Below are 57,671 nucleotides of genomic sequence, written 5' to 3' on the forward strand. Positions count from 1 at the left end.
CGGCCGATACGTCCAGCACGCCGGTGAGTTCGCCGGCTGGCGAGATAATGGGTGCGGCGGTACAGGTCAGGCAGGTGAACGCTGCCCTGAAGTGATCCTCGGTGTGGACGGTGATGGGTTCCTTGTCGGCCAGCACGCAGGCCACCCCGCTGGTTCCCTCGGCGTCCTCCGTGAAATAGCGGCCGTGATACAGGCCGTGCTGCCGGTATTCCTTGCGGCGGTCTTCCTGCCCACGAAAATCGATCAGGGCGCCGTCGGCGTCGGCCACCAGCACGCAATAGCCCGCCTTGCCGACGACGCCGTGCAAGCGCTCCACCACCGGGCTCGAGAAGCGCAGCAGGGCCTCGGCGCGATTGCGCCTGTCTTTCAGCTCCGTCGCAGTGATGACGCGCGGGCCGGACGTATTTCCCGGATCCAGCTGAAAGGTATTGAGCGAGCGGGTCCAGGAGCGAAACAGGCGCGCCTGCGCCGCCGCTTCATGGAATGACGCATTGTCGACCACGGATGAAACGCGTCGTGCGTGTTGCAGTGCATATGATTGCGTCATGCCAGCTTCCTCAACATGCGTCACTCCAATGGCAAGGTGCGTCAGCGTTCGATAGGTCGACACGGCTGCGTTGTATGCCACTATCACACGGCACCGGTCTGCGCGCCGCGTCTTTTTAGCACATCCCGAACCGGCGCTCACATTGCAGTGCAGCACGGGAGGCGCGCCAGACGCGATTCGTACCTTGCGCAAGGCGGAACCCGAATCTCTCCCGGCGCCTTCCTTGGCGCCGACGAATCCGGCAACCAGACCCCGCTTGCGCGTTACGCCTTGCAGGGCAATGTCGTCGTTGCCGTCTCGCCCGCCCCGATGCCGCCGTGGTCCCGCGACCATCGGGCCGGGTCGGCCAGAAAGCGCTGCAGTTCGTCAATGCCGCGGCTGTCCACGTTGCCGCTGTCACGCGCGGCTTGCAGGATGTCCTGCCAGTTCGCGAGGGAATGGATCCTGGCCTGCCACGGGGCGAGGATGCGCTCGGTGGGGAACGTGCCGTAGTCGAACACCACGAAGATGTCCGTCACCACGGCGCCGGCGGCTGCCAGCGCCTCGCAGAAGATCCGCTTGGAGCGCGCGGCGGCCATCATGTCGTCCACCAGCAGCACGCGGTCGCCGGCGTTGACGGCCCCCTCGATCTGCGAGGCGGGCCCCAGCCCCTTGGCTTCCTTGCGCACATAGAGCAGCGGGAGCGCCAGGGCTTCGGCCATCCAGGCGCCAAATGCGATGCCGCTCGATTCGGCGCCGACCACGGCATCGATGCCGTCGATCCGGTTGCGTGCCCGCAGCAGCGTCAAGCCGCGCTGGATCAGCGCCTTGCGCAGCGCCGGAAACGAGATCAGCCGGCGGCAGTCGATATAGACCGGGCTGGCCCAGCCGGAGGGCAGCCGGAACGGCTCGTCCGTGCGGAATTTCACGCAGCCGGCATCCAGCAGGGCCTGGCCTACCGACAATGACAGGTCGGGTTGAGGGCGTAGTTGAGACATGCAGGGCTCCAGTGCTTTTGTGCTTCAGTGCTTCAGTGTTTGTGCTCGGCCGCGGCTCAGAGGCTCGCGATGGTGTCGTCCAGCACCTGCACGCCAAGCAGGAAATCATCGATGTCCATGGCCTCTTCCGGGTTGTGCGAGCCGTGCTCGTTGCGCACGAAGAGCATGCCGGTGGGGATGCCGGCGTTGGCGAACAGCGATGCATCGTGCCCCGCGCCGCTCGGCACCTGCTCAACCGGGAGGTCGCGTTGGCGGCATGCCTGCGTGAGCAGTTCGCAGACCCTGCCGTCCATGGTGGCCGGGGCCGATTCGATGCGGCGGTCGAACTCGAACCGCACGCCGCGGTCGCGCGAGATGGCCTTGCATTCCGTGCGCAGCAGTTGATAGAAGCCTTCCAGCGTTTCCACGCTCTTGCTGCGCGCCTCGAAGCTGAAATTCACCATGCCGGGGATGCGGGAGATCGAATGCGCCTCCGGGCTGGTGCTGACCATGCCGGTGGTGACGACCAGGTCGATGCCGCGCTCCAGCAGCACACGCCAGTGCTCGTCCAGCCGCGTGATCAGGTCGGCCACGGCAAACATGGCGTCCTTGCGCAGCCACCGTGGCACCGCGCCGGAGTGGCCTGCCTCGCCGATGCACTGGATCCGGTTGTGCCGCACATTGCCGCGGATGCCGGGCACCACCGCCACCGGCAAGCCGCGCGCGACCATCACCGGGCCTTGCTCGATATGCAGTTCCAGGTAGGCATGGACCTTGGCTTTGTCGAGCAGCGGCGCCTGCGCGCGGATCGCCTCGACGTCGGCGCCGGCGGCTGTCATGCAGGCCGCCAGCGACTCGCCGGAATGACGGTGCGCCAGCGCCAGGTCGTCGGCGCTGAGCTTGCCCAGCAGCGCGCCCGAACCCATGTACGCCTTGCCGAACCAGGCACTTTCCTCGCCCCGGAAGCCCACTACCTGCAGCGGCACGCGCGAGTGCCGGCCGGTGCGCTTTTGCCGGAGCTGGCAGAGCAGGCCAGCGACGATTCCCGCCAGCCCGTCGAAGTTGCCGCCTTGCGGGACGGAGTCCAGGTGGGAGCCGACCCACGTAGCGGGCGCGCCCGCGTCGGCTTGCGGCAGGCGGAAGACGAGATTGGCGGCGCGGTCGGCCTGCGCTTGCAGGCCGTGGCGCAGCGCGAAGTCCCGCAGGTAGGCCGCCGCCGCGGTCTCGCCCGCGCCGTAGCTGTCGCGGGTCACGCCAACGCCATCGGACGACAGCTCGCGTATGTCCTTGAAGAGCTGTTCGGCGACCGGCTTGAGTTGCAGAATTTCCATGGCACGTTTGTTGATCGTTGCAGTGACGCGCCGGCGGCATGCGCCGGCGCGAGCGGTCTTTTGCGGATGGCGCTCAGCCGGATTGCTGCGCGAAGCGCAGCCAGCGGTCGCTTAAGTGCGGGTCGAGCCGGACCTGGCCCACCAGGCCGCGCAGCGCCCCGGTGCCGGTTTCCTGGCAATAGTCCTGCAGCCCGTCGATGATCTTTTGCATGACGCCGGGGTCCCGGAAGGACGCCGTGCCGACCTGGACGGCGGCGGCGCCGGCGAGCATGAACTCGACGGCATCCTCGGCGTTCTGGATGCCGCCGCAGCCGATGATGGGGATGCGCACGGCGCGATGGCACTGGTGCACCAGCCGCAGGGCAATCGGCTTGATGGCCGGGCCGGACAGGCCGCCCATGACATTGCCCAGCTTGGGCTTGCGGGTACGCACGTCGATGGCCATGCCCAGCACCGTGTTGCCCATGACGATGGCGTCGGCGCCGGCGTCTTCCGCCGCCCGGGCCACGGCCGCGATGTGGCTGGCGTTGGGCGTGAGCTTGACCCAGAGGGGGTGGCGCGTGCGCCGGCGGATGGCGCAGACCGCCTTGTAGGTGGTCTCGGGCAGCATGGCGAAGGCCATGCCGTCGGCTTCCAGGTTGGGGCACGAGATATTGGCCTCGATGGCGGCAACCTCGGGCAAGGACATCTGCTCGCACGCCAGGGCGAACGCCTGCGCGGTATCGGCGGAGATCGACACCACCACCGGCGTGTTGTAGCGCGTGTAAGGCGGCAGCACGCATTCGCGGTAATAGTCGAGCCCCTTGCTCGGGATGCCGATGGCGTTCAGCATGCCGCCATAGGCCTCGGCTACCCGTGGCGTGGGGTTGCCGGCCCGGGAGCTGGGGGAGACGCTCTTGATCACCAGCGCGCCAAGCTGGTTGAGGTCCAGCGCTTCGCGGTACTCGATGGCGAAGCAGCCGGAGGCGGGCATGACCGGGTTGCGCAGCGTCAAGTCGCCAACCCGAACGGTGAGATCAGCCAAACTCCACCTCCCCGACCACTTCACGAATGGAAAACACCGGGCCTTCCCGGCAGACCCGCAGGAATTGCTTGTCGCCATCGCAATCGAACAGCCGCACGCAGGACAGGCACACGCCCATGCCGCAGGCCATGCGCTGCTCCATGGCGACTTCGCCCACCACCTCGGGATGGTCGGCCAGCACGCGCTGCAGCAGCATCAGCAGGCGGTGCGAGCCGCAGGTGTAGACCGCATCCGGGCGCTGCTGCCCGATCAGGCCGCGCATGAGTACCTCCGTGGCCTCCACCGACGAGGAGCCATCGGCATCGAACACGCTATGCACTTGGGCGTTGGCCCCGCGCAGGAATTCGTGCTCCATCAGGTCGTCGCGGGTGCGGGCCGACATCACCGCGGTAATGGCGGCGCCAGCTTCGGCAGCCTGCTGGATCAGCGGCGCCATGGTGGCCAGGCCCACGCCGCGCGCCACCACCAGGATCCGCTTGAAATCCGGCCTGAAGGTGAAGGTGTTGCCGAGCGGGCCGACGATCTCCATGTGGCCATCCACCGGCAGGCTGGCCATGGCGCGCGTGCCCACGCCGGTCACGTTGTAGAGGAACTCGATGCGGCCCGCTTCCGGCCCCGCGCCATAGACGCTCATGGGGCGCAGCAGGAACGGCTGTTCCGTGTCGGTGGTGGGGCAGCGCAGCTGGTAGAACTGCCCGGGCTTCGTGATCCTGGCAATGGGCGCATCCGCTTCGAGGCGGATGTGCTTGTAGCGCTGGTTGACCCACGAATGTTCGACCACGCGGCAGCGATAGGACGCTACCGCGGCGGTGCTGTCCGGGCTGCACAAGGTTGCAGGCATGATGACTCCTGAGTCCTGACTAATGCGGTACGGGGCGATGCAATGCGCGCCGCTTATTCCAGCTCGACGCCCTTGAGCTCGGGGATGAGGAAGATCGTGGCGATCATGTCCAGCACGTAGATGCTGGCCAACAGGGCAATGGCCACCTGGAAGGAATAGGCTGCGGCAAGGGCCCCGACCACGATGGGCCCGAAGCCGCCCACGCCACGCCCGATGTTGAACAGGACGTTTTGCGCGGTGGCGCGCGCCGCGGTGGGATAGGCTTCCGAGATCAGCGCGCCGTAGCCGCCGATCATGCCGTTGACGAACAGGCCCATGACCGCGCCGGCCCAGAGCATGGTGACGGGGTCGGACATCTGCGCATACGCGATCACCATCGCCACCGCGCCAGCCTGGAAGATCAGGAAGCTGGGCTTGCGCCCGATGCGGTCGGCCAGTTGGCCAAACACGTAGACGCCGACCATCATCCCCACGATGGTGACCGAGGTCCACATGGCGGACTTGGTCAGCGAGAAGCCCAGGGCTTTGGACAAATAGGTCGGCAGCCAGATCATGATGCCGTAGTAGCCAAAGTTCTGGACCGAGCACAGGATCACGATGCCGAGGCTGGTTCGCGTGGTGCGGCCATCGGCCACCAGCAGCTTGAATGCGCTCGGCTTGTTCTTGTCCTGGGCCTTGTCCTGGGCCTCGGCATGGCGCACGAACACTTCCGGCTCATGCAGCCGGTTGCGCACGAACCAGGCCACCAGCGCCGGCACCACGCCCAGCAGGAACATGCCGCGCCAGCCGATTTGCGGCAGCAGCAGCGGCGTCAGCAAGGACGCCAGCAGCACGCCGCTCTGCCAGCCCAGCGCCACGTACGACGACACCCGCGCGCGCTTGCTGGCGGGCCAGGCTTCCGCGGCCAGCGCCATGCCGATGCCGAACTCGCCACCCAGGCCGATGCCGGCGATGGTGCGGTAGGCCAGCAAATCCCAGAAGCCCTGTGCGAACGCACACAGGCCGGTGAAGACCGCAAACAGCACAATGGTCCAGGTGAGCACGCGCACGCGCCCGTAACGATCGCTCAGCGCGCCGAAGAGGATGCCGCCGGCAACCGCGCCGATCAGCGTCCACGTCACCAGGGCACCGGACTGTCCGGTGCTCAGGCTCAAGGCCACGCTGATGGCGGGCAGCATGAAACCGAGGATGAGCAGGTCGAACCCATCCATCGCGTAACCGATGGCCGAGCCGGCCAGCGCCTTCCAGGCGTAGGGCGAGGCCCGGTCGGTTCGTAGGGGCGGGGCGTCGGACGTGGGGACCGATGCGCGAGCGTTGGCTTCCATGGGGCGTTCCTCTGTGCCTTTGTTGAGCATGTGCGCCGGCCGGCGGGCTGTGTCGTCGACGGGTAGCGTCTTCTGGTTCACTTGTTGCGCGGGTTAGCGCTGCTGCCGGCTGGCCCGGGTTGCGGGACACCACTGGTAATCCGAAATTTGTCTCAATTTGTAGACTGCATGGAGAAAAAATAACCGGATGGATCGGGCTGCAGGCACTACGCTGCAAATAGCCTTTGCCATTCGGCATCTGTCTTATTTTTTAGATTACACGTGAGAAATCGCGTTTGCAAGGGATTTTTAGGGGCCTGGCGGCACGCAGGATTGCGGCCCGTGGGCACCTCGCGCTGGTCCGCAGCAGCCGTGGCGGCACAATTGTCTAATTATTGAGAAAACCGTGGGCATTCATGCCGCGGTGCAGGCATTTGATAAACTCCGCTTCCATGAAAAAACCAGCAACAGCACGCGGCGACGCCCCGGTAAAGCAGGGCCAGTCCCAAGGTGGAACCACCAAGCCGGAAGGGCAATGGCACCATGGCGACCTGCGCGCTTCGCTGATCGCGTGGGGCACCCATCTGCTCGATACCGAGGGGATCGCGGGCATGAGCATGCGCACGGCAGCCAAGCTGGCCGGGGTCTCGCCGGGCGCGCCGGCCTATCACTTCAAAGACAGGAACGGGCTGCTGGCCGCCATTGCGGCCCAGGCGTTTCGCGACCTGGTGGCGTATCGCCGCCAGAGCGTGGAGAACATCGACCCTGCCGATGCGGCAGGCCGGCTGCGGGCGATCATGCTCGCCTACGTGGCGTTCGCCCAGGCGCATCCCGCGCGGTTTCACCTGATGTTCGGGCCGGAGATCGCGGACCGGGAGCAGTATCCGGAGCTGGCGGAGGCGGGCGCTGCCTCGTTCCAGGTGCTGCGCAGCGCCATCGGGCCCGTACTGCAGGCGCCAGGCGTCGGCGAGCTCAGCGAGGAACAACTGGCTTTCTCCGTGTGGGCCGCCACCCACGGCCTGGCCACGCTGACCATCGACCGCCGCCGCCTGCCCGTGGCCTCCACGCACAAGCCCACGGCCGAGCAGATGGCCGATGTTGTCGTGCAGTTCTGCCTGGCGGCGTTGCGGGGATCGGCAACGCCGCGCTAGGCCGGGGGCCTTGCCCGGTCAGTCCACCAGCACCTTGCGCTGCGTGCATCGCAGCATGCATCCGCCTCAGTCGGCGGGACGCCAGTTGCCATGGAAGCCGGCGGGCACGCGATGCGACAGGTGCACCAGCGCCACCGGCCCCTGCGCCAGCGCCTGCGCGTTGAAGATGGCCATATCGCTGCGGTTCTCCGCGGCGCGCCAGATCACGGACAGCAGCCAGCCGTCGCCCTCGTCGGCATCCGCATGGCGCGGGACAAACACGGGTTCGCCGCATTTGTCGCCGGCCGGCGGCTGGTACTGCGCGATCTGCCCGGTGGCCAAGTCGATATGCGCCAGGCCGCTGCGCAGGCTGTCGCCTTTGGTGGAGGCGGAGATATCGCCGCTGCAGTAATAGCCGTGCCGGTAGGGCAGCATGGCAAAGCGCTCGTCCAGGCGCGGAAACTCGCCCGGCGTATCGCATAGCGGCTGCTCGCGATACGCGCCGGATTTCCCCGCCAGGTCGAAGGTCCAGCGCACCAGGCTGGCCACGGGTGCGCCGTTGGAGAGTGGGCGTCCGTCCGGCCCGGGGAACAGCGGCGGAACGTCGTACTTCATCATGTCGCAGACGATGCCGCCGTGCGGCGCGTCGAAGGCGTTCATCGGATGGAAGACGTAGCACGGATCGCCGGTGAACCAGCGCACGTCCGCCGCGGTGCCGTCGCGCGGCAGGATGCCGATGTGCGTGCCTTTGTCCGGTTCCCACGCATAGGCCGGCTGGGCGTTGGTGGCGCGCTCCATCGACCCCGTCAGCGGGAAGATGGGAAACAGGATGTGGGTGCGCGTCACCATGAAGTCATGGACCATGCTCGGGAACGGCGCGACGATATGCACGGAGCGCAGCAGCTTGCCCTGGCTGTCTGCCACATGCAGCATCAGGTCCGGTGTGAACGGGCCGCGGGCCCCATAGCCGAAGAAGACCATTTCGCCGTTGACCGGGTCGATCTTGGGGTGCGCGGTCATGGGCCCGGAAAATTTCTCATCGAAGGTCTGGTAGCCGCGCGGCGCCAGTGATACCGGGTCCACTTCGAATGGCATATGCGCTTCTTCCAGCGCCAGCAGGCGGGCGCCATGCCAGACCACGTTGGTATTGGCCACGGTGGAGTTCAGCTCAAGCAGCCTGGGGTCCGTCAGGTGCCGGCTTGCCAGCGAGCCCGACAAGCCTTCGCCGTTCTCGTTTTCCATGACCCATTTCGGTGTGCGGATCCAGCGGTTGCGGTAGGACACGCGGCCCTTCTCGAAATGAAACGCGTGCAGCATGCCATCGCCCGAGAACCAATGATATTTGCCGCGCGGCGCGAACTGCGGATTCGGCCCGTTGCGGTAATAGGTGCCGCGCAGCCCGGCGGGCACTTCGCCGGTGACCGGCAGGTTGGGCGCGTCGCACTCGGCGTGCAGCGGCGCGAAGTAGCCGGACAAATAGGGCTCATTGGTGGGGAAGGCGATGGCCATGGGTGCTGTCTCCGATCTGTTTTATTTACCTGCTTTTGATGGGTTTGATGCGCTTGGGCACCGCTGGATTCAGATGGCGCGCGCCTGGTCCTGCCAGTGCGGCTCGCGCAGCCGGCGCTTGAAGATCTTGCCGGTGTCTTCCCGCGGCAGCATCGCGTGGATCTCGACGATGCGTGGTACTTTGTAGTTGGCAATGCGCTCGCGCAGGAACGCTTGCACCTGCGCGCCGTCGAGGCTGTGCCCGGGGCTTGGCTGGACCGCGGCGGCCAGGCCTTCGCCGAACTCCGCATCGGGAATGCCGAAGACCGCGCAGTCCGCAACGCCCGGCATGGTCTGCAGCACCGACTCGATCTCCGCCGGATAGATGTTCACGCCGCCCGAGATGACCATATCGGCCTTGCGGTCGCGGATGTGCAGGAACCCGTCTTCATCCAGGTAGCCCATGTCGCCCAGCGTGATCAGCCCGTCGCGCTCCACGGCCGCGCGGGCTTCGGGCCGGTTGATGTAGGTGAAGTCGGGCAGGGCGCGCTGGCGAACATAGATCAGGCCGATTTCCCGCGCCGGCAACGCGTTGCCGTCGTCGTCCAGGACGCGGATTTCGGCATCGGGAAGCGGGCTGCCCGCCGAGCCCGGATGGCGCAGCCAGTTCGCCGAGTCGGCAAACGTGGTGTAGCCCGCCTCGCTCGATCCGTAGGCCTCCGTGATGATCGGCCCGAACCACGCGATCATGGCCTGCTTGAGGGGAACGGGGCAGGGCGAGCCGGTCGAGGCCACCTGGCGCAGCGCGGACAGGTCATGCCCCGTGCGCGCTTCTGGCGGCAAGGCCAGCAGGCGCTGGTACATGGTCGGCACCAGGTAGGCATGCGTGACCTTGTGGCGCGCCAGCAGCGCAAGCGTGCGCTGCGCATCGAAGCGCGGCTCCAGCACCAGCGTGGCGCCCAGGTTGCAGAAGTGCGAGAGGTAGGCCATGGCCGCGCTGTGGTAGATCGGCGCGCTTAGGTAGGCCGTCACGTCCGCCCCTGTGCCGTAGACGATGTCGGTGACCCGCTGCAGCCGCTGCTCCATGGCGGCGCGCTCTTCGCGCGCGCCGGGAATGCGGCGCACGCCTTTGGGCTTGCCGGTGGTGCCGGAGGTATAGGCGATGGCCCCGTGCGAGGTGCCGGTGCGCGGCGGCATGGCCGGCAGGCCCGCTCCGAAATCCGCCCAGTGATGCGCCTGCGGGCTGGACGGCGGCGCTGCGCCGCGCGAGACCAGGATAATGCCGACGCCCGCGGGGATGCCTTCGCGCACCGGGTCGAGCAGGTCCGCATCGACAACCAGCGCGCGGGCACCGCTGTCGGTCAGGATATGGTTGGCTTCGAGCGCCTTGAAGTGCCAGTTGATCGATGCCAGGTACAGCCCCGCCTGGCGGCAGGCCAGCACAAGCGCCACGTACTCCGGGCTGTTGCGCAGCATGGCGGCGATGGTGTCGCCCTCCTTGCATTGCAGATCGTGCAGGCCAGCGAGAATGCGCCGGATCTCCCCCTTCATCCAGTCGGCCGAGTACGCTCGCCCGTCAAACCATAGTGCCGGAACCATCGTGTCTCCTGTCGGTGGTCGTCGCGCCTGCCAGGCGGCACGATCGATTCTTCTTTAACTATGCAGTGATCAGTTGTGGACTCTAGCAGGCGGATCATGACGTGGCAAGGAGGTTTTACGAGAGTGGAGGGGACGGCAGATGGCGGCCCGCGGGGGCCGTGTGGTGGGGAGCAAGGGGGGCCAGGCTTTTCGCTGAGGACGGAGATCCCGCTTGACGAGGCCCGGTCACGCATGCCGGTCATCGGGCGATGACCGGCATGGTACTGCTTGACTACAGCCCTACTGCACGTTGCCTGCCACGGCGATGGTCTGGCCCGTGATGTAGTTCGACTCGGGCGAGCAGAACAGGTACACGCCGCCGGCGGCTTCTTCCGGGGTGCCGCCCCGGCCGAGCGGGTTGCGCTGGGCGTGGGCCTTGAGCAGATCCGGGTTCAGGCCAACGCGGATGTCGCGGCCGTCGATTTTGACCGTGGCACCGGCCTTGGCATCCGCCGAGGTCATGCGGGTGTGGATCAGGCCGAATGCCACCGCGTTTACGTTGACATTGAAGCGGCCCCATTCGCGGGCGAGCGCGCGGGTCATGCCGATCACGCCGGACTTGGCGCCCGAGTAGTTCAGCTGGCCGGCGTTGCCGTTCAGGGCCGAGGTCGACGAGATGTTGACGATCTTGCGATACACCTCGCGACCGGCTTCCTTGTCGGCGGCGTGCAACGCCTTGATATGCGGATAGGCCGCGCGGATGATGCGGAAGGGCGCGGTCATGTGGCAGTCGATGATGGCGTACCACTGCTCGTCGCTCATCTTCTGCACCACGTCGTCCCAGGTAAAGCCGGCGTTGTTTACCAGGATGTCGATGCTCTTGAACTGGGTCATCGCCGTGTTGACGAAGCGATCGGCAAAGTCCGGCGCGCTCACGTTGCCCACGCAGGCCACGGCTTCGGCGCCCAGCTTCTTCAGCGTCTCGACCATCTCGTGCGCCGGTTCGGCGTCGAGGTCATTGATGACCAGACGCGCGCCTTCGCTGGCCAGCTTCAGTGCGATAGCCTGGCCGATGCCGCGGCCCGAACCGGTGACCAGTGCCACCTTGCCGTCGAGTTTTCCCATGTCTTGCTCCTTGATATCAAAAAAGGGGGTTACAGCGCGACGACTGCGTCGCCGAGGATCTTGGTTTCGCCGTACTGGTTGGCTGTCTGGATTTCCACTTTGACGCGGCGCTCGCCGTCGGCCTCGAACTTTTCCACCACGCGGCCGCTGCAGGTGATGCGGTGGCCGAGGTGCGTGATGCCGACAAAGCGCACGCCGAACTGGCGCAGCTGGCGCTGGTCCACCCACAGCGTGAGCAGGCGGCCCAGGTAGGCCATCGACAGCATGCCGTGGGCGAACACGTCCGGCATGCCGGCGCGGCGCGCGAAGTCGATGTCGATATGGATCGCGTTGTGGTCGTTCGAGGCGCCGGCAAACAGCGCCAGCGTGGTGCGGTTGATCGGCTCCAGCGTCAGCGGGGGCAGGGTGTCGCCGACCTGAATCGTGTCAAAGCTCAGATTGCTCAGATTGCTCATTCGGGTTCTCCGGTTCAGCCGTTGCGTTGCACGAGCACGCTGCGCAGGTCGGCCACGTGCTCGCCGTCCTGGTTGGTCACGCGCGTCTCGCGCACCACGAAGTCCAGCGCGCCGCCCTTCTTCTCGTAGATGTCGGTGATGCGCGTCTGCAGGTGCAGCGTGTCGCCGGCGTATGCCATGCGGTGGTAGTCGAAGGACTGCTCGCCGTGCAGGATGCGCTCGACCTTGATGCCAAGCTCGTCGCGCCAGGCGCTTGGCGGCTGCACCAGTTCCAGCGAGAAAAGGAAGGTGGGTGGCAGCGGCAGGCCCGGGTGGCCGGCGTCGCGCGCGGCGGCTTCGTCGAGATAGATGGCCCTGGTCTCGCCGGTGGCCTTGGCGAAGAAGCGCAACTGGCTGGCGGCAGCGGTGGTGCGGAAATCCGCAATCACCTTGCCAATGAATTTCTTGTCGATCATGAGGTTGACTCCGTCGAATGACCGGTAAGCGCGATCAAGCGTGCTTCTTGTAAACCGTGACGACGCACGCGCCGCCCAGGCCCAGGTTGTGCGCCAGCGCCACCTTGGCGCCTTCCACCTGGCGCTGCTCGGCCGTGCCGCGGATCTGGTGCGTCATCTCGTAGCACTGGGCAAGGCCCGTGGCGCCGAGCGGATGGCCCTTCGAGAGCAGGCCGCCGGACGGGTTGACGACCCAGCGGCCGCCGTAGGTGTTGTCGCCGTCGTTGACCAGCTTCTCCGCGCCGCCTTCCTCGCACAGGCCCAGGCCTTCGTAGGTCAGCAGTTCGTTCTGCGCGAAGCAGTCGTGCAGCTCGATCACATCGACGTCCTCTGGGCCGATGCCGGCCTGCTCGTACACGCTCTGCGAAGCGGCGCGCGTCATGTCGAAGCCGACCACGCGGATCATGTCCTTGCTGTCGTAGGTGCTCGGCGTGTCGGTGGTGAGCGCCTGGCCGGCGATCAGCACGTCGGTGCGCAGGCCGCGCTTGCGGGCGAATTCTTCCGAGACCACGATGGCGGCGGCGCCGCCGCACGTCGGCGGGCAGGCCATCAGGCGCGTCAGCACGCCGTCCCACAGCATCGGCGATGCCAGCACGTCTTCCGGGGTGACGATGTTGCGGAACACGGCCAGCGGGTTGCGCGCGGCATGCTGGCTGGCCTTGGCGCGGATCTTGGCGAAGGTCTCCAGCTTGGTGCCGTACCTTTGCATGTGGGCCCGGCCCGCGCCGGCAAACTGGCGGATGGCGCTGGGCAGGTCGGTGCGGTCGACCAGTTCATTGACCACATTCAGCGCGCGTTCCAGCGCCGGCGCGCGGTCGCTCCACTTGGAGCTGAGCGCGCCCGGCTGCATGAACTCGAAGCCCACCGCCAGCGCGCAGTCGACCGCGCCGCTCTGCACCGCCTGGCGTGCCAGGAAGAGGGCCGACGAGCCGGTGGCGCAGTTGTTGTTGACGTTGATGACCGGGATGCCGGTCATGCCTGCGTGGTAGAGCGCCTTCTGCCCGCAGGTGGAGTCGCCGTAGACGTAGCCGGCATAGGCCTGCTGCACGTCGGCGTAGTCGATGCCGGCATCTTCCAGCGCCTGGCGCACGGCGTGCGCGCCCATCATGTCATAGGTTTCGCTGGTGCCCGGTTTCTTGAACGGGATCATGCCGACGCCAGCGACGAATACTTTACGGGTCATGTTGCTCTTCCTTCAGGGATTGACGATTAGCGATGGGAAATGGAGATTGCAACTCACATCTTTCGCGAGATCAGGTCGCGCATGACTTCGCTGGTGCCGCCATAGATGCGCGTCACGCGCGAGTCGGCAAAGGCGCGGGCCACCGGGTACTCCAGCATGTAGCCGTAGCCGCCGTGCAGCTGCACCATCTCGTCCAGCGCCTTGCCCAGGGCCTCGGTGGCATAGAGCTTGGCGATCGCGGCTTCTTCCAGCGTCAGGCGGCGGCGCACGTGCTCGGCCAGGTAGTGGTCCACCAGCAGGCGCACGGCCACGGCTTGCGCCTTGATGTCGGCCAGCTTGAATTTGGTGTTCTGGAAGTCCCACACGGTCTGGTTGAACGCCTTGCGGTCCTTCACGTAGTTGATGGTGTGCTCCAGGCAGACTTCCAGCTTGGCGGCAGCGCTCACGGCGATGCTCAGGCGCTCCTGCGGGAGTTCGCCCATCAGGTAGGCAAAGCCCTTGCCTTCCTCGCCCAGGCGGTTGCCGACCGGCACGCGCACGTTGTCGAAGAACAGCTCGGCGGTGTCCTGGGCATGCTGGCCCACCTTGTCGAGCTTGCGGCCGCGGCGGAAGCCTTCGCGGCTCGCTTCCACCATGATCAGGCTGACGCCGCGCGAACCGGCGCTGGGATCGGTCTTGCACACCATGATGATCAGGTCGGCGTTCAGGCCGTTGCTGATGAAGGTCTTGCTGCCGTTGATCACGTACTCGTCGCCCACGCGCACGGCGGTGGTACGCACGGCCTTGAGGTCGCTGCCGGTGCCCGGCTCGGTCATGCCGATGGCGAGGATGGCTTCGCCGGAGCACACCTTGGGCAGCCAGCGTTGCTTTTGCTCTTCGTTGCCCAGGCGGTTGATATACGGGGCAATGATGTCGGAATGCACGCCGAAGCCGGGGCCGCTGACACCGGCGCGCGCAACTTCCTCGTTGAAGACCGCGCAATGGCCGAAGTCGCCGCCGCCGCCGCCGTACTCGGTCGGCAGCGTGATGCACAGCAGGCCCTCGCGGCCAGCCTTGAGCCAGGTCTCACGGTCGACCACGCCGGCCTTGTCCCAGGCGGCCTGGCGCGGAACGCATTCGCGTTCGAGGAAGCGGCGCACGGTGGTGCGGAACATTTCGTGGTCGTCGCGGTAGACGGTGCGGGTGACTTGCATGTAAAGCTCCGATGGGAATAGGTTGGGGCTTGGTCCGGTGTTAGCGTGCGCGGGCGACGTCTGCCGCGGGTTCTGCGTGGAACAGCTGTTCGACGAGATGGGCGCGGCGCGCGCGGGTGGCGGCCTGGTTGACGTAGCCCTTCTCCGCCATCTCGTTGGCGTCGATCGAGGGCGGCTCGGCCATCAGCATCAGGCGCTGCACGCTCAGGCTGGCGCCGTCCTTGCCCTGGGCGCGCAGGCGTTCACTCAGCGCATTCACCACCAGCGGGTGCTGGACCAGCGCTTCGGCGTCCAGTTCGGCCAGCTCCGGGGCTAGCGAGCGGCAGGCGGCGAGGTTAGGCCACGCCAGCGCGGCAAGGTAGTTGTGATCGTGGCCGCAGATGACGGCATCGGTCAGCAGCGGGGCGCATTGATCGATCAGTCCCAGGCGCACGGCGCCGGTGCGTACCCAGGTGCCGTTGGCCAGCTTGAAGTCCTCCACCACGCGCCCGGCGAACACCAGCCCGCGGGCCGGATCGGCCGGGTCGGTCAGGCGCACGGCGTCGCCCAGGCAGAAATAGCCCTCATCGTCGAACGCCGCGGCGGTGAGGTCGGGGCGTTTGACGTAGCCGGCAAAGACGAAGGGGCCGCGCATGCGGATCTCAAAACGCCCGTCGCCACCGTCGAGCGGTACCAGCTTGACTTCGGCGCCCGGCATCGGCACGCCGACGTTGCCGACGTCGTCGGTGGCCCAGGTGCAGGACACGCCCATCGCAGTGGTTTCCGTTGCGCCCAGGCCCGAGCCGAACACAATGTGTTCGCCCACGGTCTGCTCGGCCACGCGCTGGATGCGCTGGAACACATCGCGCGGCAGGCTGGCGCCGCCATAGCCAAAGCTGACGACATTGGCTAGCAGGCTGCGCGCCAGCACCGGGTCGCGTTCGAGTTCAGTGGCCAGCGCGCTCCACGCGGACGGCACGCTGTTGAACAGGGTGGGCGAGACTTCGCGCAGGTTGCGCACGGTGCGCTGGATCAGGCCGGGCAGGGGGCGGCCATCGTCGATGTAATGCGTGGCGCCCAGCACGATGGCGCGTGCGAAGTTGGCCACGCCGCCCAGGCCATGGTGCCAGGGCAGCCAGTCGAGGAACACCGCCTGCCGCTCGATCAGGGCGGCGAGGTTCTCGGCGTGATAGGCGGTCACTGCGTTGAGATTGCTGTAGGCAACGGCCACGCCCTTGGGCACGCCGGTGGAGCCGGACGTAAACAGCACGCGCACGGTGTCGGTGGGCCGGATGGCGGCATGTGCCTTATCGAGTGCGGCCAGCCGCGCTGGCGTCAATGCGGTGGCCGTCAGCGTGCTCCAGGCGTGCTGGCCGGCGGCTGCGCCGTCCACGGCGATGACGGCGCCCGCGGGGCAGTCCAGGGCCGCGATGGCGCGCTCGAAGGCGGCTGCCGACTGCACGAACAGCACTGCGGGCGGCACCAGTTCCGCCACCGCCTTGAGCCGCGCGAAATCGCGGCTGACGGTGGAGTAGGCGGGAGACACCGCAGCCGCGGGTACGCCGGCGTAGTCGGCGGCGAGCAGCATGACGGCCTGCTCGATGGAGTTGCCGGACAGCAGCATCAACGGGCGGTCCTGCCCCAGGCCGAGATCCAGTAGCGCGGCGGCAACGGACTGCACCTGGCGCCACAGTTCGGCCCAGGTGATGGTGCGCCATGCGCCTTGCCCGTCGCGTTCGCGAAAGGCGGCGTTGGCGCCACGGCGTTCTGCCCAGTACGGCAGGAAGTCGGCCAGGCCTTGCTGGGGAATCTTGTTAGCGGGGGCGTCGCTGCGCAGCAGCAGCGTGCCGTCGGCGCGACGCTCGACGAGCGTGCGGCGTTCGGGGAAGCAGACTGGCCGGTACTTGTGCTGTGGCGTGGCGGGATGGTCGGCGGGAGCCGGTTGGTGCCCGGCCGCTTGCTTGCTCATTTTGGCTTGTCTCCTGGGCTGGATGCGTTTTTTGGGCGCGTCAGCCGGGTGTTTTGGTATGGGTGATACGGTACTGCGAAGGGGGGATTGGGATAACCACCCGCGTTAGGTGGTTTGGGGAATCAGGGGACTTTGACAGCCGTGGTGCCGTTGTCAGCGGCGTTGGCTTTTGGACTCAAGTGCTGTACGACATCCCCCTGAGGGGACTGGTCACAGTTCTTTGCAGCGCCGGCAAAGATGGTGACTGAACGCGCGGTGGGACTCCCGACCTCGTATGCTGTGCCGATTCCCGCACGTGTCGGCGGCGGGGAGGAAGCCGCGAAGCGTCAGAGTGCCGCTCATGCGGTGAGCGGTGAGCCGCCTGGGCTGGCATGGCGTGAATCTGCCCCTGGTGTTTAACGTCTGGAATTTAACGTTTGACGTTAAACGTGTTGCGTTATAGCATGGATAAACATGATTCGAACCTTCGCGAACAAAGCGACCGCAGCCGTGTTTGCCAGCAAGTTCGTCAACAGCCTTCCGCGCGAGATCCAGCGGGCTGCGTTGCGCAGGCTCCGGGCGCTCGATGCCGCGATAGCGGTTGAAGATCTGCGCGCTCCGCCGTCCAATCGGCTGGAAGCCCTCAAAGGCGATCGGAAAGGCCAGTGGAGCATCCGGATCAATGAGCAGTGGAGAGTTTGTTTCCACTTCGACAACGGCGATGCCTATGACGTGGAAATCGCCGACTATCACTGACCATCGAGGCCACCATGACGATCAAACGTGAAGACCTGAACAAGGTCGATTTCTCGGATGTGGCGACCGGCGAAGCGATCGAGCCGATCCACCCGGGAGAAATCCTGCGCGAGGACTTTCTCGATCCCTTGAATATGTCTGCGCATGCGCTCGCGATGGCCCTGCACGTGCCGGCACCGCGCATCAACGACATCGTGCGCTGCCGCCGTGCCATTTCGGCAGATACCGCGCTGCGCCTGGCACGGTTCTTCGGAACGACGCCGGAGTTCTGGGCGAACCTGCAAGCGGCTTACGACTTGCGCATAGCCTGGGCTGCCGCAGGCGACGCCATCGCTCGCGAGATTCAACCGCTGGCGGCGTGATGGCAGGCTAGCCTATGCATCCAACTCCATATCCCGGACCCTGGCGACCGCCTCATCCCGGCTAGTCACTTCCAGCTTCCGGAAAATGTTCCGAAGATGCCACTTCACGGTCTCGGGCGACAGCCCCAACATCCGAGCAATCTTCTTGTTCGGCAGCGCTTGCCCAAGCAGTTTCACCACATCCACCTCGCGCTCGCTAAGCGCCTCGCCGCCGGCGGCGACCGCCGCCTTTCCATCAGGCAATGCAGGCGTACCAGCGCCAACGCCGGCCTGTGCGGACCGGGCCGCCCGTAACCGCTCAATATAGAACGCTAGCAACGGGTCCGGCGTTTTCCCGTGCGTTATCTCCTCGACCAGGTCGAGCCCCGCCGGGTCCGCGTCGAGCAGGCTGCGCACCAGCCCGAGCCGATGTCCCCGCCGCAATGCCGCCAGCATCTGGTCCCGCGCGGCGTCCGCCCGCCCGAGCCTGAAATCCACAACGGCGCTTTGCCATTGCAACTGCGCCACATGCCGCTGCCACCCCCGTGCATCGCACCGCGCAATCAGCGGCGCCAGCCGCTGCGCCGCGCCGGCAAGGTCGTCATGCGCCAGGCACATCTGGATCCGCGCACGCTCGGCCACCACGCGGATTTCGTCCAGCGCGCTCGGCTGCGCGTGCGGGTGCCGTGCGTCGATGACGTTGAGCCTTGCCAGCGCGGCTTGCGCGGCGTCCGGGTCGCCGCCGGACAGGTGGCGCTGGATCTGCTCGCCCAGGCTATGGGCCAGCAGACGGTCTAGCCCGAGTTGCGTCGCGTACTCTTCCAGCCGCTCCAGGCAGGCAAACGCGTCGAGCTGATGGCCGGCTGCCCAATGGGAGGCCGACAACACTTTGAGCACCCGCAGCACGGAGTCGGGAATCGACACGCGTTCGAGCACGTCGACGCGGTCCTCCAGCAACTTGCACGCGCCGGCGATGTCGTTCTGCTCGTACAGCACTTCGCCGAGCAGCGCTGCGGCGAAGTAGCCGGGCTCGGCTGCGGCGCTGCCGGCCTTTTCGGCTTCGAACAGGACGTCGCGGCAGATGCGCTCGACCTGGATCATCTTGCCTTCCAGCGCAAAGCTGAAACCCACCATGCAGCGGCCGTTCAGGCTGCCGCCGGTGGTGCCCACCAGTGGCGCGCCTTCGACCAGCAGGGGCGGCGCTTCGGCCTGGATGCGGCGGGCGCGCTCGTACTCGCCCAGGTGCATATACAGCCACGACAGCAGGTTGTTGCGCGCGCCGATGGTCATCGGCTCGGCCTCGCCGGGTGTCTGCAGCAATTGCGGCAGCAGCGCGAGGGCGCCATCGGTATCGTCGCGTTGCACTGCCAGCGCGAAGCGCAGGATGGTGAGGCGGTAGCGGGCGTTCTGGTCGGATTCGGGAATGTCGGCCAGAAGGCGCTCGATGCTCACCGTGCAGGCGTCTAGTTCCCGCGCGAAGATCTGCATCTGCAAGGTCAGAAGCCGCAGCTTGATGCGAGCCTGAACCTGCTCGGCCGGCAGCAGGCGCACCAGCCGGATCACCTTGCGCAGCTCGCCCCTTGCGCTCAGCGTGCCAGCGTACGTTTGCACGAGATCCGCGGCTGCGGCGGCTTCTCCGGCCAGCACGGCATGGCGCACCGCTTCCTCCAGCAGGCGGTGCGCGCGGAACCAGTGCCAGGCGGCGGCATGCACGGCGCGCTGCTGGCCTTCGCTGCGCGCGCGAAAGCGCGCCAGCAACGTCTCGCGCAGCAGCGGGTGCAAGCGGTACCAGGTTTCGCGATCCGGGCCATCCACCGGCGTGATGAACAGGTTGTCGCTGTCGAGCCGCGCAAGCAGGGCAACCACCTCGGCCGATCCCTGCGGCTGGTCGTTCAACGCCACGCACAGCGAGGCGCAAAAGCGCTGGCATGCGGCCGCGCGGACCAGCAGCTCGGCTTCGGCCGGTGCCAGGCGCGCCAGCACTTCGCGCTCAAAGTAATCGGCAAAGGCGCCCGCGTTCTGCACATTGGCGCGCACGAAACCGTCGGCGGCGGATGTCCCGCCGGCGGGTTGCTTGCGCCGTTTCCAGTGCGTGGCAAACAGCTGCAGGCCGGCCACCCAGCCATCGGTCAGTTCATGCATCAGGCGCGCATCGCGCGCGGCAATGTCGCCCAGTTGCGCCTTCAGGAATTGCTCGGACTCCGCCAGCGTCAAACGCAGGTCGCGCTGGTCCAGTTCCAGCACCAGGCCCTGGTCGCGCAGCCGTCCGAGCGAGAGCGGCACGCTCCCACGCGATACCAGCACGATATGCAGGTTGGCCGGGGCGTAATCGAGCAGCCATTGCAAGGCTTCATGCACGCGGGCATCGGTGAGGTGTTGCAGTTCATCCAGAACCAGCACCAGCTCGCGCGGATGGCTGGCGACGCCGTTCACCAGGGCCAGCACCGTGCGCTCCACGGCCTCGGCGTCCACGCCGCGGCCGCCCAGCAGCGCTGCCTCGCGCGTGATGGCGGGATCGATCTCGGCCAGGCTGCCGAGCAGGGAATCCAGCCAGCGCGCCAGCTCGTTGTCATCGGCCGAGACGGTTAGCCAGGCCACATCGAAACCGAGCGAAAGCAGTGCCTGGCGCCAGGCCAGCAGCGTGGCGGTCTTGCCGCAGCCGGCAGGGCCTTGCAGCACGATCACGCGGCGCCGCCGCGCTTCGGTCAGCTGGGCCAGCACGCGCTCGCGCGCGAGCACCCTGACGGTGTCGCGTGGCGGCTGCCGCTTGGCATGGCCGGTGGATTCGGGTGGCGTGGAGGGGCTTTGCGGCATAGGCGACCGGTGCCTTCTGGTATCCGGGCGCTGGTCGTGCAAGCCAGCGTCAGGGTCGGGGTCAAGCGGAATGGTGATGCATTGTACAGGCGGCCCGAAGCGATGCGCAGCGTGATCCGCTTGTCTTGCGGCGCCTGCCCGGGCGGGCGGCCACGCGAGCCACCCGGATCAGGTGGGCGGCCCCAAAGCGGGGCGTTCGCCATGCCACCCTAGTATATATTTTGCGCAATCCGCGAATGGCGCGTCTTCCCGGTCACGCGCAAGGTGACACCCAATGTCATACGCAATGTCACACGCAACATCAGCATGCAACATCAGCACGCCCGAACTTAACCGGGGCAGGCCGGCGCCCGTTTTGCGCGCCGATTGGCCTGCATCGCCGAGAGCCGAATTTCGATGGAACGGAATCATCCCGCCCCCACTACCAAGCTGGTGCCGCCCCGCCTTGGCAGCCGCTCGATCCCGCGCGAAGACCTGCTAGCCAGCCTGCACGACGCGCGCCAGCGCAAGCTGGTGCTGATCACCGCCGGCGCGGGCTATGGCAAGACCACGCTGATGGCGCAATGGCGCCAGAAGCTGATCGGGGAAGGGGCCAGCGTGGCCTGGCTGGCGCTCGGCCCCGAGGACGAAGCACCGGAGGCCTTTTGCGCTTGCCTTGGCGCCGTCCTGCCGCCGGCGCGGCTCGCGCCCGGGGCGCTTGCGCCATCGCCGGAGGATGCGCTGGCCGCCCCGGAGCGGCTGGCCGCCAGCTATATCCAGGCGCTGGCCATCGCGCGCGAAGAGTTCTACCTGATGATCGACGAAGCCGATCGCATCAGCCACCCCGCCAGCCTCGCGCTGCTGCAAGCCATCCTTGACGCGCGGCTGCCCCACCTGCATGTCGTCGCGGCATCGCGCAAGGCGCCGCCCCTGTTGCTGGGGCGTCTGCGCGCGGTGGGAGAGCTTGGCGAAGTGGGCTGCGCGGACCTGGCGTTTTCCTTCCCCGAGAGCCTTGCCTTCCTGACGGCGCATCTCGACGCGCGCGTGGGCCTGGATGCCGCGACGCGGCTCCATGCGCTCAGCGCCGGCTGGCCCATCGGCCTGCAGCTGATGTCGGCCTCGCTGAAGGCGGGGCAGCGCCATCCCGCGCGCCTGCCCACGCCGGTGCCTGCTGCGGATAGCCTGCACGCCTACTGGTCGGAAGACGTCGTGGCCGGGCTGCCGGGGGAACTGCTGGCCTTCATGCAAGACTTGTCCGTGCTGCCGCGTTTCAATGCGGCGCTGGCGGGCTTTGTCACGGGCTCGGGGCAGGCCGCCGCCCTGATCGATGCGATCGATGCGCGCGGCCTGTTCCTGCTGCCCGCGCAAGCGCAGGGCGATGGCCAGTGGTTCCGCTTCCATCCGATGTTCGCGGCCTTTTTGCGCCAGCGCCTGGCGGCCAGCCAGGAGGACGTGGCGGGTCTGCACCGGCGGGCCACCGAATGGTTTGTGCGGCAAGGATGCTTCGCCGAGGCCATTCCGCACGCCTTGCAGAGCGAGGATTTCGACGCGGTTGCCAGCCTGGTGGAGCGTTCGATGCCCGCCTTGCCCAGCGTCAGCCAGCTAAGGGACTTCCGGCAGTGGATCGAAGTCGTGCCGCCTGCCCGGCTGGCAAGTTATCCGCGCTTGCTGCTGCTAGCCGCCTGGGCCAGCGCGGTGACCGCGCGGCCCGCGCAAGCCGATGACTGGATGACCACCCTGGAGGCGGCCAGGCCCGGCGCCAAGGCGTCGCGCCATGGCAGGCTGGCGCGCGCCGTGATCGCCATGCAGCGCGACGACGTGGCGCAGCTCGATGCCATCCTGGCCACGCTTGCCAACGTCCCGCTGGGCCTGGCGCCACTGGAGCACATCCGGCTTGGCCTGACCGTGCGCTGCTTGTCCGTGCGCGGCTGCCATGCCCAGGTGCGTGACCTCCTGGCTTCCCCCGCGGCACGCGCGATGCGCGCCGGCACGGGCGAGCTGGCGCTGATGGCCAGGGCCACCGCGGCCAGCGCCATGCTGCTCGAGGGCAATGCACTGCAAGCCGAGCCCCTGGCCTGGGATGCGCTCGCCGAGGCCGAACGCCACCATGGCCATCGCTCGGTCAGCGCCTGCTACTGCGCGGCGGCGGCGGCGGCGGTCCTGTACGAACGGGATCAGACCGGCGAAGCACGGCAAGCGCTGGCCGATCGCCTCGACATGCTCAGGCTGTCGTCGCCTGACGTGGTGCTGCGCGCCGCGCTATGCCACACGCGTTTGCAAGTGCTTGGCAACCAGACGCACGAAGCCATGGCATGGTTGAGCGAGATCGAAACGCATTTTCGTATCCGCGGCATCGAGCGTGGCGTGGCGCATCTGGTATCCGAGCGCCAGCGGATCGTGCTCAGGGGCGGGGACTGGCGCTACGCGCAGTCCTTGCAGGCCAAGCTTGATGACCTGGCAACGGGTGGTGCGGGCAATGGCAATGGGGTTCGCTCGGCCGAGATCGTGGCGGTTGCCGCGATCTCGCGCGCCAGGCTGGCGTTGGCCATGAACGAGCCGCAAGGCGCGTTGCTGGCCCTGGAAGGCGCCCGCGCCACGGCTACCGCATTTGGCAGGGAAGGGTTGATCGTCACGGCCGATCTGCTCCAGGCCCTTGCGCTCGAAGCGCTGGGACGGCGCGGCGAAGCCCTGGCGTGCATGGAGTCGGCGTTTGCCACGGCCTACCGGCTCGGGCTGGCACGCACGCTGCTGGACGAAGGCGAGGGCGTTCGCGCCCTGCTTGGCTGCCTGGCCCGGCGCAAGGACGGCGCGCAGGACGACTATCTTGCCCGTTTGCAGGGGATGCCCGCAGCCGCGCCCACGCCCATTCGCGATCGCGTTGCCGTGGCGGCGATCGCGCAGGGATCGGTGGCGCTGTCGGGGCTGACCCGGCGGGAGAAGGAGATACTCGGCTTGCTGGAGCAGTCGATGTCGAACAAGCGGATCGCGCTGGCGCTGAATATCAGCGAACTTACGGTGAAGTGGAATCTGCGGCAGATATTTGCCAAGCTCGGCGTTTCGCGTCGCTACGATGCCATCCTGGCTGCGCGCAGGCAGGGGTAGCAGACGAGGGCTGGCTAAGCAAGCGCGCGATTGTGTTTGTGCCGCTCTCCCGCCAGCGCAAGCGCGGGGGCGGGAGAGTGGGAGGAAGAAGGCACTGGCGTTCGTTACCACGCCGCCCCCGCACGCTCCCCCCGCCTTAGCCTCTCCCCGCTTAAAAGATCTGCCGCAAGCCAACCGTCACGCCAACCATGCTCTTCTGCCCGGTCATCTGCGGGTAGTTGAACGCAAAGGCAGTTGCGGAGCTATCGAAGCTCAGGCCGCCGTTGCGCGCGTAGCCAGCCGAGACGTACACGTCCGTGCGCTTGGAGAAATTGTAGTCGGCGATAAAGCTGACCTGCTGCATGTTGGCCGGATTGGTCTGCGCTGCGCCGACGGCAGCGCGGGCCGACTTCACGTCGGCGTAGTAGTAGGCAAGCGAGAGTCCCACCGCGGGCGTGACCTGGTAGTTGACGCCGGCCCACCAATAGTCGTCGCGCAGCAACGTGCTGCCAGTGCTGAAATCAGCCTTGTTCCAGCGGTAGCCGCCCATGACCTTGAGCGGGCCCGTGGTGTAGCTGGCGGCGCCGGCAAACTTGCGGACCGTGCCGGGCTGTCCCACCGTGACGGCTGGCCGCCATTCGTCGTAGGCCAGCGATGCGCCAAAGCCGTTGCTCAGGTACATCAGCGAGCCGCCAAAGGCGGTGTTGTCGCTGAAGTGTCCCGGCGTTTCCCCGGCGCCGCCGTTGGCCAGGGCGGTGCTGGCATTCAGCACGGATACGCCGGTGCCGAACGAGTAGTGCGCCACTGCCTGGAGCCCGCCGAACTGGCCGGTGTACTTGACCATGTTGCTTTCGCGGTAGTTCAGGCCCATCCACCAGATACCCGGCTCATAGGTGGCCGCGAACCGCAGCGGCGAGAAGTTGGCGAGGCCATCGAAGAAGCTGGTGTACTGGCGGCCGAGCGTGATCTTGCCATAGTCGTTCTGCAGGCCGACGAACGACTGGCGCCCGAACAGCACACCCGACTGCAGGGCACCGGTATCGGGCTGGAAGCCGCTTTCGAGCACGAACAGCGCTTTGTTGCCGCCACCCAGGTCTTCCACGCCGCGCAGGCCCCAGCGCGATGCGGAGAGGCCACCAACGCTCGGTTGCGCGAAGCGGCTGCCGCCCACCGTCGGTGTTGCCGGCGAGGCGGCCACCTTGTTGACGTACTCGACCGATGCGTCGATCACGCCATAGAGGGTAACGCTCGATTGTGCCTGTGCTGCGCCGCTCACTGCGCACAGCGCTGCCAGCGCGACCAATGTTCTTTTCATGCTATGTCTTCTCCTTATGCTTGTTATCAAAGTCACCGGGAACCAGCCTCCTCGTCGGATCCCGTGATGTCATTAGAGCGTGGCGCGCTTTTTCAGGACCCACCCAAAAGGGAGTGAAACGCGGCGATGGTGGTTTAAATCCCGCAGAAATCCGGCCCGGCGGTCATTACCTATTGACGGATGCGAGAGAGGTTTTCTCGCAGCGTGCGTCAGTTGGGCCGTCAGCGTCGTCAGTTGCGTTGTCAGTTGCGTTGTCAGTCAGCTTTGGCCCCGGTCGACTTGATCAGCCGCGCCATCACCGGTTCCAGCGTCTCGAAGTCGCGCTTGAAATCCGCCGACGAACTGCCCACCGGATCCAGCCCAAGCGGTTGGAGCCGCGCTTTCATCGTTGTGGAGTTGACGGAGGCGCGGGCCTGCGTTTCCAGCAGGGCGAGCACTGGCGCTGGTGTGCCCGAGCGCGCCATCAGGCCGACCCAGCCGGGCGGGCTCAGCTCCTGGTCCTTCAAGCCGACCTCGCTCAGGGTCGGCACGTTCGGCAGGTCCTTGACGCGCTGCTTGCCGACGATGGCCAGTGCGCGCAGGCGACCGCTCTGGATCTGCGGCCCCAGGGTGCTGACCGAGCCAACGGCCCAGGAGATGTTGCCGCCGATCATGTCCTGCACCATCGGCGCTTCGCCCTTGTAGGCGATATGGGTCATGTCGAGCCCGCGGGACTGGTTCAGGTAGGCCCCCAGCAGATGCGGGAAGCTGCCCGTGCCGTAGGAGCCATAGCTGACCTCGCCTTTGTTCTGCGCGGCCCAGTCGAAGAACTCCTGCATGTTCTTGGCCGGTACCTTGCTGTTGACCGCGAACACGATCTGCCCAATGCAGATCTCGGAGATAAAGGCCAGGTCGCGCCGCACGTCGTAGGACACGTGCGAGTAGAGGTACGGCGTATTCATGATCGGCGCGGAATGCGTGATCAGCAGCGTGTAGCCGTCCGGCGCCGCGCGCGTCAACGTCTGTACGGCCAGCATGCCGGCAGCGCCGGGCTTATTGTCGACGATGATGGTCTGGCCCAGGCGCTTGCCCATGTCTTCGGCAAGCGCGCGGGCGATGGTGTCCGTTGCGCCGCCGGGCGGCGCTGGCACGACGAATGTGATGGTGCGCGCGGGATAGGCCTGTGCGCCGCACAGCGCGCTCCAGGCAAGAGCGGCAACGGCAAGAAGGGCTTTTTTGCGCATCATGTTTGACCTCGCTGAGTTGGGAAGGGCTTCTCAACTGCGACGGTAGGGGATGCGCAGATCGCTGTAACCCGCCATATTGGCGGGGCGGGATTCCACTATGCGGGTGAACCCGGTGGACCCGGTGAACTGGCTGGCGGTCGGCGGCGGTTGGCGGCGCACAAAAAAGAACTCCGGCCAGAAGGCCGGAGAGCAAGACCCCGCTGGCATCGAGCGCCGGCAGGGTGGAGACAAGGAGAACGCTGCCCGCCGTCCGGTTAGCTGCTGTGGTTGAGCATACGGTGACGCGGGCCGCGGCACCCCTGCCAGAAAGCAGGGGTTGTGCCGGCGGGTTGGGTCCGTGGGCTAGGTCAAAAAGGGGGGGGCGTCAGGCCGGTGCGTGGCCTTCCAGCGGCGAAACGCTTGCCGTGTGGCTTGGCCTGCCATCGCTGTTGCCCAGGTAGAACACGCCTGCCGCGTGCAGCGCGGTGCGGTCCCCGACCATGATCCGGCAGTTCACGTTGGCAACGCGCCGGCCTTGCTTGAGCATGTCTACATGCGCCTCCACCCAGTCGCCGGCATGTACCGGGCCAAGATAGTCGACGCTCAGATGCAGCGTGCGAGGCTGCAGGGTGCCGAAGCGGCGTACCATGACGACCCCGAATGCGCTGTCGGCCAGCATGGCCATGAAGCCGCCATGCACGATGCCGATGGCGTTCAGGTGTTCGTCCGCGATGCGCACGCCCAGGACGGGGCGCTGCGCGTGCAGATAGAACTCGCCGCAAAAGCGCATAAAGCCCTTGGTGCCGGCGACGGGCTCGAAGCCGTCCGGTACGCCGCGGACCTGCGGATTCTGAGGTGGCAGGATCGCCGTGACGGAAGATTGCAATTGAGACATGGCGTTCACTCTATGATCAGGGGCGCAGGGGGCCGTGCTCAGGCGTCCTGCTGGAAGCCAAGCCCACGCTCGCGCAAACGCGCGACCGCCTGCGCATCGAACCCCCAGTCGCGCAGCGCGGCGCCACCGTGTTCGCCACGCGCGGGCGCGGGCCCGTTGATCTCTGACGGGGTGCCGAGAAAGCGCGGCGCCGGTCCCGGCTGCACCACGCCGGCCACTTCGACAAAACTGCCGCGGGCGCGGTGCTGCGGGTGATGGGGCGCCTCGGCAAAGCCCAGTACGGGTGCCACGCAGGCATCGCTGCCTTCGAACACGGCGCACCATTCGTCACGCGTGCGGGTCAGGAAGACCGCTTCGAAGTGCTGGCGCAGCACCGGCCAGCCACTGCGGTCATGCTGCTTGGGCAAGTCCTTGCCGGCCAGTCCGAGCTTTTCCAGCAGTTCGGCATAGAAGCGCGACTCGACCGCGCCCACGGCCATGAAGTGGCCGTCGCTGGTGCGGTAGCTGTCGTACCAGGGCGTGCCGCCGTCGAGCAGGTTGCTGGCGCGCTCCTCGCGCCAGTTGCCCGAGGCCAGCAGGCCCCAGACCACCGCGCCCAGCTGCGCCGCGCCTTCGATCATCGCCGCGTCCACCACCTGGCCCGCGCCGCCGCGCTGCACATTGAGCAGGGCCGCGACCACCCCCAGGGCCAGCAGCATGCCGCCGCCGCCATAGTCGCCCACCAGGTTCAGCGGCGGCACCGGCGCCTCGCCGGCGCGGCCGATGCCGGACAGCACGCCGGACAGCGCAATGTAGTTCAGGTCGTGCCCGGCGCGATCGGCCATCGGCCCGGTCTGGCCCCAGCCGGTCATGCGCCCATACACCAGCTTTGGGGTGCGCGCCAGCGCCACGTCCGGCCCCAGGCCAAGGCGCTCCATGGTGCCGGGGCGAAAGCCCTCGATCACCACATCGGCGCGCTCGATCAGTTCCAGCGCCGCCTCGCGCGCCTCGGGCTGCTTGAGGTCCAGGGTGACCGAGCGACGGCCACGGCCGGTCACGTCCACCCGCTTGCCGTTGGCGGACTTGGGGCCCAGGTCGGCGGGCGCTACCGGCCGGTCGATGCGCAGCACGTCCGCGCCCATGTCGGCCAGCAGCATGGCCCCGAACGGGCCCGGCCCGATGGCTTCGAACTCCACTACGCGAATGCCGCTTAGTACACCCATTGCTGATCCTGTGATCGGTATGGCCGGGCGCGGCGTGGCGTCCTGGCCGTATTGGAAGGGGCCGGAGCGGGCGAATGCCTCCGGCGTCATGGGGCAAAGTAGAACAAATTGCGGCCATGCGCGGACCTACCCGCGTCGGGTAGGCGGCCACCCCGGGCGTCCGCAACGGCATATCCGGCCCCTATAATCCAGGCACCAGATTCCTTTGCGATGGCACGCTGCCCCCAACCCGGAAAGCAGCGCTTAAAAGGCTTTCCAGCATGTCCGACTCCGGCGAGCAGCGGGCGGGAACGCGCGCTTCACCCGAGCGCCCGGTCCAGCCAATCACGCCCACCAAACTCACGCCGCCGCGCGGGGCGCGCCACCTGATGCCCCGCGAGGCCCTGATGGCGCGCCTGCTGGAAGCGCGCCGCCAGCGCTGCGTGGTGATCCAGGGGCCGGCGGGCAGCGCCAAGACCAGCACCTTGCTGGCCTGGCGGCAGGCCTTGCTGACGCTGGATTTCGATGTGGCGTGGCTCTCGCTGGCGCCGGAAGACAATGACCTGACCAGCTTCTTCAATGGCCTGCTGGCCAGCCTCGCCGCGGTGGATGCGGCCATGGTGCGCGAAGCGGCCATCCTGATGGGGCGCGATGGCGACGAGTCCGCGGCGGAGCATTGGGTGATCACGCTGGTGCGCGGCATTGCCAGCCGCCGGCGCGAACTGGTGTTGATGCTGGACGACGTCCACTTGCTTGACGACCCCCGGATCTTCCAGGCGCTGCGCTGGCTGCTCGACTACGCGCCGCCCCACCTGCATGTGGCGCTGGCCTCGCGCAACGCGCTGCCGCTGTCGCTGGCGCGCCTGCGCAACCAGGGCCTGGCGACCGAACTCGACCTGCGCGACCTGCGCTTCTCGCCGGAGGAGTCCGAGCGCTTCCTGCGCGACCAGCTTGGCCGCATCGACAAGCGCGACGCGCAGGTGCTGCACGAACTGACCGGCGGCTGGGCGGCCGGCCTCCAGCTGTTCGCGATCGATCTCAAGGGCAAGCAAGGGGCGGCCTATGCGCGGGTGCAGGTGCGCGATGCGCAGACGTTCGCCAGCTATTTCGAGCGTGAGGTGCTGGTGCGCCTGACCAGCGATGAGCTGCATTTGCTGACGCGCATGGCCGTCTGCCACCGCTTTTGCGCCTCCCTGTGCGCCACGCTGCTGGGCCGCCCGGATGATGCCGGCGAGATTGCCGTGCGGCTGGCGCACCTTGACGCGGACGACTTGTTCATCACGCAGATCGGCAGCGGCCAGGATGGCGAAACCTGGTATCGCCTGCACCCGCTGTTGCGCGAAGTCCTGCTCAGCCGGCTGGCAGGCCTGCCGAGCGCCGAGCAGCACGTGCTGCACGCGGCCGCCTGGCACTGGTTTGGCGCCCAGGGGCACGTCGACGAAGCGGTGCGCCATGCCGTCCAGGCCGGCGACGCGGCCGCCGCGGCGGACCTGGTGCAGACGTGCGCGCACGACCTGCTGGCGCGCGGGGAACTCAGCCAGCTGGCAGGCCTGGTGCGCCAGCTGCCGCCGGAACAGGTCACGGCCCGCTTCGACCTGCACCTGGTGCTGGCCTACCTGCAGATGTATGCCGGCGAGGTTGACGCGCTCAGGCAGAGCATCGCGCAGATGGCCGCCCAGCATGACCGGCTCGGGCCCAGGCAGCGCTATGCGCTGGCGCTGCTGCGCGGCGGGCTGGCGCTGCAGCGCGACGACACCGACTCGGTGGTCGCGTTGCTGCCGGAGTTGCAGCGCGTGCCGCCTGACGCCGATGATTTCACCTATGCCGGGCGCGGCAACATCCTGTCGTGGATGTTTATCCACCGCGGCGAATACAAGCAGGCACGCAGGGTGCTGGAAGACGGCGCGCTGCACGGCGGCGCGCCGCGCGGCGTCCTGCTGGGACGCTGCATGGGCGGCATGACCCACGCCGCCGAGGGCCAGTTCCTGCTGGCCGAGCGCATCTTCTGCGACGTGCTGGCCGAGGCAGAGCAGCAAGGCCCCGCCTACATCGGCATTGCCTGCATGGCCGCGGCGCTGCTTGGCGAGGCGCTCTATGAGCTCAACGATGTCGACGCCGCGCGCGAATTGCTGGAAAAGCGCATCGACGTGCTGGAGCGCGTCTCGATCCCGGATACCGTACTGCGGGGCCTGACAGTGCTGGCCAATGCGCACTGGCTGGGTGGACGCCGGCTGGAGGCGCGCGCCTGCCTGGACCGCCTTGAGGATTACGCGGCGCGCCATCGCGTGGACCGCCTGCTGGCCAATGTGCTTTATCGGCGCGCGCGCTGGCTGCTGGAGGAGGGCGAAGTCGACGCGGCGGACGCCGTCCTGTTGCGCCTGGAAGCGCTGGCCGCGCGCTATTCGGGCGCGGCCCGCAGCACCGCGTGGGAAATCAGCGTCTGCGCCCAGGTGACGCGTATCCGCATGTGCCTGCATCACAACGATTTCGACGGCGCCATCGCACGCCTTGCGACGCTTAACGCGCTGTCCGAGGCCGGCGGCCGCTGGTGCCGCGTGGCCAGCCTGCGCGTGCAGATGGCGCTTGCCGAGCAAGGCCGCGGCAATTGCGAGGGTGCTCGCCGGCACCTGGTGGAAGCCCTGCGCCTGGGGCACCGGCTTGGACTGATGCGCAGCTTGCTGGACGTGTCCCCGCGCTTGCGAGGCATGCTCGAAACGCTGGCGGTGGAAGAGGGGTTCGACCCCGTGCTCGGCTTCTATGCGCAGCGGCTGCTGGCGGCCACGGCCCAGGCCCCGGCCGAACTGGAGGTGGCGCTGCGTGCCCCCGCCGCGGCCAATCCGGCGCTCGACAGCCTCAGCGAGCGCGAGAACGAAGTGCTCGGCCTGCTCGCACAGGCGTTGCCCAACAAGAAGATCGCGCGGGTCCTCGGCGTTTCGCTGGACACCGTCAAGTGGCACCTGAAGAACATCTACGGCAAGCTCGATGTTTCCGGCCGCGATGAAGCGGTGGCCCGCATGCGCGACCTCAACATCGCCCAGCCGCAGCACCCCCACGCCAGCCGCTAAAGTCCCCACCCCTACTCCACCGGGGTGGGTACTTTCTCCCGCCCGGCGCCCAGAATACTTCCATCAAGGCAGCGATCCCCGGTCCGGACTCACCCGGGCTCCCACGAAGGACGCTGGCCTGGCAACCCGATCAATGAGGAGCCTCTGGTGGAAATCAAGCGCACCGTCTATCGCGACGACCATGAAATGCTGCGGGAAACCGCGCGCCGCTTCTTCGAGCGTGAATGCCTGCCGCGTCAGGCGCAGTGGGACCGGGACGGCCTGGTCGATCGCGAGACCTGGCTCAAGGCTGGCCGCGACGGCCTGCTGTGCGTGACCGTTCCCGAGGAGTACGGCGGCGGTGGAGGCGATTTCGGTCACTCGGCGGTGCTGGCCGAGGAGTACCACCGCTCCGGCATCTCCGGCCCCAGCTTCTCGGTGCACTCGGACATCACGGCGCCGTATGTCGTGCGCCTGGGCACCGAAGAGCAGAAGCGCAAATGGCTGCCCCCGATCTGCCGCGGCGAGAAGATCCTGGCGATCGCCATGACCGAGCCCGGCACCGGTTCCGACCTGAAGTCGATCCGGACCACCGCCGTGCGCGATGGCGATGACTTCATCATCAACGGCAGCAAGACCTTTATCTCCAACGGCCTGAACGCCGATATGGTCGTGGTGGTCTGCAAGACCGACCCCAAGGCCGGCGCCAAGGGGGTGAGCCTGATCATGGTGGAAGCCGACCGCGAGGGGTTCCGCCGTGGCCGCAAGCTGGAGAAGGTGGGCCAGCGCGCCGCCGATACCGCCGAGCTGTTCTTCGACAACGTGCGCGTGCCGGCCAGCAACCTGATCGGCAATGAGAACGGCGGCTTTATCCACCTGATGGAAGAACTGCCCCAGGAGCGCCTGATCATCGCGGTGTACTGCGCGGCAAGGCTGGAGCGCCAGCTGGAACTGACCGTGCAATACGTCAAGGACCGCCGCGCCTTCAACCAGACGGTGTGGGACTTCCAGAACACCAAGTTCAAGCTCGCCGACGTCAAGGCGCAGGCCGTGGCCGTGCGCACGATGGTGGACTACTACATCGCCCAGCACATGGAGCGCAAGCTCACGCTGCAGGAGGCGGCCATCGCCAAGCTCTTCGCCACCGAGACCATGTGGAAGTGCATCGACGAAATGGTGCAGCTGCATGGCGGCTACGGCTACATGCTGGAGTACCCGATCGCGCGCGCCTTTGTCGACATGCGCGTGACCCGCATCTTCGGCGGCACCAGCGAAGTGCTGCGCGACCTGATCGCCCGCAAGCTCTAAGCCGCACAGGCATACCGAACATACCCTGATCCAGGAAACCATCATGAGCGAAAAAGTACTAGTCGGCGGCGTGGGCATGATCCCGTTCGCCAAGCCCGGCGCAAGCCTGAGCTACACCGAGATGGGCGCCGAAGCCGTGCGCCGCGCGCTGGCCGATGCCGGCATCGGCTACGACCTGGTGCAGCAGGCCTTCGCCGGCTACGTCTATGGCGACTCCACCTGCGGCCAGACCGCGCTGTACGAGGTGGGCATGACGGGCATCCCCATCGTCAACGTCAACAACAACTGCTCCACCGGCTCCACCGCGCTCTACCTGGCGCGCCAGGCCATTGCCATGGGCGACGCCGACTGCGTGCTGGCGGTGGGTTTCGAGCAGATGCAGGCCGGCGCGCTGAAGTCGCACTGGGATGACCGCCCGGTCACCCGCGCGCGCTTCCAGCCGATCATGCACGGCCTGACTGCGGATATGGCCCACCTGCCGCAGGCGGTGCGCACCTTTGGTGGCGCCGGCCGCGAATACATGCAGCGCTATGGCGCGCGCCTGGAAACCTTTGCGGCGGTGCGCGCCAAGGCCAGCCGCCACGCCGCCAACAACCCGCTGGCGCTGTTCCGCAAGGTGGTGACCACCGAAGACGTGATGAACGACACCGTGCTGTTCCCCGGCGTGCTGACGCGCCTGATGGCTTGCCCACCGACCTGCGGCGGTGCTGCCGCCATCCTGGTGTCGGAGCGCTTTGCCAAAAAGCACGGCCTGCGCACCGACGTGCAGATCGTGGCCCAGTCGCTCACCACCGATCCACCCGCCTCGTTCGACCCGCCGTCGATGCTGAACTATGTCGGCACGCATATGACGCGCTCGGCAGCCAACAACGTGTATGAGAAGGCCGGCATCGGCCCGGAAGACATCGATGTGTGCGAGCTGCATGACTGCTTCGCGCAGAACGAGGTCATCTGCTACGAAGCGCTTGGCTTCTGCCCCGAAGGCGGCGCGGAGAAGTTCGTGATGGACGGCGGCAACACCTACGGCGGCCAGGTTGTGGTCAACCCATCGGGCGGCCTGCTCTCCAAGGGGCACCCGCTGGGCGCCACGGGGTTGGCGCAATGCTATGAGCTGACCCACCAGCTGCGCGGCACCGCCGACCAGCGCCAGGTCAAGGATGCGAAGCTCGCGCTGCAGCACAACCTGGGCCTTGGCGGCGCTTGCGTGGTGACCCTGTACGGCAAGAACTGAGGCAAGGGCAAGTCCGCCCGAAGCGATAGAGATGCGAGCTGCAAGCCGGCACGAGCCGGCCGCCGCATCCAGATTGGAGACAGAAAATGAAGATCTCGCTACCGATGCGCCTGCTTGGCGTTGGCCTGGCCATCTCGATGATGGTGCCGGCGCTGGCCGCCGCGCCTTCCGCCGCGACTGCCGACAACTTCCCGTCGCGCCCGCTGCGCTTCATCGTGCCGCTGACCCAGGGCAGCGGCTCGGACACCGTGACCCGTTTCGTGGCGGACCAGGTGGGCAAGGAGCTGGGCCAGCCCGGCATTGTGGAAAACCGTCCCGGCGCGGATACGCTGATCGCCGTGCAGAGCCTGCTCAACGCGCCGGCTGACGGCTACAGCATCCTGCTGATCACGCCGAGCTCCATGGTGATCAACCCGCTGGTGCATGACAGCCTGCCTTATGATCCGCAGCGCGATATCCGCCCGCTGGCCAGCGCCATCCGCAGCACCTCGGTGCTGGTGACGGGTGCTGCCTCTGCCTTCAAGACCTTCGACGATGTGCTGGGCGCCGCCCGCAAGAAGGCCAGGGCGGTCAGCATGGCCAACTACAGCTACCACTACCGCCTGGGCGGGCTGCAGATGCAGCAGATGGCGGGCGTGGAGTTCAACCACATTCCCTACAAGGGCGCGTCGCAGGTGCAGTCGGACCTGATGGGCGGATCGGTGGACCTGGCGCTGATGGACGTGGGCGGTGCGCTACCGCTGATTCGCGCCGGCAAGCTGCGGCCGCTGGCAGTGACCGGCAAGGCCCGCCATCCGGAGCTGCCGGCTGTGCCTACGGTGCGCGAGAGCGGCCTGCCCAACTATGAGCTGTCCGTGTGGATTGGCTTTGGCGTCAGCAGCAAGACGCCGGAACCCATTGCGCACAAGCTTGAAATGGCTTTGCTCAAGGTGATCGACAAGCCGGAGTTCAAGGAGTTCGCCGCGCGCACGGCGTATGCCGAAGTGATCGGCCAGTCGGGCAAGCAGATGACCACCATGATCGGCTCGGAAATGGTGCGCTACCGGCAATTGGTCAAGACCTACGACGTCAGCGCGCGCTAAGGCTGCAAGCCGGCGCTGGGTTGCGCTCAGCGATGGAATGCCTCACACACAAGCCCGATGAACCACAGAATTAGCAATCAAGGATTCGCCATGCAACAGCTTTGCAAGGATCGCGTTGTCGTCATCACCGGCGCTGGCCGGGGCCTGGGGCGCGAGTACGCGCTGGAGTTCGCGCGGCAGGGCGCCAAGGTGGTCGTCAACGACCTGGGCGGGAAAGGCGATGGTTCGGGCGCGGCCAGCGGACCCGCGCTGGAAGTGATCGCGCAGATCCGGGCGATGGGCGGCGAGGCCCTGGCCAACTTCGACGACGTGGCCGACTGGGCTGGCGCGAAGAATGTGATCGACGCCGCCATCCGCGAGTTTGGCGGGCTGGATGTGCTGGTCAACAACGCCGGCATCCTGCGCGACCGCACGCTGGTCAACATGACCGAGGAAGACTGGGATTCGGTGATCCGCGTGCATATGCGCGGCACCTTCGCGCCGTCGCGCCATGCCGCCGCGTACTGGCGCGAGGAGTCCAAGGCAGGCCGCCAGCGCGTGGCGCGCCTGATCAATACCAGCTCGTCGTCGGGCCTGTACTGCAACGCGGGCCAGGCCAACTACGGCGCGGCCAAGGCGGGCATTGCCGCGATGTCGGTGATTGCCTCGCGCGAGCTGGACCGCTATGGCGTGACGGTCAACGCGATCTACCCGACCGCGATGAGCCGCCTGACCGAAGACATCTTCGCGGCCCGGCGCGCCGAGTTCACGGCCGGGGCGGCGCCGGGCTTCGATCCGCTTGACGCCGGCAACGTGGCGCCGCTGGTGGCGTGGCTGGGCAGCACCGAGTCGAGCGATATCACCGGGCGCGTGTTCGGCGTACGCGGCGGCCGCATCACCGTGGCCGAGGGCTGGCATGCCGGCCCGCGCATGGAAAAGGAAGGCCGCTGGCTGGCCGAAGAGCTGGGCACGCGGATCCCCGAGCTGGTACGCCAGGCTGCGGCCAATGCCGACACCTCCGGCGAGATCCCGGGAGCGGCGCGATGACCAGGATCCCGAAATACCTGGGCGACCACGCCGAGCTGACGCCGGATAAGCCGGCCGCCATCAACGGCACCACTGGCGAGATCCTGACCTACCGCGAGCTCGACGCGCGCTCCAACCGCTTTGCCCAGTGCCTGCATGCGCTCGGCCTTCGGCGCGGCGACCATATCGCCATGGTGCTCGAGAACAATATGCGTTGCTTCGAGCTGTGCTGGGCTGTGCTGCGCTCGGGGCTGATGATCACCCCGGTCAACCGCTTCCTGACCGCGCCGGAAGCGGCCTACATCATCCAGGACAGCAACGCCCAGGTGGTGGTGACCTCCTACGCCATGCGCGAGCTGGCGGCGCAGCTGTCCGGCCAGATGCCCACCTGCCGCCTGCAACTGATGATGGATGGCACGATCCCCGGCTGGCACAGCTACGAGGAAACCACGCAGGCCTATCCTGCCGAGCGCCTGGCCGAGGAATGGATGGGCGCCACCATGATCTACAGCTCGGGCACCACCGGGCGGCCCAAGGGGATCATCCGCAACCAGCCCAACGGCATGGTCACGGAGGGCTCCGGCTCGGCGCGCCGCCCCCAGTTCGAGCGCTACGGCTTCGACGCGCAGACCATCTACCTGTCGCCGGCCCCGCTGTATCACACCGCGCCGCTGGGCTACGGGCTGGAGACGCAGTTCTGCGGCGGCACCATCGTCTTCATGGAGAAGTTCGACGCGGTGGAAGCCTTGCGCATGATCGAGCGCTATCGCGTCACCCACAGCCAGTGGGTGCCGACCATGTTTATCCGCATGCTCAAGCTGGAGGCGGAGCAGCGCCAGGGCTTCGACCTGTCCAGCCACCGCGTGGCCATTCACGCCGCGGCGCCGTGCCCGCAGGACGTGAAGCGCCAGATGATCGACTGGTGGGGGCCAATCCTGCATGAGTACTACGCGGCCACCGAAGGCAACGGCGTGACCACGCTCGACACGCAGGAATGGCTGGCCCACCCGGGCTCGGTCGGCAGTGCCTTGCTGGGTGTGCTCCATATCTGCGACGACGAGGGCAATGAGCTGCCGGTGGGGGAAACCGGGATGGTGTACTTCGAGCGCGACCAGCTCCCGTTCCACTACCACAACGACCCCGGGAAGACCCGCTCGGCGCAGCACCCCGTGCATCCGACCTGGACCGCGGTGGGCGACGTTGGCCGCCTGGATGCGCACGGCTATCTCTACCTGACCGACCGCAAGGCGTTCATGATCATCTCGGGCGGCGTCAACATCTACCCGCAGGCCATCGAGGACGCGCTGGTGGTCCACCCGAGCGTGGGCGACGCGGCGGTGATCGGCGTGCCGAACCCGGAGATGGGCGAGGAGGTCAAGGCGATCGTCGAGCCCGCCAGCGGCGTCGCGCCGTCGGCGGAACTGGCCGAGGAACTGCTGGCCTACCTGCGCACCAAGGTGGCCCGCTATATGGTGCCGCGCTCGATCGACTTCATCGACACCATGCCGCGCCTGCCGACCGGAAAGCTCTATAAGCAGCCGCTGCGGGATCGCTACTGGAAGGCGCCCGGCACCGCGGCCTGAAAGCCGAATGACGATATGGCGGGCCGGTAGCCGGTAGCCTGTAGCGCCGTCCGACCCGCCCGCACCGCAACCTGGAGCAAGAAGTGAGCAATCTGCTTGATGCCTTCCACCTGACGGCCCTGCCTCCCGAGGCAGAGGCCTTCCGCGCGCAAGTGAAGGATTTCCTCAAGGAAAACCTGCCGGACGCGACCGCCGATATCCGCGCGCGCTCGTGGCTGGGCTTCGACGCCGCTTTCAGCCGGCGCCTGGCCCAGCGCGGCTGGGTCGGGCTGACCCTGCCCGCCAGCTACGGCGGCGCGGGCATGGATGCGTTCCGGCGCTTCGTGCTGGTGGAGGAACTGCTGGCCGCCGGCGCGCCGGTCGCCGCGCACTGGGTGGCCGATCGCCAGAGCGGTCCGCTGATCTTGAAATACGGCACCGAGGCGCAGAAGGATTTCTACCTGTCCCGGATCTGCGCGGGCACCGCCTTCTTCTGCATTGGCATGAGCGAGCCGAACGCCGGCTCGGACCTGGCCAGCGTGCGCACGCGCGTCACCCGCTGCGAAGGCGGCTGGCGCCTGAACGGCCGCAAGATCTGGACCACCAACGCGCATCACTGCCACTACATGATCGCGCTGGTGCGCTCGTCCGGCGTGCCGGAAGACCGCCAGAAGGGTCTCTCGCAATGTATCGTCGACCTGTCGCTGCCCGGCGTGAACGTGCGGCCCATCGTCGACCTGACCGGCGACGCGCATTTCTCGGAGGTGACGTTCGATGACGTTTTCCTGGCCGACGGCACGCTGATCGGCAACGAGGGCGGGGGCTGGGAGCAGGTCACGGCGGAGCTGGCTTTCGAGCGCAGCGGCCCCGAGCGCATCTACTCCAGCATCGTGCTGATCGACTGCTGGGCCGAGCACCTGCGCCGGCACGGCGCCAGCGATGCCGATACGGTTTTGCTGGGCAGCTTCGCCACGCAACTGGCCACCTTGCGCAGCCTGTCGGTGGCGGTCACGGCCCGCCTGGCGCGCGGCGAGAGCCCGATCGTGGAGGCGGCGCTGGTCAAGGACATCGGCACGGAGTTCGAGCAAGCCATCCCGGCGCTGCTGGAAGCCGCGATCGCCGCGGATCCCGGGCAGGAGGTCGACGCCGAGCTGTATCGCACGGTGGCTTATCTCAGCCAGATCTCGCCGACGTTCTCGCTGCGCGGCGGCACGCGCGAAGTGCTGCGCGGCATGATCGCGCGTGGCCTGGGTTTGCGCTGAGCTTACGGCTCCATGCCTACGAAATAGAAAGAGAGACACATGTTTACCGAAGCCATTGAGCAAATCCTGCGCGACCGGGTCACACCGCAAGCCGTGCGGGCCATCGAGAGCGGCGCGGCGTCCACCGCGGTCTGGGGCGCGCTGGAAGAGGCGGGTTTCCTGGAACTGCTGGCGCCCGAGGCCGCTGGTGGCGCCGGGCTGCCGCTGCCGGCGCTGGCGCCCATCTTTACCGCCTTCGGGCGCTACGCGGTGCCGGTGCCGGCAGCGCAGAGCATCGCGGCGCGTGCGCTGCTGCGCGAGGCGGGCGTGCCGGCCCCGGCCGGCATGATCACGCTGGCCGGGGCCTGCCGGCGCGCGCCGGATGGCTCGCTGCGCGCGGCGCTCGTGCCGTTCGGCATGACCAGCGACCATGTGCTCGCGGACGTGGACGGCTACTTGCTGCTGCTCGATGCCGCGCAAGCGCAACGCACGGCCACGGGTGTGCGCGGCAGCCTGTGCGGCACGCTGTCCTGGCGCCAGGACGCAGTGCCTGCCGCACTCGGTGGGAACGGCGAGGAAGTCCGCCTGTTCAGCGCGGCGATTCACGCTGCGGCCATCGCCGGTGCGCTGGATCGCGTGTTCAGCATGACGCTGCAGTACTGCAACGACCGCTCGCAGTTTGGCAAGTCGATCGGTAAGTTCCAGGCCGTGCAGCATCAGCTGAGCGTGATGGCCCAGCATGTGGCATCGGCCGGCATTGCGGCCGAAACGGCATTCAGCAGTGCGGGCAACGTGCCGGAACGGCTGCCGGCGGCCATGGCCAAGGCGCGCACCAGCATGGCGGTGCCGCTGGTGGCAGCGGCCGCGCACGCCCTGCACGGCGCCATTGGCGTGACCGAGGAATACGATCTCCAGCTCTACACCCGCCGGCTGCATGAATGGCGTGCGGCGGATGGCGCGGAGACGTTCTGGAACCAGCTGGTGGGCGAGGCCCTGCTGGCCCGGGCGCAGGCCTCGGTGGCGGATTTCGCAAGGACGACGCTCGGCGCCGTCGCAGCATGAACACGCGAAGCCGGCCCGCCGAGCGGCTGCTGCCGATCCTCAGCGAACTCAGGTTGCAAGTTCGCGAGCGCAGCCGGCTCGCCCACAAGCTCACCCTCAAAAGGGCTGCGAACGGCACGGAAGACTACTACCAGCATCTGGCCGGCTTGTTCGACAGGTGGATCGAGGACGGCGATCCCCATACGCGGGTCGTCTGTTTCGCATCCGCGACGGAGTTTGGCATGGCAATGCAGCATCATGCCGAGCGCTGCCAGGTGGCGGCCCAGCAGAGCGGGTCCGATGCGCTGCGCGCGCTGTTCTGGGCTTCGCTGCGCCGTATCCAGGCGCGGCGAGGTCACGCCCCCGGAATGCAGGCCCCCGAGCAGGCCCCCGAGCAGGCCCCCGCGCAGGCCCCCGCGCAGGCCCCCGCACCCCTGCCGATGGCGGCCAGCCCGGTGTCGGCACCGCCGGTGCCGGACCTGTGCGCGCGGTGCGAAAGCCTGCGCCACGATGCGCGCTGCGCGAATGGCCATGCCGCGCTGCGCCCGGTTGGCGACGTGCGCTGGCGCAGTTTTGGCGCGGGCGTGGTGTGCCAGACCAAGGAGCACCAGTGCCGCGCGTGCAACACGCGGTGGACCCGGCGCTGGAGCGTCTCGGATCCGTTCACCGGCTGGACCGTGACCCGCCACGCCGCACCGGCTCAACACGATTGAGGCAGTCATTGACGCAGCGACTGAAGTCGCGAGGAGAACAAGCCCATGTCCGATTTTCTGAAGTACGAGCAGGATGGTCACATCGTCACGCTGACCATGAACGAGCCGGAGCGCCGCAATCCGCTGACCGGCAACACCGCCGTGCAGGAGTTTCTTGCGGCCGTGGACCGGATCCAGGACGACCGCTCCGTGCGCGCGGTGGTGATCACCGGTAGCGGCTCGGCATTCTCGTCGGGCGGCAATGTCCGCGACATGGGGCGCCATGCCTCTGGCGAGGTGCCCGGCATGGAGATCCGGCAGGAATACCGGCGCGGCATCCAGCGCTTGCCGCTGGCCCTGTTCAACCTGGAAGTGCCGCTGATCGCTGCGGTCAACGGCGCCGCCATCGGCGCGGGGCTGGACCTGACGTGCATGTGCGACATCCGCGTCGCCTCGGAGCAGGCCAGGTTCGCCGAGAGCTTCGTCAAGCTGGGCATCATTCCCGGCGACGGCGGCGCGTGGCTGCTGCCGCGCATCATCGGCATGTCGCGCGCGGCGGAGCTGACCTTTACCGGCCAGATCATCGATGCGCGCCAGGCGCTGGAATGGAACCTGGTGTCGCGCGTGGTGCCGGCGGAAGAACTTCTGCCGACCGCCTACGGCATCGCGCAAGCGATTGCCGCCAACCCGCCGCATGCCGTGCGTCTGGCCAAGCGGTTGCTGCGCGAAGGGATGCATACCCGTCTGGACACCTTGCTGGAGATATCCGCGGCCTTCCAGGCGCTGTCGCACCAGACGGAAGACCATCGGGAAGCGGTCTCCGCCTTTGTCGACAAGCGTTCCCCGTTGTTCAAGGGATAAGCGAAGGCGCAAGCCATCGCCACGCCATGACAGAACCGAATTTCCACACGCGGATCACCGAACTCTTCGGCATCCGTCATCCGCTGCTGCTAGGCGGCATGCATCACCTGGGCGAGTCCGGCATCGTTGCCGCGGTGGTCAATGCGGGCGCCATGGGCTTCATCACCGCGCGCTCGTTCGACAACCCGGAGGCCTTGCGCGCTGACCTACGCCGCTGCCGGGCGCTGACAAAGGGGCGGCCGTTCGGCGTGAACCTGACGCTGTCGCGCCGTCCGGGTGCCAACAAGGACGTCGCCGGGTGGATCCAGGTCGCGCTGGCGCAGGGCGTGCGCCACTTCGAGAGCGCGGGTTCGTCGCCCGAGGCGCTGGTCGATGCCATCCACGATGGCGGTGGCATCCTGATCCACAAGTGCCCCAGCGTGCGCCATGCGCTGAGCGCGGAGCGGCTCGGTGTGGACGCGATCGCGCTGGTCGGGATGGAGGAGGGCGGCCATCCGGGCGCCAACCAGTTATCGGCCTTCGTCAATGGCGCCTTCGCGCTGGAGCAGATCCGCATCCCGATGGTGATCGGCGGCGGCATCGGCAACGGCCGGCAGATTGCCGCCGCGCTCGCGCTGGGTGCCGACGGCGTCATCATGGGCAGCCGCTTCATGGTGGCCTCGGAGATCATCGCGCACGATGCCTTGAAGCAGCGGATCGTCGAATCCGACGCAGGGTGTTCGACCGCCATCCTGTCCTCGCTGGGCGATACCTGGCGCGTCCTGGCCAATGACACGGCGCGCGAAGTCCAGCGGCTGGAAGCCGGGGGCGCACGCAGCCATGCCGACTTCGGCGACCTGATCCTGTCCTCTCGCACCCGGCAGCGCGTGTACCGGGACGGCGACGTGGAAGCGGGGATCGTCTCGCTGGGGCCGGCCGGCGGCTTCGCCGATGGCATCGTGCCGGCCGCGGAGATCGTGGAGCGGCTGATGCGCGATGCGGCGAATGCGGCACGGAGATTTGCGGGGCGCCTGGAGCGGGCGGCGCCAACGCAGGCGATGCCTGCCTAGCCGGGTCCCCCACGCCTGCCCTGATCGCGCCCGATAGGTGGCCCACCCATCGGCGCGCACCCGGATCTGTCCGGTGTCGCTAGCATGGGGCGACCGAATGCTTTCAAACACGCTAGCCCCGGATCGATGCAGCCATCGCCGGGGCGGCGAGGCAACGCGACAACGCGACAACGCGACAACACGACAACGCGACAACACGACAACGCGACAACACGACAACACGACAACACGACAACACGACAACACGACAACACGACAACACGACAACACGACAACACGAGGGGACAAGCCAATGGATTTGCGATTCACCGCGGCGGAACAAGGCTTCCGGGAGGAAGTCCGCGCCTTTGTGCAGGACCAGCTGCCCGCCGATATCCGCGACAAGGTGCTGGGCCACCGCCGCCTGGGCAAGGACGACTACGTGCGCTGGCACCGCATCCTGCATGCGCACGGCTGGGGGGCGCCGGCGTGGCCGAAGCCGTTTGGCGGCACCGGCTGGACGGCCATGCAGCGCTTGATTTTCGAGATCGAGACCTTCCGGGGCGGTGCGCCGCGCCTGCTGTCGTTCGGCCTGACCATGATTGCCCCGGTACTGATGAAGTACGGCAGCCCCGAGCAACAGGCGCGCTTCCTGCCGCGCATCCCGGGCATGGAGGATTTCTGGTGCCAGGGCTACTCCGAGCCGGGCTCGGGCTCGGACCTGGCCTCGCTGAAGACGCGCGCGGAGCGGCGGGGCGACCGCTACATCGTCAACGGCCAGAAGATCTGGACCACCATGGCGCAGTACGCCGACTGGATCTTCTGCCTGGTGCGCACCGATCCGCAGGCCAAGCAGCAGGAGGGCATCTCCATGCTGCTGATCGACATGACGTCGCCCGGCATCATCGTGCGGCCCATCGTCACGCTCGACGGCAGCCATGACGTCAATGAAACGTGGTTCGAGAACGTCGAGGTGCCTGTCGCCAACCTGGTGGGCGAGGAGAACCGCGGCTGGACCTATGCCAAATACCTGCTTGGCCATGAGCGCACCGGCATTGCCGGCATCGGCCACTGCCACCGCGAACTGCGCCAGCTCAAGCACTATGCCGCCCAGGCGACCGATGGCGCCGGGCGCCCGATGAGCGAGGACGTGCGCATGCGCGACAAGATCGCCCGCCTGGAGATGGACCTGATGGCGCTGGAGATGCTGTTGCTGCGCGCGATCACGCAGGACGGCGGCCGGGGCCCGGGCCCCGAGGCTTCGATCATCAAGATTCGCGGCTCCGAACTGCAGCAGGACCTCGCCATGCTGCAGATGGAAGTTGCCGGCCCGCACGCGTGGCCATACGCGCCGCAATGGCTCGACGCCGGCACGGTGCAGCCGGTGAGCGGCCCCGACTGGGCGGCGCCGGCTGCCTCGACCTACTTCGACATGCGCAAGACCACCATCTATGGCGGCGCCACCGAGGTGCAGAAGAACATCATCGCCAAGATGATCCTCGGTTTCTGAAGGGACTCAGCAGACATGGACTTTACCTACAGCGAAGAACAGCAGATGCTGGCGGACAGCCTGCGCCGGTTTGTCGATACGGAATACACCTTCACGCAACGGCGCAAGAGCGCGCGTGGCGGCGGCAGTTTCGACCGCAAGATGTGGTCGGCGCTGGCCGAGATGGGCGTGCTGGGGCTGACGGTGCCGCCGGAGTTCGGCGGCTTTGGCCACGGCGCGGCCAGCCAGCTGGTGGTGCAGCGCGAACTGGGCCGGGGCCTGGTGCTGGAACCGGTGATCCCCAGCGCGGTGATGGCTACCGCGGTGCTCAGCGCGTACGGCAGCACGGCGCAGCAACAGGCCTGGCTGCCAGCGCTTGCCGCCGGCGAGCGCGTGCTTGCACTGGCCTATCTGGAACCCGTCACCCGCTACCGGCCCGAGGCCGCGCGCGCAAGCGCGGAGCGCCGCGGCGACGGCTATGTGCTCAATGGCGTCAAGTCGCTGGCCTGGCACGGCGAGGCTGCCGATGCGTTGCTGGTCAGCGCCCGTATTGCCGGCAGCAACGACCTGGCGCTGTTCCTGGTGCCGCGCGATGCGTCCGGCCTGAGCGTCACGGGATATCCCACCATGGATGGCTTGCATGCCGCGGACCTGATGCTCAGCAATGTGCTGGTGGGCGCCGACGCGCTGATCGGCCAGCCTGCCGATGGCCTGGCGGCGCTCGAGCACGGTATCGACCACGGCATTGCCGCGCTCTGCGCGGAAGCGGCGGGCGCGATGGAAAAGCTGATTGCCATCACCGGCGAGTACCTGCGCAACCGTCATCAGTTCGGCAAGCCGCTGGCGAGCTTCCAGGCTTTGCAGCATCGCATGGCCGATATGCTGGTACAGGCTGAACTGGCGCTGTCGATGGCCTATGTGGCGGCGCAGGCGTTGACCGAACCCGACCTTGCCGCGCGCCGCCGCATGTTGTCCGGCGCCAAGGTGGTGGTGGCCCGGGCCGGCCGCTTTGTCGGCCAGCAAGCGGTGCAGTTGCACGGCGGCATGGGCATGACCGATGAACTGGAGGTGGGGGACTACTTCAAGCGGCTGGCGATGATGGATGTGCTGCTGGGGGATGCGGACTACCACCTGGGGCGGTATTGCGTGGCGATGGCCGCGTAGCGCCAGTGTTCTGAACGGGGGCGAGTGGCCGGCGCCAAAACGCCGGTTTGCTCCCCTCCCATGAAATGGGAGAGGGGAGCTACGGCGGTGCTTGAAATTTCAGCCTGTCACCGACTTGCACTCCAGGAACTCGGCGAGCCCCTCGGCACCATACTCCCGCCCGTTGCCGGAAGTCTTGTACCCGCCGAACGGCACCGTGATGTCCAGCATGGCGCCATTGATCCGCACCGACCCCACCCGCAGCCGCGCCGCCACGCGGCGCGCGCGTTCCGGGTTGCTCGATGCGATATAGGCAGCCAGGCCAAACACGGAGTCGTTGGCAATCGCAATGGCCTCCTCTTCGCTGTCATACGGGATCATGGTCAGCACGGGTCCAAAGATTTCCTCGCGTGCGATGACCATGTCGTTTCGCACATCGGCGAAGACGGTGGGCCGGGCATAGAAGCCGCGATCCAGCCCTTCAGGGCGGCCGGGGCCGCCCGCCACCACGCGCGCGCCTTCCTCGATGCCGATGCCGATCATGCGCTGCACTTTCTCGTACTGCCCACGGTTGGAAATCGGGCCCATCTTGGTAGCCGGATCGGCCGGGTCGCCCACGACAACCGCGTTGGCAACCGCGGCAGCGATGGTGACGGCCTCCTCATAGCGTTCGCGCGGCACCAGCATGCGCGTCGGCGCCACGCAAGTCTGCCCGGAGTTGGCCATGCACTGCGCCACGCCGCTGGTCACCGCGGCCCGCAGTTCGGCGTCGTCAAGGATGATCAGCGCGGACTTGCCACCTAGCTCCTGGGCCACGCGCTTGACCGTGGGCGCGGCGCTCATGGCCACTTCCACGCCGGCGCGGGTGGAGCCGGTGATCGACACCATGTCCACGTCGGGATGGCAGGACAGGGCGGCGCCCACGGTGCGGCCTTCGCCGTAGACCATGTTGAAGACGCCGGGTGGCGTGCCGGCTTTGTGCATGATCTCGGCAAAGACGATGGCGTCCAGCGGCGAGACCTCGGATGGCTTGAGCACCACCGTGCAGCCCGCGGCCAGCGCTGGCGCCACCTTGGCGGTGATCTGGTTCAGCGGCCAGTTCCAGGGCGTGATCAGCGCCGCGACGCCGATGGCTTCGCGCCGGACATAGCTCTTGGCATGGACGGTCTCGAACTCGAAATGGCGCAGCGTTTCCACTGCGGCCTGGATCTGCGCCAGCCCGATGGGGGCCTGCACGTTCTTGCACAGCGTGATGGGCGCACCGATCTCGGCACGCACCGCCTCGGCGAAGTCGCCGAGGCGGGCACGGTAGCACTCGATCACGCGTTCCAGCAGGGCGATGCGCTCCTCGCGGCTCGATTCGGACCACGCCGGGAAGGCGGCCCGCGCTGCCGCAACGGCTGCGTCGACATCCGCCGCGGTGCCCATCGCCAGCTTGCCGGCCGGTGCTTCGGTGGCCGGGTCGACGATATCCGCCAGCGTGCTGCCGGCGGATGGTTCGACCCAGTGGCCGTTGATATAGAAATGGTTCAGCATCTTCATAGCGCTCTCCTTGGTGCTTTGTACAAGTTGCACACGTTGCAAGCGTTGCACGTGTTGTACGTGTTGTACAAGTAGCCGGATGAATGGATCAGACCGGACGCTCGCCGATGACGGTCGCCCGCATCATGTGCCGGACCGCCGGGAAGTAGTCTTGTACTGCGTAGTGCTGGGTGGAGCGGTTGTCCCAGAAGGCAATGGTGTTGCGCTGCCACTTCAGGCGCACCTGGTACTCGGGCGCGGCAGCCTGGCGGAAGAGGTATTGCATCAGGTCCATCTCCGCGGGCCGGAAGTCGGAGCCGATGCGGTACGGCTGCTCCTTGGCGTAGTTGGCGAAGTGGGTCGTGAACCCCTCGTTGACATAGAGGATCTTTTCACCGCTTTCCGGATGCGTGCGTACCACGGGATGGACCGCGGGCGGGTACTTCTGGCGCATGGCCTCGTACTTGTCGTGCGCGAGGGCCTGGCCGAAGGTAGGCATCGCATCGTGCACGCCATTGAGCCGGGCAATGCGCGCCTTTACATCCTCCGGCAGGTTGGCATAGGCCGCCGCCATATTGACCCAGATCGTGTCGCCGCCCACCTCAGGCGTTTCCACGCAACGCAGCATCGAACCCATGGACGGGACTTCGCGCCATGACACGTCGGAGTGGTACAGGTTCTCGCGGCCGCGCTGCCCGCCGTTGCGGCCAAACACCACCAGCTCCGGATGGTCCGGATGGTGGCCGATCATGGGGTGGATCTCCAGCTCGCCGAAGCGGCGCGCCACGGCCACATGCTGGGCCGGCGAGATGTCCTGGTCGCGGAAGAACAGTACCTTGAACTTCACCAGCGCGCGGCGCAGGGCCAGATAGGTGGCGTCGTCGAGCGGATCGCCCAGGTCGATGCCACCGATCTCCGCGCCGATGGTCGGGGTGGACCGCCGGACGCTGAAGGGCCAGGCTTCAGTGTCCGTCGCCTTGGTTGCGGTAACAGCAGCTTGCATCTTGTGTCTCCTCTCTTATCAAAGGGAACAGGGATGGCGCGAGTCAGCCGCCCTGCGCCGTGGTGATCTGCGCCGCGGCGGTAGCGCGCCGCATCTTCGCGGTGTCCAGGCGCATCAGCCCGAACGCGCCGCTGTAGAAGATATGGCCCTGCGGATCGATCTTGATCGGCGAGTAGAAGCCGTTGAAGGTCGGGTCGCTGCCGGTACGAATTGTCATCACGGTCTTGCCGGTGTCGAGATCCATGCCGATGTGGTAGCGATCATTCCACTTGCTGGTGAAATAGCCATCGATGATCGCCATGCGGCCGGCGCCGCTGATCATGGGCACGATCGAGATCGAGGACACGTCGGTGCGCACCCATTGCATCTTCCAGGCATGTGCCCCCTGCTGCCACTTGAGGGCGGCAACGCCGGCGGGGCCGGGACGGGTGGCGCCGTTGACCAGGCTGGCGAAGGTGCTGGACGGGCTGAGCTGCGGGGCGCCACCGGTGGGGATGTTGTTGACGACAAAGGCATAGTCGCCGAAGCCGGATACGGATTGCTCCGACTGCACCGACTCCTGCGCCGGCCCCATGTCGACCACCATCTGGTCGGCGATGCGCGGCGACAGCGTGCCGGGCTTGCGCTTCCAGCCCGCGGGGATCTTGTCCCGCCAGAACGCCACCAGGCGCATCTTCTTTGCGCCGTCGGTGATGACGACCAGTTTGTCCTCATGCGGGCCGAAACCCATCAAGGTCGGCGTCGAGCCGGTGCCGTCGCCGATCTTCGGCGCCGGCATGCTCACGCCGCGATCGTAGGGCGACTGCCATGCGCCGCTGGCGTCGTCGCTGCGGATCTTGCCGTCCTGGTCCACCACCAGGCGGTACATGGTCGTATTGGAGGCGACATACACCGCGCCGCCGTTGGCCTCCGGGCCGGTGGCGAAGCTGTTCATGAATAGTTCGTCCTTGCCTGCAACGGTGAAGACATCGACCACTTCCAGCGTGTCGCGGTTCAGGGTGATGACCTTGCCGCCCAGCGTATTGACGACCAGGTAGCCGTTGTAGGACATGCCCATGCCGAACAGGATGTCGGCGGGACTGCGTGTGCCGCCCGATGCCTTGGCATTGTCGAACAGGGCGGCCGGCAGCGTGATGGCGCGCGGCGCTTTCATCCCGGAGCCCGCTTGCTTCGGATCCTCCTGGTCGATGCGGAAGATCTGGCGGCCGCTGCAGCCGTAGAAAGCGTCGTCACGGCCCAGTACCGCATAGACCGCGCCGTTGGCGACCTGATCTTCGGCCAGCGTCAGGGCGCGGTTCGGCTGCGATTTCATATAGTCGAGCAGACCCTGCTCGTCGCCGGCATCGAGGAACGTCTTCACGGTGGCGGCCTGTTCGCGGCGCTGCTCAGCGGTGACCGGCGTGTAATTCGGCAGATGCACCGGGATCTCGGTGCGGGCGAGTTCCACCAGCTTGCCGCCGTCCACGCCCACCTTGCGCAGCGAGAAACCGGCCCACCACCAGTAGATGTCCTTGCCGCCGACGCGATCGGCGACGAGAGGCAGGCTTGCTGACTCATTGGGAATGACCTGCACCGAATCCGGCGTGAGCTCGAAGGCGCCGCGCGGGACCGCGAATTCGGCGCTGTCGGTGGCGGCGTCGTTCCAGTGGGTCTGGTTGTTGTAGGACTGCGCCAGATAGGGATTCGGCACCGGGCCGGCGGGGGCGGCGGCATGGGGGGCTGCATAGGTGGCGGCACTCAGTGCCGCGAGCGTCATCGCCGCGGCCAGGCGGCTCGGTTTCATTTTGTTGGCTTTCAGTTTCATCAGTTCACCTGCTGTTTATCGATTGGCGGCGCGGATCAGGTCCGCGGCCTTCTTGCCGATCATGATGGCCGGCGCATTGGTGTTGCCGCCGATCAGGGTCGGCATGATCGAGGCATCCGCCACGCGCAGGCCTTCCACGCCGCGCACGCGCAGTTCGGGGTCCACCACCGCCATATCGTCGGTGCCCATCTTGCAGGTGCCGACGGGGTGGAATACAGAATCCGCGTGCTTGCGGATGTAAGCACGGATAGCCTCTTCATTGCCCTCGCCGGCGCCGAACGCGCCGGTGAGCAGCGCCTTGCCGCCCGCGCCTGCCAGCGCCGGCTGCGAGAAGATGTGGCGCATCGCCCTGATGCCCGCCACCATGCCGGCCATATCCGCTTCGGCCGACAGGAAACGCGGATCGATCACCGGCGCATCGCGCGTATCGGCCGATTGCAGCCGCACGTTTCCGCGGCTCTGTGGGCGCAGCACGCAGGCAAGGCCGGTAAAGCCATGCTTCAGTTCGCGCCGGCCCAGTCCAGTGTGGGTGGGCGAGAGTCCGGGCATGAAATGCAGTTGCAAGTCCGGCTCGGCGAGATCGGGGCGGCTTTTGATGAAGGCGCCGGCTTCCGCCAGGTTGGAGCTGACCATGCCGGTGCGCTCACGCCGGTAGCGCCGGATCTCCGAGAGCATCCGGAACACGCCCCCCAGGCTGTAGCCGAACAGATCGGTCGAGCGGACCTGCTGGCACAGGGTAATGTCGAGGTGATCCTGCAGGTTCTCGCCGACACCCGGCAGGTCGTGGACCATGGCAATGCCGTGCTCAGCCAGATGCGATGCGGGGCCAATGCCCGAGGCCAGCAGCAACTGGGGGGAATTGAAGGCGCCGCCGCTCAGGATGACTTCGCGCCTGGCGCGCAGGGTCTGCTCGGCGCCGGCGCGCGACACGCACACGCCGGTGGCGCGCTTGCCGTCGAAGACCACGCGCAGCGCCTGCGTCTCGGTCAGCACGGTCAGGCCACGGCGCCCGCCGTTCAGGGCGGTGTCGGCGGCGTTGCCGCCATGCAGGTAGGCCCGTGCGCTGTTCCAGCGTTCGCCGTTGCGTTGCGTGACCTGGTACAGGCCGGCACCTTCCTGCTCCGCGCCATTGAAATCAGGGTTCAACGGCAAGCCGGCCTGCACGGCCGCCGCGACGAAGCGCTGCGAGAAGGGATTCGGCGTGCGCAGGTCGTTGACATGCAGTGGGCCATCGTTGCCATGGTGCATATCGCCCACGCGCTGGTTGCGCTCGCTGCGGCGGAAGTAGGGCAGGACATCGTCGTAGCCCCAACCCTTGCAGCCCAGGCGCTCCCAAAGGTTGTAGTCGTTGCGGTGGCCGCGGATGTAGACCATGCCATTGATCGAAGAACTGCCGCCCAGCCCCCGGCCGCGCGGCTGGTAGGAACGCCGCCCGTCCAGGCCCGGCTGCGCCACGGTGCGGTAAGCGTAATTGCGCGGACCGGGCTTGGGCACCACCGCCGCCAGGGCGAGCGGCGTCCACACGCTGTAGTGATGGTCGTGCGGGCCAGCCTCCAGCAATGCCACCGTGACCGCCGGATCTTCCGCCAGCCGCGCCGCCAGGGCGCAGCCGGCCGAGCCCGCGCCGACGACGATGTAGTCATACTCCGCCGCGGCCGCTTGTGCGCGGGAATTCTGTGATGGGTTGCTCATTCCGTTCTCTCGTATCGTGAAGCGTTGCTCGCTGGCCGGTATCGCCGCGCAAGACACAAGAGGGCGCAAAGGGTCACACCGGGGGTTGCGCTTGACTGGCAACCGGTGCGTCTGTGTCTCGCTCCGTATCTCTGGCCGGCGGTACGGTCGGCCGTACTCTTGGCGGGTCAATACTGCCACGACCTGTTATAACAGGTCAAGGGTGAGTGAGGCATCCTGTCATGATAGGTATAATCCATGGGCCGCCGGGATCGCCAGCCAGGTGATTCGCGCAGAACACGAAGGACCCGGACCTTGACCACGCCCCAGCCCAGATTCAGGCAAATCGAAGAAGAACTCCGCCAGCGCATCGTCGACAACCAGCTTGGGCCTGGTGCCAAGCTGCCGTCGGAATCCGAACTGATGGCAGAGTTTGGCGTCAGCCGCATCACCGTCCGGCAATCGCTGGCCGGACTGCACGCCAGCGGCCTGATCGAGAAAGTCAACGGCAAGGGCAGCTTCGTCACCCGGCCCGCCGAGACCTCGAGCCTGGGGCCGCTGACGGGTTTCTATGAGGCTTCGCGCGCACGGGGGAAGCTCGCCTATGGCAAGCTGGTCTCGGTGCGCAAGATCAAGGCGCCGGCGTTTGCCGTGGAAGCACTGGGCCTGAATCCGGGCGCTGCGCTGCTTTGCGCCACGACGCTCCGGATGTCGAATGCCGAACCCGCGGCCCTCTTCATGATCATGGGTGACGAAGCGGTGATCCGCGCGCTGGTGAAGGAGGACATTGAGACCAACGACGTCATGGCCATCTTCGAGAGCCGGCTGGGTTACCGCCTGAAATCGGTCGCAACCGAAAGCTCGGCGATCCCTGCCGCCGGGGATGTGGCGCGGCGCCTAGGGGTCCCGGACGGCACCCCGTTGCTACGCCTGCGGTGCACGCCGATCGATATCCGTGGCATCGCGCTTTGTACATCCGAGCTGATCTTTCGGGGCGATCGTTACTCCCACAAGGCGATGGTGATGCGTTAGCCTGCGCTGCCGGGCAGCGTCACGAAACCTGGCGAGGCATACGCAAGGTACAACGCTCTATAAGCCCCAACGAGGTCATCGAGGCTGAACGAGCGGTTCAACCCGCTCGGATTTGGAAGGATCCACACAGTCGACCCACCCAACATCGCATTCTGGCGTCCCCATAAGACCTGCCGCTGACCTGAAATGGCTGCGTATGCGGCCTTCCCCAGGAAGGCGATACAGGTGGGGCGGTGAAGTTCGATTTTCTTCAGCAACGCCGATGTCGATGCATGAAATTCATGCGGTGAAAGCTGATCGGCCCGCGCGGTAGGCCGGGCAACGGCCGTTGTCAATCCGCATCGATGGGCGAGCAGGTCCCGGTCGTTTTCGGGGCGCATCAGCACTGGCGTGAAACCGGCCAGATGCAAGACTCGCCAGAAGCGGTTGCCCTGGCCTTCAAAGTGGTGGCCGCTTGCCGCCGCTCTCATGCCGGGATTGATGCCACAAAAAACGACTGCCAAACCTTCCGATATCACGTCCGGTAGCGGTGGCGGTGGCGGTGGCGACGGTAGCGACGGCGCACCGCCTGTCGGGTCGGAGAGCATGCACAGGTCCTGAACTTCGGTCATGTCGGTTGCCGTTTCAACCGCGGAGCAGCTTACCGTTCAGGAGGATGTGCAGCGTTTTGACAAAGAGAACCCCAATCGCGAGGGTCAGCATGGCGAGCAGGATGATGGCAATCGCCTTCACGGGCCAGGCCTGGACGAACATCGCGTATTTCAGCGAGGCAATCGCCAGCGCTGCCATTGGAAAGCTGATTGCCCACCAACCCGAAGCGAACGGGATTCCCCCGCGAAACACCTTGGGCGCCAGTGTGAGGAATACAAAGAGACCGAAGTAGAACAGCAACCCGGAGAAGGTGTCGACCTGCTGCGTAAAGTTGGTGTAGGCAAGAAAGCCCACTTCGAACGGCGCCATCAGGATCAGCAGGGAAGGGACCATGCTGGCGGGCAGCGGCTCGTGGTGAATCATGCGCGACATGATCATCGTAAAGAACAAGAGGGCAATCATCGTTCCCACGGCCAGCGCGAACAAGTTGACTTCATGCGCCCACGGCATTGGCATGGTCCCGCCGGCAACGGCGATATCCAATGTGGCCACACCCGGGATGAACCAGGCGGGAACCGCGTGCGCAGCGTCGATCTTTCCCCGCAGCAGCCGGCCCGCAATCGCGAAGCAGAGCGCAAGCGTGAAAATGGTACCCACCGTCCACATGACTTCGGCAAGCGTCTGGCTCAGTGGCGCAACGACCGAGGAAAGCAGCAGGATGGCGATCGTGATCGTGCCGAAGAAATTGCCGGCGACGGGATGCCGGTACTCGGCGACGACCGCCTCAGGATGTTTGACTGCCTTGACGAGATAGCCCACGCCCAGCACGACGAACACCACCAGGGCGAGGATGCCGGCTGCATCGGAGATCAGCGGACTTACCCCGAACTCGTGGCTGGCCTGGCGCCACGCAATGGACAGTCCGGCAATGCCCATGACCGACGCAAACAGGTTGACGGGCAAATTTCTGATGGAAGCGGTTGTCCGCAAGGACTGCGGATGGGGACTCGAAAGCGTTGACACAGCACATTCTCCAGATTCTTGGGGACCTGAGACGTGGCGGCCCAGAGCAGCCAATCGAGCAGCCTCAAATCGTTCGCCGCCTCGTTTGTCGGGGAGGTGCGGCCGATACTATGCTCTTCCACGCATAAAGATAATCTGCCATTATTGAGAATCATCCTCCCAAAAACTGAGAACATGGCCGATCGCTTCGAATCCATGTCGATCCTGGTGGCCGTGGTCGAAGCAGGCAGTTTTTCTGCTGCGGCGCGCCAACTCAAGATGCCGCTCGCAACGGTGAGCCGCAAGGTCGCAGACCTGGAGTCGCACCTGAATACGCGACTCCTGCATCGCTCCACCCGACAGCTTTCCCTCACCGAAGCCGGGCAAGCATATGTTGCCGCATGCCGGCGCATTCTCGAGGAAGTGGGGGAGGCGGAGCGTGCAGCTTCGGGGGAGTATGCGGCGCCCAAAGGCGAGATCGTCATCACCGCACCCCTGGTCTTCGGACGCCTGCACGTTTTGCCCGTGGTCGCGGATTTCCTCAAGACTTATCCGGACATCGATGTGCGGATGGTGCTGACCGACCGCGTGGTGCCGCTTCTTGAAGAGCACGTCGATGTCGCATTGCGGGTTGCCGAACTGCCCGACAGCAGTTTCGTCGCGGCACGGATTGGCACGGTGCGCCGGGTGGTGTGCGCAAGCCCGGCCTACTTCGCCGAACACGGCATGCCGACGAACCCCATCGAGCTCACCGCGCATGCATGCATCACGTTCGAACGGATGACATCCCGGCAGGTTTGGACCTTCATGTCGGGCAAGTCGGAGATCGCGGTGCCCGTTCGTTCGCGGCTTGCCGTCAGCACTGCCGAAGCCGCGGTCGATGCGGCAGTGGCCGGCGTCGGGATCACGCGCGTGGTGTCTTATCAGATGGCGAGCGCGTTGCGCGCCGGCGCGCTCAAGATCGTGCTCGCACCGTTCGAGCCGGCGCCGTGGCCCATCAGCCTTGTTCACACCGGACAGGGCATCCTGCCGCTGAAGCTGCGCGCTTTCCTTGATTTCGCCGCGCCGCGCTTGAAGGCTCGGGTGGTGGAGGTCGAAGTCTGACGTTTGCAGGCCGAGGGTGCGAGCGTCGCAAGTCGGTTGTGGGTTCAACCGGTCAAAGCAACGGATTGATGGAATCGTTCATCCGGTGTATTGAAGTTTGGTGTCTTTCGGGGACGGCTCATTGAGCCGCCTCGCTACGGCTTCCTTGCGGCCGCCCGGGTTCACTGCCGTATCCGGCCGAACTAGGCCCATTCGATTCCCGATAGCGGGCGTAGCTCGCTCAGGCAGCATCGCTCTATCCGCGGTTTCCTTCCTTGAGGTTTGTCCGACGCCTGCCCGCCAGTTCCGCAGCAGGCTCGAAGGCCTGCGCGCAAGGGCAGGCATCGGACAACCCTTAACAGTTTCGGCTATGCCACCCACCATCTCAACACGGCTGAACTGGGGCGTCAGGGTACCTTGGCCAACCGGATCTCCATAACAAACGACGATCTAAGGCGCCTAGACCAGACAACGTGGCGCTTGGAAATCAATTACGACCTTGATAATGTCACGCATGGCGGTGATCACCACGCGGGCGTCATCGCGACGCCATTGCACGGCATAGTGCAGCGGCTCCAGCGCATCGCTGCCCGGCAGGATCTTCAACACGCCGCGCGCCGCAAGCGCCTGGGCCCATTGCTCGGGCATGAACGCAAAGCCAAGCCCTTCAGCGACCATGCCGGCGACCGCGCCCCAGCTATTGCACATGAGCCGCCGGTTCACCATCAGCCCCCGGCACGCCAGCCATTGATCGAGGACCCGCGTACCGCCCGCGCCCACCGGCAAGGTCAGCAGCACATGCTCGCAAATCAATGTCTGAGGATCTTCTGTGCCGGCCTCATCAAGAAACGACTGACTGGCCACCCACGCGAAATCTACCTGACTGATCCGCTCGGCCGCAAGGCTGCTGCGCGTGGAGGGGCCAGCCAGCACCGCCAAGTCCAGTTCGCCATCGTGCAGACGCTGCTCGAGCACCTGGCCGATATCGACATAAGGCTCCAGCAGCAGACCAGGATGGCGGGTCGATACTTCGCGCAACAGCTTCGGCAGCCATGTCAGGCCGCTCAGCTCGCCCAGCCCGACGCGGCAACGTCCCATCAGCCCGTGGCGCTGCCCGGCCGATTGCTCCAGCTCTGCGGCAGCGCGCAGCAGTTCACGAATTTGCGGCAGCATCTGCTCTCCCTGCGCGGTCAACTCTGCGCGCCTGCCGCTCCGGTCGAATAACTGCACGCCCAGCGATGCTTCGAACTCGGCCACCCGCTTGGACAGTGACGACACCGACAGGTGCACCCGCTCCGCAGCCACGGAGAAGTTGACGCAGGTGGCGGCCCAGTAAAACGCTTCCAGTTGCTTGAGAGTCATGGGGTGGCGGCCGGCAGTCGCTGTGAATTTTTCCAAAAAGCGAAATTATACCTTCGTTATTTTTCGCTTTTCTCGTTGGGTCGTGATTGCTAGATTTGGCGCGAGACCACAGCGTTCCGTCCCCCTTGAACATGTCAGTTGCCCCCCACAATGGCGCCCCACAGGCCACAGCACACAACCCGGAATCCGCCCGGGGCGCATCCGCTGCGCCGCAGCAAGTTGCTTCGGCTGCACGTGATATCGCGTGGCTGAGAAGGCGGGTGTTGGCGCTGAACGACTTCGAAGCACTCGCGAATCGCCGCTTGCCCAGACCGCTGTACGCCTACGTGAGCGGTGCGGTCGAAGACAGTGTTTCACTGGCGCAGAACCGGAGCGCGTTTGAAGAGATCGCGCTGCGGCCGCGCGTGCTGGCCGGTGTGGCCACGCGCGACCTCGGCATCGAACTGTTTGGGCGGCGCTATGGTGCACCGTTCGGCATTGCGCCGATGGGCATCTCCGCGTTGTTCGCCTATCGCGGCGACATTGTGCTGGCACGGGCCGCCCGGCAGGCCGCAGTGCCGGCCATCATGAGCGGTTCTTCGCTGATCCGGCTGGAAGAGGTCATGCAAGCAGAGCCAGGCACATGGTTCCAGGCCTATTTGCCAGGCGATATGGCGCAGATCGACGGGCTGTTGTCGCGTGTCCAGTCGGCTCGCGTGGAGACGCTGGTGATCACGGTCGATACGCCGGTGGCCGGCAATCGCGAGAACAATCTGCGCGCGGGCTTCTCCACACCGTTTCGGCCAAGCCTCGCACTGGCCTGGCAAGGCGTCACGCACCCGCGCTGGCTGCTTGGCACCTTCACGCGCACACTGGCGCGGCATGGGGTGCCGCATTTCGAGAACGCCTACGCCCATCGCGGCGCACCGATCTTGTCGTCTAATGTCGAGCGGGATTTTTCCGATCGGGCGCATTTCACGTGGGCTCACCTTGACACGATCCGGCGTCGCTGGAAGGGCCCGCTCGTGGTAAAGGGCATCCTGACTGCCGAAGACGCGCTGCTGGCACGCCAGTACGGCGTGGACGGCATCATTGTTTCGAACCACGGCGGCCGGCAGCTCGATGGCGCCATCGCGCCAATCCGTGCCCTGCCGGAAATCGTCGACGCCGTGCCAAACCTGCCTGTGATGCTCGACAGCGGCGTGCGCCGTGGCACCGACGTGATCAAGGCGCTCGCGCTCGGCGCGCGCTGCGTGTTCGTCGGGCGCCCGTTCGCCTATGCGGCGACGGTGGCGTCCGTCGCGGGCGTGTCGCACGGCATCGCACTGATGCAGGCCGAGATCTCGCGCGACATGGCCATGCTCGGACTGAGCCGCGTGGCGGATATCGGCCCGGCCTGCATCCGGCGCGCACCGGTATGAGCACCATCCCTCCACCCCAATTCCAACACGCCGACGCACTGGCCAACACAGGAGACATCCCGATGACTACGCCTCACGGCTTCCGAATTCACGCCCGGCCCGAGCCCACTGTCGGCAACGCGCTGCTCGAGCGTTTCAAGCGCTTTCCAGTGGCCAATGTCAGCGATGCCATGAGCCGGACCGTCGGCACCACGCAGTTGCGCCCTTTCCATCGCCGCGAAGGCCCGTTGGTGGGCCGCGCGCTGACCGTCCGCACGCGCCCCGGCGACAACCTGATGGTGCACAAAGCCATCGACATCTCGGAGCCTGGCGATGTGATCGTGGTGGACGCC

General features: G+C 66.8%; 46 protein-coding genes and 1 pseudogene (2 of these 47 only partly in view). 21 read left to right on the top strand and 26 right to left on the bottom strand.

Annotated elements, in window-relative coordinates:
• From AC07XB_RS01460 to AC07XB_RS01485, 6 genes are all read right to left on the bottom strand, one after another.
• A protein-coding gene (locus AC07XB_RS01460; RefSeq protein ID WP_492827306.1) for a sigma-54-dependent Fis family transcriptional regulator crosses the window boundary here: on the bottom strand, positions 1-547 show its 5' end (the start). The gene continues 1,487 nt to the left of window position 1, outside the view; the window shows 547 of its 2,034 coding nt (coding positions 1-547); the start codon lies at positions 545-547; the stop codon falls past the left edge of the window.
• 263 nt (positions 548-810) lie between these two features.
• Positions 811-1,524, bottom strand: coding sequence for an orotate phosphoribosyltransferase (locus AC07XB_RS01465; RefSeq protein ID WP_492827304.1), 714 nt, complete (start codon positions 1,522-1,524; stop codon positions 811-813).
• Between the two features lie 56 nt (positions 1,525-1,580).
• Positions 1,581-2,834 (bottom strand): hydantoinase/carbamoylase family amidase, encoded by a 1,254-nt coding sequence (locus tag AC07XB_RS01470; RefSeq protein ID WP_492827302.1) that lies wholly within the window; start codon positions 2,832-2,834, stop codon positions 1,581-1,583.
• Between the two features lie 73 nt (positions 2,835-2,907).
• Positions 2,908-3,858, bottom strand: coding sequence for a dihydroorotate dehydrogenase (locus tag AC07XB_RS01475; protein WP_492827300.1), 951 nt, complete (start codon positions 3,856-3,858; stop codon positions 2,908-2,910).
• A complete protein-coding gene (locus AC07XB_RS01480) occupies positions 3,851-4,699 on the bottom strand; it encodes a dihydroorotate dehydrogenase electron transfer subunit (RefSeq protein ID WP_492827298.1) in 849 nt (282 codons plus the stop codon). The genes AC07XB_RS01475 and AC07XB_RS01480 overlap by 8 nt, the downstream gene beginning before the upstream one ends.
• Positions 4,700-4,752: 53 nt before the next feature.
• The gene (locus AC07XB_RS01485) at positions 4,753-6,024 is read right to left on the bottom strand and encodes an MFS transporter (protein WP_492827296.1); all 1,272 of its coding nucleotides are present in this window, start codon (positions 6,022-6,024) and stop codon (positions 4,753-4,755) included.
• Positions 6,025-6,455: 431 nt separating this feature from the next.
• On the opposite strand from AC07XB_RS01485, the gene AC07XB_RS01490 reads away from it, so the two are divergent.
• Positions 6,456-7,154, top strand: coding sequence for a TetR/AcrR family transcriptional regulator (locus AC07XB_RS01490; protein ID WP_477132673.1), 699 nt, complete (start codon positions 6,456-6,458; stop codon positions 7,152-7,154).
• 66 nt (positions 7,155-7,220) lie between these two features.
• On the opposite strand, the gene AC07XB_RS01495 is transcribed toward AC07XB_RS01490, so the two are convergent.
• From AC07XB_RS01495 to AC07XB_RS01530, 8 genes are all read right to left on the bottom strand, one after another.
• A complete protein-coding gene (locus AC07XB_RS01495) occupies positions 7,221-8,642 on the bottom strand; it encodes a carotenoid oxygenase family protein (protein WP_492827294.1) in 1,422 nt (473 codons plus the stop codon).
• A 69-nt stretch (positions 8,643-8,711) separates the two neighbouring features.
• Positions 8,712-10,268 (bottom strand): AMP-binding protein, encoded by a 1,557-nt coding sequence (locus AC07XB_RS01500; protein WP_492827363.1) that lies wholly within the window; start codon positions 10,266-10,268, stop codon positions 8,712-8,714.
• A 231-nt stretch (positions 10,269-10,499) separates the two neighbouring features.
• Complete coding sequence (locus AC07XB_RS01505; protein WP_492827292.1) at positions 10,500-11,324, bottom strand: SDR family NAD(P)-dependent oxidoreductase; 825 nt, start codon at positions 11,322-11,324, stop codon at positions 10,500-10,502.
• A 29-nt stretch (positions 11,325-11,353) separates the two neighbouring features.
• On the bottom strand, positions 11,354-11,779 hold the full coding sequence (locus AC07XB_RS01510; protein WP_492827290.1) for a MaoC family dehydratase: 426 nt from the start codon (positions 11,777-11,779) through the stop codon (positions 11,354-11,356).
• Positions 11,780-11,793: 14 nt separating this feature from the next.
• A complete protein-coding gene (locus AC07XB_RS01515) occupies positions 11,794-12,234 on the bottom strand; it encodes a MaoC family dehydratase N-terminal domain-containing protein (protein ID WP_458763728.1) in 441 nt (146 codons plus the stop codon).
• A 34-nt stretch (positions 12,235-12,268) separates the two neighbouring features.
• Positions 12,269-13,456: a lipid-transfer protein gene (locus tag AC07XB_RS01520; protein ID WP_492827288.1), complete on the bottom strand. Its 1,188-nt coding sequence runs from the start codon at positions 13,454-13,456 to the stop codon at positions 12,269-12,271.
• A gap of 53 nt (positions 13,457-13,509) precedes the next feature.
• Positions 13,510-14,649 carry an acyl-CoA dehydrogenase family protein gene (locus tag AC07XB_RS01525; protein ID WP_492827286.1) on the bottom strand — a complete coding sequence of 380 codons (1,140 nt, stop codon included), beginning with the start codon at positions 14,647-14,649 and terminating at the stop codon, positions 13,510-13,512.
• Between the two features lie 40 nt (positions 14,650-14,689).
• Positions 14,690-16,597 (bottom strand): feruloyl-CoA synthase, encoded by a 1,908-nt coding sequence (locus AC07XB_RS01530; RefSeq protein WP_492827284.1) that lies wholly within the window; start codon positions 16,595-16,597, stop codon positions 14,690-14,692.
• 453 nt (positions 16,598-17,050) lie between these two features.
• On the opposite strand from AC07XB_RS01530, the gene AC07XB_RS01535 reads away from it, so the two are divergent.
• Positions 17,051-17,332: a type II toxin-antitoxin system RelE/ParE family toxin gene (locus AC07XB_RS01535; protein ID WP_492827282.1), complete on the top strand. Its 282-nt coding sequence runs from the start codon at positions 17,051-17,053 to the stop codon at positions 17,330-17,332.
• A gap of 14 nt (positions 17,333-17,346) precedes the next feature.
• Positions 17,347-17,685: pseudogene (locus tag AC07XB_RS01540) on the top strand (HigA family addiction module antitoxin); the annotation flags it as partial.
• A gap of 21 nt (positions 17,686-17,706) precedes the next feature.
• Here the strand turns inward: AC07XB_RS01540 and AC07XB_RS01545 are convergent.
• Entirely contained in the window at positions 17,707-20,487 is a 2,781-nt protein-coding gene (locus AC07XB_RS01545) for a winged helix-turn-helix domain-containing protein (protein ID WP_492827280.1), read from the bottom strand.
• A gap of 396 nt (positions 20,488-20,883) precedes the next feature.
• On the opposite strand from AC07XB_RS01545, the gene AC07XB_RS01550 reads away from it, so the two are divergent.
• Positions 20,884-23,568, top strand: coding sequence for a winged helix-turn-helix domain-containing protein (locus AC07XB_RS01550; protein ID WP_492827278.1), 2,685 nt, complete (start codon positions 20,884-20,886; stop codon positions 23,566-23,568).
• A gap of 151 nt (positions 23,569-23,719) precedes the next feature.
• Here the strand turns inward: AC07XB_RS01550 and AC07XB_RS01555 are convergent, their stop codons facing one another.
• The 4 genes from AC07XB_RS01555 to AC07XB_RS01570 form a co-directional block, all read right to left on the bottom strand.
• Entirely contained in the window at positions 23,720-24,862 is a 1,143-nt protein-coding gene (locus AC07XB_RS01555; protein ID WP_492827276.1) for a porin, read from the bottom strand.
• A gap of 254 nt (positions 24,863-25,116) precedes the next feature.
• Positions 25,117-26,085 carry a Bug family tripartite tricarboxylate transporter substrate binding protein gene (locus tag AC07XB_RS01560; RefSeq protein ID WP_492827361.1) on the bottom strand — a complete coding sequence of 323 codons (969 nt, stop codon included), beginning with the start codon at positions 26,083-26,085 and terminating at the stop codon, positions 25,117-25,119.
• A 367-nt stretch (positions 26,086-26,452) separates the two neighbouring features.
• Positions 26,453-26,962 carry a PaaI family thioesterase gene (locus AC07XB_RS01565; RefSeq protein ID WP_492827274.1) on the bottom strand — a complete coding sequence of 170 codons (510 nt, stop codon included), beginning with the start codon at positions 26,960-26,962 and terminating at the stop codon, positions 26,453-26,455.
• A 38-nt stretch (positions 26,963-27,000) separates the two neighbouring features.
• Entirely contained in the window at positions 27,001-28,164 is a 1,164-nt protein-coding gene (locus AC07XB_RS01570) for a CaiB/BaiF CoA transferase family protein (RefSeq protein ID WP_492827273.1), read from the bottom strand.
• Positions 28,165-28,424: 260 nt separating this feature from the next.
• Between AC07XB_RS01570 and AC07XB_RS01575 the strand changes: the two genes are divergently transcribed.
• From AC07XB_RS01575 to AC07XB_RS01635, 13 genes are all read left to right on the top strand, one after another.
• Positions 28,425-31,208, top strand: a complete 2,784-nt coding sequence (locus AC07XB_RS01575) for a winged helix-turn-helix domain-containing protein (protein WP_492827271.1) — start codon at positions 28,425-28,427, stop codon at positions 31,206-31,208.
• A gap of 147 nt (positions 31,209-31,355) precedes the next feature.
• Positions 31,356-32,495, top strand: coding sequence for an acyl-CoA dehydrogenase family protein (locus AC07XB_RS01580; protein ID WP_492827269.1), 1,140 nt, complete (start codon positions 31,356-31,358; stop codon positions 32,493-32,495).
• A gap of 43 nt (positions 32,496-32,538) precedes the next feature.
• Positions 32,539-33,726 carry a lipid-transfer protein gene (locus tag AC07XB_RS01585; protein WP_492827267.1) on the top strand — a complete coding sequence of 396 codons (1,188 nt, stop codon included), beginning with the start codon at positions 32,539-32,541 and terminating at the stop codon, positions 33,724-33,726.
• Positions 33,727-33,812: 86 nt separating this feature from the next.
• Positions 33,813-34,808: a Bug family tripartite tricarboxylate transporter substrate binding protein gene (locus tag AC07XB_RS01590; protein WP_492827265.1), complete on the top strand. Its 996-nt coding sequence runs from the start codon at positions 33,813-33,815 to the stop codon at positions 34,806-34,808.
• Positions 34,809-34,898: 90 nt separating this feature from the next.
• Positions 34,899-35,834 carry an SDR family oxidoreductase gene (locus AC07XB_RS01595; RefSeq protein ID WP_492827263.1) on the top strand — a complete coding sequence of 312 codons (936 nt, stop codon included), beginning with the start codon at positions 34,899-34,901 and terminating at the stop codon, positions 35,832-35,834.
• Positions 35,831-37,396: an acyl-CoA synthetase gene (locus AC07XB_RS01600; protein WP_492827261.1), complete on the top strand. Its 1,566-nt coding sequence runs from the start codon at positions 35,831-35,833 to the stop codon at positions 37,394-37,396. The genes AC07XB_RS01595 and AC07XB_RS01600 overlap by 4 nt, the downstream gene beginning before the upstream one ends.
• An 83-nt stretch (positions 37,397-37,479) precedes the next feature.
• Positions 37,480-38,637 carry an acyl-CoA dehydrogenase family protein gene (locus AC07XB_RS01605; RefSeq protein ID WP_492827259.1) on the top strand — a complete coding sequence of 386 codons (1,158 nt, stop codon included), beginning with the start codon at positions 37,480-37,482 and terminating at the stop codon, positions 38,635-38,637.
• 39 nt (positions 38,638-38,676) lie between these two features.
• Positions 38,677-39,678, top strand: coding sequence for an acyl-CoA dehydrogenase family protein (locus AC07XB_RS01610; protein WP_492827257.1), 1,002 nt, complete (start codon positions 38,677-38,679; stop codon positions 39,676-39,678).
• Positions 39,675-40,370, top strand: coding sequence for a hypothetical protein (locus AC07XB_RS01615; protein WP_492827255.1), 696 nt, complete (start codon positions 39,675-39,677; stop codon positions 40,368-40,370). Before AC07XB_RS01610 ends, AC07XB_RS01615 begins: the two co-directional genes overlap by 4 nt.
• Positions 40,371-40,415: 45 nt before the next feature.
• Positions 40,416-41,210 carry a crotonase/enoyl-CoA hydratase family protein gene (locus AC07XB_RS01620; protein WP_492827253.1) on the top strand — a complete coding sequence of 265 codons (795 nt, stop codon included), beginning with the start codon at positions 40,416-40,418 and terminating at the stop codon, positions 41,208-41,210.
• 26 nt (positions 41,211-41,236) lie between these two features.
• Positions 41,237-42,259 carry an NAD(P)H-dependent flavin oxidoreductase gene (locus AC07XB_RS01625; protein WP_492827251.1) on the top strand — a complete coding sequence of 341 codons (1,023 nt, stop codon included), beginning with the start codon at positions 41,237-41,239 and terminating at the stop codon, positions 42,257-42,259.
• A gap of 292 nt (positions 42,260-42,551) precedes the next feature.
• On the top strand, positions 42,552-43,748 hold the full coding sequence (locus AC07XB_RS01630; RefSeq protein WP_492827249.1) for an acyl-CoA dehydrogenase family protein: 1,197 nt from the start codon (positions 42,552-42,554) through the stop codon (positions 43,746-43,748).
• A gap of 15 nt (positions 43,749-43,763) precedes the next feature.
• On the top strand, positions 43,764-44,891 hold the full coding sequence (locus AC07XB_RS01635; RefSeq protein ID WP_492827247.1) for an acyl-CoA dehydrogenase family protein: 1,128 nt from the start codon (positions 43,764-43,766) through the stop codon (positions 44,889-44,891).
• A gap of 99 nt (positions 44,892-44,990) precedes the next feature.
• Here the strand turns inward: AC07XB_RS01635 and AC07XB_RS01640 are convergent, their stop codons facing one another.
• From AC07XB_RS01640 to AC07XB_RS01655, 4 genes are all read right to left on the bottom strand, one after another.
• Positions 44,991-46,412: an aldehyde dehydrogenase family protein gene (locus AC07XB_RS01640; protein ID WP_492827245.1), complete on the bottom strand. Its 1,422-nt coding sequence runs from the start codon at positions 46,410-46,412 to the stop codon at positions 44,991-44,993.
• Between the two features lie 88 nt (positions 46,413-46,500).
• Positions 46,501-47,394: a TauD/TfdA dioxygenase family protein gene (locus tag AC07XB_RS01645; protein ID WP_492827243.1), complete on the bottom strand. Its 894-nt coding sequence runs from the start codon at positions 47,392-47,394 to the stop codon at positions 46,501-46,503.
• A 43-nt stretch (positions 47,395-47,437) separates the two neighbouring features.
• Entirely contained in the window at positions 47,438-49,198 is a 1,761-nt protein-coding gene (locus AC07XB_RS01650; RefSeq protein WP_492827241.1) for a hypothetical protein, read from the bottom strand.
• A 15-nt stretch (positions 49,199-49,213) separates the two neighbouring features.
• Positions 49,214-50,890, bottom strand: coding sequence for a GMC family oxidoreductase (locus tag AC07XB_RS01655; protein WP_492827239.1), 1,677 nt, complete (start codon positions 50,888-50,890; stop codon positions 49,214-49,216).
• Between the two features lie 237 nt (positions 50,891-51,127).
• On the opposite strand from AC07XB_RS01655, the gene AC07XB_RS01660 reads away from it, so the two are divergent.
• On the top strand, positions 51,128-51,901 hold the full coding sequence (locus AC07XB_RS01660) for a GntR family transcriptional regulator (protein WP_492827237.1): 774 nt from the start codon (positions 51,128-51,130) through the stop codon (positions 51,899-51,901).
• On the opposite strand, the gene mug is transcribed toward AC07XB_RS01660, so the two are convergent.
• Positions 51,898-52,488 (bottom strand): G/U mismatch-specific DNA glycosylase, encoded by a 591-nt coding sequence (mug, locus tag AC07XB_RS01665; protein ID WP_492827359.1) that lies wholly within the window; start codon positions 52,486-52,488, stop codon positions 51,898-51,900. The genes AC07XB_RS01660 and mug overlap by 4 nt on opposite strands.
• A 37-nt stretch (positions 52,489-52,525) precedes the next feature.
• Positions 52,526-53,515, bottom strand: coding sequence for an SLAC1 anion channel family protein (locus tag AC07XB_RS01670; RefSeq protein WP_492827235.1), 990 nt, complete (start codon positions 53,513-53,515; stop codon positions 52,526-52,528).
• A gap of 174 nt (positions 53,516-53,689) precedes the next feature.
• On the opposite strand from AC07XB_RS01670, the gene AC07XB_RS01675 reads away from it, so the two are divergent.
• Positions 53,690-54,598: a LysR family transcriptional regulator gene (locus AC07XB_RS01675; protein ID WP_492373709.1), complete on the top strand. Its 909-nt coding sequence runs from the start codon at positions 53,690-53,692 to the stop codon at positions 54,596-54,598.
• Between the two features lie 438 nt (positions 54,599-55,036).
• Here the strand turns inward: AC07XB_RS01675 and AC07XB_RS01680 are convergent, their stop codons facing one another.
• Positions 55,037-55,939 (bottom strand): LysR family transcriptional regulator, encoded by a 903-nt coding sequence (locus AC07XB_RS01680; protein WP_492827233.1) that lies wholly within the window; start codon positions 55,937-55,939, stop codon positions 55,037-55,039.
• Between the two features lie 260 nt (positions 55,940-56,199).
• Here AC07XB_RS01680 and AC07XB_RS01685 point away from each other — a divergent pair, with 260 nt between their 5' ends.
• Positions 56,200-57,339 (top strand): alpha-hydroxy acid oxidase, encoded by a 1,140-nt coding sequence (locus AC07XB_RS01685; RefSeq protein ID WP_492827231.1) that lies wholly within the window; start codon positions 56,200-56,202, stop codon positions 57,337-57,339.
• 62 nt (positions 57,340-57,401) lie between these two features.
• Positions 57,402-57,671 carry the start of an RraA family protein gene (locus AC07XB_RS01690; protein ID WP_492810075.1) on the top strand. It continues 408 nt past the right edge of the window, so the window shows 270 of its 678 coding nt (coding positions 1-270); the start codon lies at positions 57,402-57,404; its stop codon lies beyond the right edge, outside the window.

The sequence above is a fragment of the Cupriavidus sp. GW821-FHT02F09 genome, from assembly GCF_059421605.1.

What these genes read in the sequence shown, in the direction of transcription:
- AC07XB_RS01465 (WP_492827304.1), bottom strand. Translation starts at nt 1,524, where the DNA reads ATGTCTCAACTACGCCCTCAACCCGACCTGTCATTGTCGGTAGGCCAG.
- AC07XB_RS01470 (WP_492827302.1), bottom strand. Translation starts at nt 2,834, where the DNA reads ATGGAAATTCTGCAACTCAAGCCGGTCGCCGAACAGCTCTTCAAGGAC.
- AC07XB_RS01480 (WP_492827298.1), bottom strand. Translation starts at nt 4,699, where the DNA reads ATGCCTGCAACCTTGTGCAGCCCGGACAGCACCGCCGCGGTAGCGTCC.
- AC07XB_RS01485 (WP_492827296.1), bottom strand. Translation starts at nt 6,024, where the DNA reads ATGGAAGCCAACGCTCGCGCATCGGTCCCCACGTCCGACGCCCCGCCC.
- AC07XB_RS01490 (WP_477132673.1), top strand. Translation starts at nt 6,456, where the DNA reads ATGAAAAAACCAGCAACAGCACGCGGCGACGCCCCGGTAAAGCAGGGC.
- AC07XB_RS01495 (WP_492827294.1), bottom strand. Translation starts at nt 8,642, where the DNA reads ATGGCCATCGCCTTCCCCACCAATGAGCCCTATTTGTCCGGCTACTTC.
- AC07XB_RS01505 (WP_492827292.1), bottom strand. Translation starts at nt 11,324, where the DNA reads ATGGGAAAACTCGACGGCAAGGTGGCACTGGTCACCGGTTCGGGCCGC.
- AC07XB_RS01510 (WP_492827290.1), bottom strand. Translation starts at nt 11,779, where the DNA reads ATGAGCAATCTGAGCAATCTGAGCTTTGACACGATTCAGGTCGGCGAC.
- AC07XB_RS01515 (WP_458763728.1), bottom strand. Translation starts at nt 12,234, where the DNA reads ATGATCGACAAGAAATTCATTGGCAAGGTGATTGCGGATTTCCGCACC.
- AC07XB_RS01520 (WP_492827288.1), bottom strand. Translation starts at nt 13,456, where the DNA reads ATGACCCGTAAAGTATTCGTCGCTGGCGTCGGCATGATCCCGTTCAAG.
- AC07XB_RS01525 (WP_492827286.1), bottom strand. Translation starts at nt 14,649, where the DNA reads ATGCAAGTCACCCGCACCGTCTACCGCGACGACCACGAAATGTTCCGC.
- AC07XB_RS01530 (WP_492827284.1), bottom strand. Translation starts at nt 16,597, where the DNA reads ATGAGCAAGCAAGCGGCCGGGCACCAACCGGCTCCCGCCGACCATCCC.
- AC07XB_RS01535 (WP_492827282.1), top strand. Translation starts at nt 17,051, where the DNA reads ATGATTCGAACCTTCGCGAACAAAGCGACCGCAGCCGTGTTTGCCAGC.
- AC07XB_RS01545 (WP_492827280.1), bottom strand. Translation starts at nt 20,487, where the DNA reads ATGCCGCAAAGCCCCTCCACGCCACCCGAATCCACCGGCCATGCCAAG.
- AC07XB_RS01550 (WP_492827278.1), top strand. Translation starts at nt 20,884, where the DNA reads ATGGAACGGAATCATCCCGCCCCCACTACCAAGCTGGTGCCGCCCCGC.
- AC07XB_RS01555 (WP_492827276.1), bottom strand. Translation starts at nt 24,862, where the DNA reads ATGAAAAGAACATTGGTCGCGCTGGCAGCGCTGTGCGCAGTGAGCGGC.
- AC07XB_RS01560 (WP_492827361.1), bottom strand. Translation starts at nt 26,085, where the DNA reads ATGCGCAAAAAAGCCCTTCTTGCCGTTGCCGCTCTTGCCTGGAGCGCG.
- AC07XB_RS01565 (WP_492827274.1), bottom strand. Translation starts at nt 26,962, where the DNA reads ATGTCTCAATTGCAATCTTCCGTCACGGCGATCCTGCCACCTCAGAAT.
- AC07XB_RS01570 (WP_492827273.1), bottom strand. Translation starts at nt 28,164, where the DNA reads ATGGGTGTACTAAGCGGCATTCGCGTAGTGGAGTTCGAAGCCATCGGG.
- AC07XB_RS01575 (WP_492827271.1), top strand. Translation starts at nt 28,425, where the DNA reads ATGTCCGACTCCGGCGAGCAGCGGGCGGGAACGCGCGCTTCACCCGAG.
- AC07XB_RS01585 (WP_492827267.1), top strand. Translation starts at nt 32,539, where the DNA reads ATGAGCGAAAAAGTACTAGTCGGCGGCGTGGGCATGATCCCGTTCGCC.
- AC07XB_RS01590 (WP_492827265.1), top strand. Translation starts at nt 33,813, where the DNA reads ATGAAGATCTCGCTACCGATGCGCCTGCTTGGCGTTGGCCTGGCCATC.
- AC07XB_RS01595 (WP_492827263.1), top strand. Translation starts at nt 34,899, where the DNA reads ATGCAACAGCTTTGCAAGGATCGCGTTGTCGTCATCACCGGCGCTGGC.
- AC07XB_RS01600 (WP_492827261.1), top strand. Translation starts at nt 35,831, where the DNA reads ATGACCAGGATCCCGAAATACCTGGGCGACCACGCCGAGCTGACGCCG.
- AC07XB_RS01610 (WP_492827257.1), top strand. Translation starts at nt 38,677, where the DNA reads ATGTTTACCGAAGCCATTGAGCAAATCCTGCGCGACCGGGTCACACCG.
- AC07XB_RS01615 (WP_492827255.1), top strand. Translation starts at nt 39,675, where the DNA reads ATGAACACGCGAAGCCGGCCCGCCGAGCGGCTGCTGCCGATCCTCAGC.
- AC07XB_RS01620 (WP_492827253.1), top strand. Translation starts at nt 40,416, where the DNA reads ATGTCCGATTTTCTGAAGTACGAGCAGGATGGTCACATCGTCACGCTG.
- AC07XB_RS01625 (WP_492827251.1), top strand. Translation starts at nt 41,237, where the DNA reads ATGACAGAACCGAATTTCCACACGCGGATCACCGAACTCTTCGGCATC.
- AC07XB_RS01630 (WP_492827249.1), top strand. Translation starts at nt 42,552, where the DNA reads ATGGATTTGCGATTCACCGCGGCGGAACAAGGCTTCCGGGAGGAAGTC.
- AC07XB_RS01635 (WP_492827247.1), top strand. Translation starts at nt 43,764, where the DNA reads ATGGACTTTACCTACAGCGAAGAACAGCAGATGCTGGCGGACAGCCTG.
- AC07XB_RS01640 (WP_492827245.1), bottom strand. Translation starts at nt 46,412, where the DNA reads ATGAAGATGCTGAACCATTTCTATATCAACGGCCACTGGGTCGAACCA.
- AC07XB_RS01645 (WP_492827243.1), bottom strand. Translation starts at nt 47,394, where the DNA reads ATGCAAGCTGCTGTTACCGCAACCAAGGCGACGGACACTGAAGCCTGG.
- AC07XB_RS01650 (WP_492827241.1), bottom strand. Translation starts at nt 49,198, where the DNA reads ATGAAACTGAAAGCCAACAAAATGAAACCGAGCCGCCTGGCCGCGGCG.
- AC07XB_RS01655 (WP_492827239.1), bottom strand. Translation starts at nt 50,890, where the DNA reads ATGAGCAACCCATCACAGAATTCCCGCGCACAAGCGGCCGCGGCGGAG.
- AC07XB_RS01660 (WP_492827237.1), top strand. Translation starts at nt 51,128, where the DNA reads ATGGGCCGCCGGGATCGCCAGCCAGGTGATTCGCGCAGAACACGAAGG.
- mug (WP_492827359.1), bottom strand. Translation starts at nt 52,488, where the DNA reads ATGCTCTCCGACCCGACAGGCGGTGCGCCGTCGCTACCGTCGCCACCG.
- AC07XB_RS01675 (WP_492373709.1), top strand. Translation starts at nt 53,690, where the DNA reads ATGGCCGATCGCTTCGAATCCATGTCGATCCTGGTGGCCGTGGTCGAA.
- AC07XB_RS01680 (WP_492827233.1), bottom strand. Translation starts at nt 55,939, where the DNA reads ATGACTCTCAAGCAACTGGAAGCGTTTTACTGGGCCGCCACCTGCGTC.